Source organism: Bradyrhizobium sp. LeoA1Lang (assembly GCF_055413685.1).
This window is the reverse complement of the sequence record NZ_JBVAPG010000044.1, coordinates 1-56,791: the sequence shown is the minus strand read 5'-3', so window position 1 is coordinate 56,791 and position 56,791 is coordinate 1. Positions and strand designations below refer to the sequence as shown.

Annotated in this window: 50 protein-coding genes (1 of these 50 cut by a window edge); 24 read left to right on the top strand and 26 right to left on the bottom strand. The window is 64.1% G+C overall.

All coding sequences use genetic code 11. The annotated features are described in order from the left end of the window. The 3 genes from ACZYOF_RS17145 to cysD form a co-directional block, all read right to left on the bottom strand. Positions 1-1,561 carry the 5' portion of a malate synthase G gene (locus ACZYOF_RS17145; RefSeq protein ID WP_463716487.1) on the bottom strand. It extends 602 nt beyond the left edge of the window, so the window shows 1,561 of its 2,163 coding nt (coding positions 1-1,561); it begins with the start codon at positions 1,559-1,561; the stop codon falls past the left edge of the window. 272 nt (positions 1,562-1,833) lie between these two features. After that, positions 1,834-3,750, bottom strand: coding sequence for an adenylyl-sulfate kinase (gene cysC, locus ACZYOF_RS17140; protein WP_463716486.1), 1,917 nt, complete (start codon positions 3,748-3,750; stop codon positions 1,834-1,836). A 27-nt stretch (positions 3,751-3,777) separates the two neighbouring features. Beyond that, complete coding sequence (cysD, locus tag ACZYOF_RS17135) at positions 3,778-4,572, bottom strand: sulfate adenylyltransferase subunit CysD (protein WP_394566334.1); 795 nt, start codon at positions 4,570-4,572, stop codon at positions 3,778-3,780. Positions 4,573-4,828: 256 nt separating this feature from the next. Between cysD and cysG the strand changes: the two genes are divergently transcribed. The 12 genes from cysG (at position 4,829) to ACZYOF_RS17075 (ending at position 16,217) form a co-directional block, all read left to right on the top strand. Next, entirely contained in the window at positions 4,829-6,256 is a 1,428-nt protein-coding gene (gene cysG, locus ACZYOF_RS17130; protein WP_463716485.1) for a siroheme synthase CysG, read from the top strand. Continuing rightward, entirely contained in the window at positions 6,253-6,570 is a 318-nt protein-coding gene (locus ACZYOF_RS17125; protein WP_130579440.1) for a DUF2849 domain-containing protein, read from the top strand. Before cysG ends, ACZYOF_RS17125 begins: the two co-directional genes overlap by 4 nt. 11 nt (positions 6,571-6,581) lie before the next feature. Further along, positions 6,582-8,237 (top strand): nitrite/sulfite reductase, encoded by a 1,656-nt coding sequence (locus ACZYOF_RS17120; protein WP_463716484.1) that lies wholly within the window; start codon positions 6,582-6,584, stop codon positions 8,235-8,237. Then, positions 8,224-8,739, top strand: coding sequence for a DUF934 domain-containing protein (locus ACZYOF_RS17115; protein WP_130579444.1), 516 nt, complete (start codon positions 8,224-8,226; stop codon positions 8,737-8,739). The genes ACZYOF_RS17120 and ACZYOF_RS17115 overlap by 14 nt, the downstream gene beginning before the upstream one ends. Further along, entirely contained in the window at positions 8,736-9,455 is a 720-nt protein-coding gene (locus tag ACZYOF_RS17110; protein ID WP_130579446.1) for a phosphoadenylyl-sulfate reductase, read from the top strand. The genes ACZYOF_RS17115 and ACZYOF_RS17110 overlap by 4 nt, the downstream gene beginning before the upstream one ends. 121 nt (positions 9,456-9,576) lie before the next feature. Then, entirely contained in the window at positions 9,577-10,566 is a 990-nt protein-coding gene (locus ACZYOF_RS17105; RefSeq protein ID WP_165421143.1) for a sulfate ABC transporter substrate-binding protein, read from the top strand. Positions 10,567-10,633: 67 nt separating this feature from the next. Further along, a complete protein-coding gene (gene cysT / locus ACZYOF_RS17100) occupies positions 10,634-11,440 on the top strand; it encodes a sulfate ABC transporter permease subunit CysT (RefSeq protein ID WP_165421146.1) in 807 nt (268 codons plus the stop codon). Between the two features lie 13 nt (positions 11,441-11,453). Next, positions 11,454-12,416, top strand: coding sequence for a sulfate ABC transporter permease subunit CysW (cysW, locus tag ACZYOF_RS17095; protein ID WP_130579449.1), 963 nt, complete (start codon positions 11,454-11,456; stop codon positions 12,414-12,416). Next, positions 12,406-13,455, top strand: a complete 1,050-nt coding sequence (locus ACZYOF_RS17090; RefSeq protein ID WP_130579450.1) for a sulfate/molybdate ABC transporter ATP-binding protein — start codon at positions 12,406-12,408, stop codon at positions 13,453-13,455. The genes cysW and ACZYOF_RS17090 overlap by 11 nt, the downstream gene beginning before the upstream one ends. Before the next feature lie 158 nt (positions 13,456-13,613). Further along, positions 13,614-14,150, top strand: a complete 537-nt coding sequence (locus tag ACZYOF_RS17085) for a CAP domain-containing protein (RefSeq protein WP_207234479.1) — start codon at positions 13,614-13,616, stop codon at positions 14,148-14,150. 95 nt (positions 14,151-14,245) lie between these two features. Next, positions 14,246-15,421 carry a DUF3734 domain-containing protein gene (locus tag ACZYOF_RS17080; RefSeq protein WP_130579452.1) on the top strand — a complete coding sequence of 392 codons (1,176 nt, stop codon included), beginning with the start codon at positions 14,246-14,248 and terminating at the stop codon, positions 15,419-15,421. A 7-nt stretch (positions 15,422-15,428) separates the two neighbouring features. Beyond that, positions 15,429-16,217 carry a 3-hydroxybutyrate dehydrogenase gene (locus ACZYOF_RS17075; protein ID WP_463716483.1) on the top strand — a complete coding sequence of 263 codons (789 nt, stop codon included), beginning with the start codon at positions 15,429-15,431 and terminating at the stop codon, positions 16,215-16,217. 52 nt (positions 16,218-16,269) lie between these two features. Here ACZYOF_RS17075 and ACZYOF_RS17070 read toward each other — a convergent pair whose 3' ends face one another. The 4 genes from ACZYOF_RS17070 to ACZYOF_RS17055 form a co-directional block, all read right to left on the bottom strand. Then, positions 16,270-16,569: a type II toxin-antitoxin system RelE/ParE family toxin gene (locus ACZYOF_RS17070; protein WP_463716482.1), complete on the bottom strand. Its 300-nt coding sequence runs from the start codon at positions 16,567-16,569 to the stop codon at positions 16,270-16,272. Then, positions 16,566-16,802 (bottom strand): hypothetical protein, encoded by a 237-nt coding sequence (locus tag ACZYOF_RS17065; RefSeq protein WP_130579455.1) that lies wholly within the window; start codon positions 16,800-16,802, stop codon positions 16,566-16,568. The genes ACZYOF_RS17070 and ACZYOF_RS17065 overlap by 4 nt, the downstream gene beginning before the upstream one ends. A gap of 32 nt (positions 16,803-16,834) precedes the next feature. After that, on the bottom strand, positions 16,835-18,214 hold the full coding sequence (locus ACZYOF_RS17060; RefSeq protein ID WP_463716481.1) for a lipopolysaccharide biosynthesis protein: 1,380 nt from the start codon (positions 18,212-18,214) through the stop codon (positions 16,835-16,837). 179 nt (positions 18,215-18,393) lie between these two features. Next, positions 18,394-19,233, bottom strand: coding sequence for a protein-disulfide reductase DsbD domain-containing protein (locus tag ACZYOF_RS17055; protein ID WP_130579456.1), 840 nt, complete (start codon positions 19,231-19,233; stop codon positions 18,394-18,396). Positions 19,234-19,368: 135 nt separating this feature from the next. Here ACZYOF_RS17055 and ACZYOF_RS17050 point away from each other — a divergent pair, with 135 nt between their 5' ends. Beyond that, positions 19,369-20,019 carry a YqgE/AlgH family protein gene (locus tag ACZYOF_RS17050; protein WP_130579457.1) on the top strand — a complete coding sequence of 217 codons (651 nt, stop codon included), beginning with the start codon at positions 19,369-19,371 and terminating at the stop codon, positions 20,017-20,019. Between the two features lie 287 nt (positions 20,020-20,306). Here the strand turns inward: ACZYOF_RS17050 and ACZYOF_RS17045 are convergent, their stop codons facing one another. Further along, positions 20,307-21,194: a TauD/TfdA dioxygenase family protein gene (locus ACZYOF_RS17045; RefSeq protein ID WP_130579458.1), complete on the bottom strand. Its 888-nt coding sequence runs from the start codon at positions 21,192-21,194 to the stop codon at positions 20,307-20,309. A 130-nt stretch (positions 21,195-21,324) separates the two neighbouring features. Then, entirely contained in the window at positions 21,325-22,104 is a 780-nt protein-coding gene (locus ACZYOF_RS17040) for an SDR family NAD(P)-dependent oxidoreductase (RefSeq protein ID WP_165421145.1), read from the bottom strand. Positions 22,105-22,205: 101 nt separating this feature from the next. Between ACZYOF_RS17040 and ACZYOF_RS17035 the strand changes: the two genes are divergently transcribed. Next, positions 22,206-22,940 (top strand): SDR family NAD(P)-dependent oxidoreductase, encoded by a 735-nt coding sequence (locus ACZYOF_RS17035; protein ID WP_130579459.1) that lies wholly within the window; start codon positions 22,206-22,208, stop codon positions 22,938-22,940. A gap of 121 nt (positions 22,941-23,061) precedes the next feature. Next, on the top strand, positions 23,062-23,418 hold the full coding sequence (locus ACZYOF_RS17030; protein ID WP_130579460.1) for a CsbD family protein: 357 nt from the start codon (positions 23,062-23,064) through the stop codon (positions 23,416-23,418). Between the two features lie 137 nt (positions 23,419-23,555). Here ACZYOF_RS17030 and ACZYOF_RS17025 read toward each other — a convergent pair whose 3' ends face one another. After that, entirely contained in the window at positions 23,556-25,223 is a 1,668-nt protein-coding gene (locus tag ACZYOF_RS17025) for an SGNH/GDSL hydrolase family protein (RefSeq protein ID WP_463716480.1), read from the bottom strand. 148 nt (positions 25,224-25,371) lie between these two features. Further along, positions 25,372-26,751: a lytic murein transglycosylase gene (locus ACZYOF_RS17020; RefSeq protein WP_394566346.1), complete on the bottom strand. Its 1,380-nt coding sequence runs from the start codon at positions 26,749-26,751 to the stop codon at positions 25,372-25,374. A gap of 200 nt (positions 26,752-26,951) precedes the next feature. On the opposite strand from ACZYOF_RS17020, the gene ACZYOF_RS17015 reads away from it, so the two are divergent. Continuing rightward, positions 26,952-27,833, top strand: a complete 882-nt coding sequence (locus ACZYOF_RS17015; RefSeq protein ID WP_130579028.1) for a UTP--glucose-1-phosphate uridylyltransferase — start codon at positions 26,952-26,954, stop codon at positions 27,831-27,833. Positions 27,834-28,095: 262 nt separating this feature from the next. On the opposite strand, the gene ACZYOF_RS17010 is transcribed toward ACZYOF_RS17015, so the two are convergent. Beyond that, entirely contained in the window at positions 28,096-29,589 is a 1,494-nt protein-coding gene (locus tag ACZYOF_RS17010) for a GGDEF domain-containing protein (protein ID WP_282527430.1), read from the bottom strand. A gap of 138 nt (positions 29,590-29,727) precedes the next feature. On the opposite strand from ACZYOF_RS17010, the gene ACZYOF_RS17005 reads away from it, so the two are divergent. Beyond that, entirely contained in the window at positions 29,728-30,012 is a 285-nt protein-coding gene (locus ACZYOF_RS17005) for a DUF7662 domain-containing protein (RefSeq protein ID WP_463716479.1), read from the top strand. Between the two features lie 172 nt (positions 30,013-30,184). On the opposite strand, the gene ACZYOF_RS17000 is transcribed toward ACZYOF_RS17005, so the two are convergent. Together ACZYOF_RS17000 and ACZYOF_RS16995 are read right to left on the bottom strand one after the other, a co-directional pair. Next, the gene (locus tag ACZYOF_RS17000) at positions 30,185-33,061 is read right to left on the bottom strand and encodes an EAL domain-containing protein (RefSeq protein WP_165421127.1); all 2,877 of its coding nucleotides are present in this window, start codon (positions 33,059-33,061) and stop codon (positions 30,185-30,187) included. Positions 33,062-33,181: 120 nt separating this feature from the next. Then, positions 33,182-34,183: an NAD(P)H-quinone oxidoreductase gene (locus ACZYOF_RS16995; RefSeq protein ID WP_463716478.1), complete on the bottom strand. Its 1,002-nt coding sequence runs from the start codon at positions 34,181-34,183 to the stop codon at positions 33,182-33,184. Between the two features lie 155 nt (positions 34,184-34,338). On the opposite strand from ACZYOF_RS16995, the gene ACZYOF_RS16990 reads away from it, so the two are divergent. Together ACZYOF_RS16990 and rcdA are read left to right on the top strand one after the other, a co-directional pair. Continuing rightward, positions 34,339-34,530, top strand: coding sequence for a DUF1192 domain-containing protein (locus tag ACZYOF_RS16990; protein ID WP_130579022.1), 192 nt, complete (start codon positions 34,339-34,341; stop codon positions 34,528-34,530). Positions 34,531-34,986: 456 nt separating this feature from the next. Further along, the gene (rcdA, locus tag ACZYOF_RS16985) at positions 34,987-35,499 is read left to right on the top strand and encodes a protease adaptor protein RcdA (RefSeq protein WP_165421126.1); all 513 of its coding nucleotides are present in this window, start codon (positions 34,987-34,989) and stop codon (positions 35,497-35,499) included. A 181-nt stretch (positions 35,500-35,680) separates the two neighbouring features. Here rcdA and rpmE read toward each other — a convergent pair whose 3' ends face one another. Further along, the gene (gene rpmE / locus ACZYOF_RS16980; protein ID WP_027579286.1) at positions 35,681-35,908 is read right to left on the bottom strand and encodes a 50S ribosomal protein L31; all 228 of its coding nucleotides are present in this window, start codon (positions 35,906-35,908) and stop codon (positions 35,681-35,683) included. 185 nt (positions 35,909-36,093) lie between these two features. Here rpmE and ACZYOF_RS16975 point away from each other — a divergent pair, with 185 nt between their 5' ends. Next, positions 36,094-37,953 (top strand): ABC transporter ATP-binding protein/permease, encoded by a 1,860-nt coding sequence (locus tag ACZYOF_RS16975; protein ID WP_463716477.1) that lies wholly within the window; start codon positions 36,094-36,096, stop codon positions 37,951-37,953. Between the two features lie 156 nt (positions 37,954-38,109). Here the strand turns inward: ACZYOF_RS16975 and ACZYOF_RS16970 are convergent, their stop codons facing one another. The 3 genes from ACZYOF_RS16970 to ACZYOF_RS16960 all read right to left on the bottom strand — a co-directional run bounded on the left by ACZYOF_RS16970 (position 38,110) and on the right by ACZYOF_RS16960 (position 40,766). Further along, positions 38,110-38,559, bottom strand: a complete 450-nt coding sequence (locus ACZYOF_RS16970; RefSeq protein WP_463716476.1) for an N-acetyltransferase family protein — start codon at positions 38,557-38,559, stop codon at positions 38,110-38,112. Then, the gene (locus tag ACZYOF_RS16965) at positions 38,559-39,587 is read right to left on the bottom strand and encodes a peptidoglycan -binding protein (protein WP_130579015.1); all 1,029 of its coding nucleotides are present in this window, start codon (positions 39,585-39,587) and stop codon (positions 38,559-38,561) included. Before ACZYOF_RS16965 ends, ACZYOF_RS16970 begins: the two co-directional genes overlap by 1 nt. Before the next feature lie 177 nt (positions 39,588-39,764). After that, positions 39,765-40,766 (bottom strand): flagellar motor protein MotA, encoded by a 1,002-nt coding sequence (locus ACZYOF_RS16960; RefSeq protein ID WP_130579013.1) that lies wholly within the window; start codon positions 40,764-40,766, stop codon positions 39,765-39,767. A gap of 609 nt (positions 40,767-41,375) precedes the next feature. Between ACZYOF_RS16960 and ACZYOF_RS16955 the strand changes: the two genes are divergently transcribed. Both ACZYOF_RS16955 and ACZYOF_RS16950 read left to right on the top strand, forming a co-directional pair. After that, entirely contained in the window at positions 41,376-42,587 is a 1,212-nt protein-coding gene (locus ACZYOF_RS16955; protein WP_463716475.1) for an efflux RND transporter periplasmic adaptor subunit, read from the top strand. A gap of 6 nt (positions 42,588-42,593) precedes the next feature. After that, on the top strand, positions 42,594-45,752 hold the full coding sequence (locus ACZYOF_RS16950; RefSeq protein ID WP_463716474.1) for a multidrug efflux RND transporter permease subunit: 3,159 nt from the start codon (positions 42,594-42,596) through the stop codon (positions 45,750-45,752). Between the two features lie 110 nt (positions 45,753-45,862). Here the strand turns inward: ACZYOF_RS16950 and ACZYOF_RS16945 are convergent, their stop codons facing one another. From ACZYOF_RS16945 to tkt, 8 genes are all read right to left on the bottom strand, one after another. Next, positions 45,863-46,654: an inositol monophosphatase family protein gene (locus ACZYOF_RS16945; protein WP_463716488.1), complete on the bottom strand. Its 792-nt coding sequence runs from the start codon at positions 46,652-46,654 to the stop codon at positions 45,863-45,865. An 87-nt stretch (positions 46,655-46,741) separates the two neighbouring features. Next, on the bottom strand, positions 46,742-47,821 hold the full coding sequence (locus tag ACZYOF_RS16940; RefSeq protein ID WP_463716473.1) for an SEL1-like repeat protein: 1,080 nt from the start codon (positions 47,819-47,821) through the stop codon (positions 46,742-46,744). Then, on the bottom strand, positions 47,818-48,504 hold the full coding sequence (locus ACZYOF_RS16935; protein WP_463716472.1) for a thiamine phosphate synthase: 687 nt from the start codon (positions 48,502-48,504) through the stop codon (positions 47,818-47,820). Before ACZYOF_RS16935 ends, ACZYOF_RS16940 begins: the two co-directional genes overlap by 4 nt. Further along, positions 48,505-49,545, bottom strand: a complete 1,041-nt coding sequence (locus ACZYOF_RS16930) for a class I fructose-bisphosphate aldolase (RefSeq protein WP_463716471.1) — start codon at positions 49,543-49,545, stop codon at positions 48,505-48,507. A gap of 291 nt (positions 49,546-49,836) precedes the next feature. Further along, positions 49,837-50,904 carry a class II fructose-bisphosphate aldolase gene (fba, locus tag ACZYOF_RS16925; RefSeq protein WP_282527441.1) on the bottom strand — a complete coding sequence of 356 codons (1,068 nt, stop codon included), beginning with the start codon at positions 50,902-50,904 and terminating at the stop codon, positions 49,837-49,839. Positions 50,905-50,952: 48 nt separating this feature from the next. Then, positions 50,953-52,146: a phosphoglycerate kinase gene (locus tag ACZYOF_RS16920; protein ID WP_463716470.1), complete on the bottom strand. Its 1,194-nt coding sequence runs from the start codon at positions 52,144-52,146 to the stop codon at positions 50,953-50,955. A gap of 178 nt (positions 52,147-52,324) precedes the next feature. Further along, complete coding sequence (gene gap, locus ACZYOF_RS16915) at positions 52,325-53,332, bottom strand: type I glyceraldehyde-3-phosphate dehydrogenase (RefSeq protein WP_463716469.1); 1,008 nt, start codon at positions 53,330-53,332, stop codon at positions 52,325-52,327. Between the two features lie 142 nt (positions 53,333-53,474). Continuing rightward, positions 53,475-55,463, bottom strand: coding sequence for a transketolase (gene tkt, locus ACZYOF_RS16910; RefSeq protein ID WP_463716468.1), 1,989 nt, complete (start codon positions 55,461-55,463; stop codon positions 53,475-53,477). 407 nt (positions 55,464-55,870) lie between these two features. On the opposite strand from tkt, the gene ACZYOF_RS16905 reads away from it, so the two are divergent. Further along, a complete protein-coding gene (locus ACZYOF_RS16905; protein WP_130579003.1) occupies positions 55,871-56,194 on the top strand; it encodes a DUF4164 domain-containing protein in 324 nt (107 codons plus the stop codon). Then, positions 56,191-56,574 (top strand): cell division protein ZapA, encoded by a 384-nt coding sequence (locus ACZYOF_RS16900; RefSeq protein WP_130579002.1) that lies wholly within the window; start codon positions 56,191-56,193, stop codon positions 56,572-56,574. The genes ACZYOF_RS16905 and ACZYOF_RS16900 overlap by 4 nt, the downstream gene beginning before the upstream one ends. Positions 56,575-56,791: the final 217 nt, after the last annotated feature.

The following is a 56,791-nucleotide window of genomic DNA, read 5'->3' as shown; positions in this document are numbered from 1 at the left end:
TGTCGGCCATCTTGTCGGGCGCCGCCCACATGCCCTTGCCGATCTGCGCATGGCCGGGCAGGCCGTCGATCAGGCCGATGTCGACATTCCAGTCCTCATAGGCCTTGATCCAGGGTTGCGCCTTCATGTCGTTCTTGCGGATCATCGGACCCGCTTCCATCGAGGTGTGAATCTCGTCGCCGGTGCGGTCGAGGAAGCCGGTGTTGATGAACATCACGCGCTTGCCCGCATTCTGGATGCTGGCCTTGAGGTTGACCGTGGTGCGGCGCTCCTCGTCCATGATGCCGACCTTGAGCGTGTTCTCCGGCAGCGAGAGCAATTTCTCGACCTCGCCGAACAACTCACAGGTCAACGCGACTTCATCGGGGCCGTGCATCTTCGGCTTGACGATGTAGACCGAGCCGGTGCGGCTGTTCTTCACCTTCGACTTGCCCTTGAGATCATGGATCCCGAGCAGGCCGGACACCGCGGCATCAAGGATCCCTTCCGGGATTTCCTCGCCCTTCGCATCGAGCACGGCGTCGGTGAACATGTGATGGCCGACATTGCGCATCAGAAGCAGGCTGCGGCCGTGCAGCGTCAGATCCTTGCCGTCGGGCGTCTTGTAGACGCGGTCGGCATTGAGCGAGCGCGTCAGGGTCTTGCCGCCCTTCTCGAAATCAGCCGACAGTGTGCCGGCCATGAGACCAAGCGTATTGCGATAGACCAGCACCTTGTCCTCGGCGTCGACGGCCGCGACGCTGTCTTCCATATCGAGGATGGTGGAGACCGCCGCCTCTAGGATCATGTCGGCGACCCCTGCCGGATCGTCCTTGCCGATCGGATGATTGCGGTTGATCGTCACGTCGATGTGCAGGCCGTTGTTGACGAGCAGCACGGCGCTTGGCGCGGCGGCATCGCCCTGATAACCCGCGAATTGCGCGGCCGATTTCAGTGCGGTGGTGTTGCCGTTCTTGAGCTTCACCGCGAGCTTCCCGCCGCTGACGCTGTAGGAAGTCGCATCGGCATGGCTTCCGGTCGCGAGCGGCGCGGCCGAATCCAGGAGCGCCTTGGCCTTCGCGATCACCTTGTCGCCGCGCGCTTTGTTATAGCCCTTGCCACTCTCGCTCGGGTCATGCGGGATCGCGTCAGTGCCGTAGAAGGCGTCATAGAGGCTGCCCCAACGCGCATTCGCCGCATTCAGCGCATAGCGCGCATTGGTCAGGGGCACCACGAGCTGAGGACCGCAGATCTTGCCGATTTCTTCGTCGACATTGGCGGTCTCGACCTGCCTGGTCGGCGGCTCCGGGAGGAGATAGCCGATTTCCTTCAGGAAAGCGGTATAGGCGTTGATGTCGAACTTCTTGCCCTTGTTGGCGTGGTGCCAATCGTCGATCTTGGCCTGCAGCGTGTCGCGGAAGGCGAGCAGCTCGCGGTTTTTCGGCCCCAGTTTTGCGATGATGGCGGCGAGCCCCGCCCAGAAGGCGTCGGGCGCGATCCCGGTGTTGGGGGTCGCTTCCTTGGCGATGAAATCGAACAGGACAGGGGCGATCTTCAATCCGTGGGCTTCGACACGCGTCATGTTGGGCTTTCCAAGAGAAATGGCGTTTACGGACTGTTTTCGGGACGAAAACAGCAAAAAACGCGCCAAAAGGCGGGCGGTTCAGCGCCCTTTTAGCGCTAAAGCCACGGCCATGAGAAGGCCCCCCGGGTGGCCATATTACCCGCAACCGTCATGCCCCGCGGAGGCGGGGCATCCAGTACGCCGCGGCTTCTCGGTTCAACTACGATCATCTCTGAAATACTGGATCGCCCGGTCAAGCCGGGCGATGACGGGGAGGGGAGATTGCCTGCCTAAATATTCGCCGCGAGGTCGGCGACTTCCTCGAATAGGATGCCGGTTTGGGCCAGCATCCGTTCGATTTCGTCTATTGCGTCAGCGACTGTCCGGCTCGACGTATCGATCGTCAGTTCGTTACCCGCCGGCGGCTCGTAATCATTGGTGATGCCGGTGAAGGAGGGCAGGCCGCCCGCGCGGGCCTTGGCGTAATGGCCCTTTGGATCGCGGCTTTCGCAGATCTCCGCCGGCGTTGCGACATAGATCTCACGGAACGCGCTGTCGGCGATGCGGCGCGCGGCGGCGCGGTCGGATGCGGCGGGCGAGACCGCGGCGACGATCGCGATATGGCCGTTGCGCGCCAGATGCGTCGCGACCTCCGCGAGGCGGCGGATGTTTTCGCTGCGATCCGCGTGCGAGAAGCCAAGGTCGCTGTTGAGGCCGGCACGCAAGGTGTCGCCATCGAGCAGGATCGGCGAGCCGCCATTCGTGAACAGCCGCCGCTCCAGCGCAAGCGCCAATGTCGATTTGCCGGAGCCGGGCAGCCCCGTGAACCAGAGCACGGCGCCGCCATGACGATAGCGGGCCGCACGCTCGTCGGCGCGCAACGCGGACTCCACCGGCACGATGTCGACGGGCACGGCGCGCTGGCCGGCATCGACCGACAGCACGAGGCCGCCGCCGGCGATCCGGCCGTTCACCTCGATCACCAGCCGCCCGGTGCGCGGGCTTTCGCTGTAGGGATCGGCAGCAATCGGCTGCGCCAGCGAGATGTCGATCTCGCCGACATGGTTGCGTGCGATCGAATTGGTTTCCTTGTTGGAGAGCGCGCCGGGATCGACTGCCTTGTCGATCGCGACCACGCTCGCGCGGGTCTCGCGCGTGCCGAGCCGGATCAGGATCTGGTCGCCCTTCGACAATGGCTTATCGTGCAGCCAGAAGATCCGGGCGTGGATGCGGCGGGTGTCGCGCGGGCTCAGGCCGACATGGCCGATGACGTCGCCGCGCTCGATGAAGAGCTCGCGGTCCAGCGTGATGCCGACCGAGCGGCCGGCCGTTTGCGGTCCCTGAAGCGGCGTCACCGGCCAGCTCTCGACGGTCTTGATCTTCGCGATCTTGCCGGCGGGCATGATCACGATCTCGTCGCCGGCCTTCAGGCTGCCGGATTCGATGCGGCCGGCGATGATGCGGCGGTCGTCGAACTTGTAGATCGCCTGCACCGGCAGTCGCAGCGGCAATGTTTCCGCCGGCCGCGCCGGCTCCAGCGCATCCAGCGCCTCGACCACGCTCGGCCCCTTGTACCAGCCGATCCGCGGCGTGTGCGCGGCAACGCCGTCGCCGTCGCGCGCGGAAATCGGAATCACCGCCGATGGCTTCACGCCAAGACCGGTCAGGTGCGCCGATATCTCGTCGCTGATCTCGTTGAAGCGCTCGGCGCTAAAATCGACCCGGTCCATCTTGTTGACGACGACAGCGACCTGCTTGATGCCGAGCAAATGCAGGAGATAGCCGTGCCGCCGCGTCTGGTCGCGCACGCCTTCGAGCGCGTCGATGATCAGCACGGCGCCGTCGGCCTGCGAGGCGCCGGTGATCATGTTGCGGAGGAATTCGGCGTGGCCGGGCGCGTCGATCAGCACCACGTCGCGCGAGCGGGTACGGAAGCGGATCTGCGTGGTGTCGATGGTGATGCCCTGGTCGCGCTCGGTCTGCAGCGCGTCCAACAGGAACGACCATTCGAAGGGCATGCCGCGCCGCGCGCTGACGGCTTTCAGCATTTCGAGCTTGCCATCGGGCAGGCTGCCGGTCTCGTGCAAGAGGCGGCCGACGAGGGTGGATTTGCCATGATCGACATGGCCGACGATGACGATGCGGACTTGCGGACGCGTGGTGCCGTTCGGTGTCGCCGAAATCGCGCTGGGAAGAACCATGTTCATCGAAGATCGCCTTAACTTGCTAAGAGCTCAGAGATAGCCGGCGACACGCAGCCGCTCGAACGCATCCTCGGTCTCATGATCGAGTGCGCGGCCCGCGCGTTCCGGCACCTTGGTGTCTTCGAGCTCGGCCAGGATCTCATCGATGTCAGACGCGGTCGACGCGACGGGGAAGGTGATGTCGGCATCACCAAGCGAACGATAGCGCTTGCCGTCCTTCGCCAGATAAAGCGGGATGATCGGGATGTTCTCGCGTCTTGTGTAGGCCCAGATGTCGGCCTCGGTCCAATGCAGAATTGGATGGATGCGCAGATGCGCGCCTTGCGGCGGCGAGGCGTTGAAGTGATCCCAGAATTCCGGCGGCTGGTCGCGCACGTCCCATTCGCCCTCGAGGCCGCGTGGCGAGAACACGCGCTCCTTGGCGCGCGTGGCCTCTTCGTCGCGGCGGATGCCGGCGATCAATCCGTCAAAGCCGTGCTTGACCAGCGCGAGCTTCAGGCCCTCGGTCTTGCGCGCAGCAGAGCGCGCCGCAGGCGGCAGCGTGGGGTCGACACTATCGATCGGCGGGCAGGGTTCGACGCGCAGGTCGATATCCCATTCCTTCGCGTACTGGTCGCGGAAGGCATACATCTCCGGAAATTTCTTGCCGGTATCGACATGCAAGGCAGGGAAGGGCACGCGGCCGAAGAACGCCTTGCGCGCGAGCCAGATCATCACGTTGGAGTCCTTGCCGAGCGACCACAACAGCGCGAGCTTCTTCAACCGGGCGAACGCCTCGCGCAGAATGTAGATGCTTTGCGCTTCGAGCTCGTCGAGATGATCCATTGAAGGGACGGTCGCGGGTGCTTCGACGAGGATTTTGCGCGACGCCTTTATTCCCTCGCGGGGCTCGGATGAGCGCAACCGTGCTGTGCCGGATTCATTGTCGAGAAGATGCATCTCTGTGCCTTGGCCTTTGGAGGCGAAAATTCTATAGTTGCGATGCAATAGAGAAGAAATAAATTTCTCTTTGCGGGCGCTTGCCGACACATATATAGAATAAAATTCCAGTCAACCCATAAGTTGGGGAAGCGAGTGGCGCATGCGGTTCTTGCCGGTGTTCCTGGATCTGCAAACAGGCGTGGTGCTGTTGGTCGGCGCCGGAGACCTCGTGCGTGCGAAGCTGCGTCTGCTCGCGGCAGCCGGCGCGCGCGTCCGCTGGTTTGCGACCGACGGCAATCATGATGTGAGCGGGATCGATGCGACGCGCGTCGAACTCGCGACAGGCGATCCGCTCGTCGCCGATCTCAGCGGCGTCATCGCGGTGCTCTGCGCGGGCGCCGGCGATATGGGTGTTGCGATGGCGGCGCGTGCGAAGGCTGTCGGCCTGCCCGTCAATGTGATGGACGATCTCGACCATTCCACCTTCATTTTCCCGGCGATCGTCGATCGCGGCGATGTCGTGGTCGCCGTTGGCACCGGCGGCGCTTCGCCTGTTGTGGCGCGCCGCGTGCGCGAGCGGATCGAGGCGGTGCTGCCCTCGCGCATCGGCGATCTCGCGTCTTTCATCGGCCAATTCCGCAAATCTATACACGCGCGCATCGGCGAATTCGCACTGCGCCGCCGCTTCTGGGAGCGCGTTGTCGACGGTCCGATCGGCGCGCTGGTGCTGGCCGGCAAGAGGGGCGAAGCGGAAAAGGCCCTGCAGCAGATTTCCGATCCCTCCGCCTTTGCCGGCGCGAACGCGCTCGGCAAGGCAAAGGGCCATGTGACGCTGGTCGGTGCGGGACCTGGCGATCCGGATCTCCTCACCATCAAGGCGCTGCGCGCCCTGCAGGACGCTGACGTCGTGTTCTACGATGAATTGGTGTCATCGGAGATTCTCGACCGCGCCCGCCGCGACGCATCGCGCATCCCGGTTGGCCGCCGCGTCGGCAAGCCCGGCATCGGCCAGGACGCGATCAACAGACTGATGATCGAGGCTGCGAAATCAGGACAGCGCGCGGTGCGGCTGAAGGGCGGCGATCCCTTCATCTTCGGCCGCGGCGGCGAGGAGATCGAAGCGCTGCGCCAGGCGGGCGTCGCCTATTCGGTGATCCCCGGCATCACGGCGGGCCTCGGCGCCGCCGCACAATTCGAGACGCCGCTTACCTTCCGCCATGAGGCGCTGCGCATCACCTTCCTCACCGCGCACAAGGCGCGCGACGCCGAGACTGTCGACTGGTCGGCGCTAACAGACAAGAAGATGACCGTCGTCGTCTATATGGGCATGACCGCGGCGCCGACGATCCGCGCCGGGCTGTTGGCCGCCGGCCGTTCGCCAGAAACGCCGGTCGGCGTGTTCGCGCGGGTGTCGCGGCCGGATGCCAAGGCTGCGGTCGGAACGCTCGAACATCTGCCGTCGCTGGTCGAGAAGATCGATGGCGGTCCCGCCATCCTCGTCATCGGCGATGTCGTCTCCCACTCCGCGCCGTGGCGTCGAGCCAACCTCAACCAAGTGATCTCGGAACTTTTGGAAGCTGCCGAATGACCTCTCCGCTTGAACAGAAGAAAATCAGAATTACCGGGCCTTCGGTAGTGACCGCCAACCGCACTCATGATGGCGTGGTGATCTATCGCACGCCGCAGCATGGCTGGTCGTCGCGCCTCGCTGATGCCGCGATCGTGCGCACATCCGACGATGCGCGGGCGCTGCTTGCCGAAGCGGTTGCCGACGATGTCGGTGCCATCGGTTCCTACATCGCGCCTGTCGAAATCAAGGACAATGGAGAGATTGCGCCCGGCAATCTCCGCGAACATATCCGGTCGGAAGGCCTCACCATCGAGCTTCCGGTTCCGGCTTAAGGTTCTCCCTCATGTACGCATATGACGAACTCGATCGCACGCTCCTTCACGAACGTGTCGAAGAATTCCGCGACCAGGTGAAGCGCCGCCTTTCCGGCGAACTCACCGAGGACGAATTCAAGATCCTGCGATTGCAGAACGGCGTGTATCTGCAGCTCCACGCCTATATGTTCCGCGTCGCGATCCCCTATGGCACGCTGTCGTCAAAGCAACTGCGCGCGCTTGCCCATGTCGCGCGCCGCTACGATCGCGGTTACGGCCACTTCACGACGCGGCAAAACATCCAGTTCAACTGGATCAAGCTCGCCGAGCTGCCGGACGCGCTCGCCGATCTTGCCGAAGTCGGCATCCACGCCATGCAGACTTCCGGCAACAACATGCGCAACGTCACCTCGGACCAGTGGGCGGGCGTCGCGCCCGGCGAGGTCGAGGATCCCCGCATTTGGTCAGAGCTGCTCAGGCAGCATACGACGCTGCATCCGGAATTCTCGTTCCTGCCGCGCAAGTTCAAGATCGCGATCACCGCGTCCGATCACGACCGCGCCGCGATCAAGATCCACGACATCGGCCTGCGGCTGCACAAGAACGCCGATGGCGAGACCGGCTTCGAGGTGCTGGTCGGTGGCGGGCTCGGCCGCACGCCGTTCATCGCCAAGAGCATCAAGCCGTTCGTGCACGGCCGCGACATCCTGAGCTATGTCGAGGCGATCCTGCGCGTCTACAACCAGTATGGCCGCCGCGACAACATCTACAAGGCGCGCATCAAGATTCTGGTGCACGAACTCGGCATCGAGAAGTTCGGCAAGGAAGTCGAGGAAGAGTGGCAGCTATTGCGCGACAGCGCGCTGACGCTTGACGACGCCGCGATCGAGGAAGTGCGCTCGCGTTTCAGCTATCCCGCCTACGAGAAGCTGCCGCATATGCCTGACGAGCTCAAGCAGGCGGCGCATGATCCGCTGTTCGAGCGCTGGCGCAAGAACTCGGTGTTTCCGCACAAGGTGCAGGGCTATTCGATCGTGACGCTGTCGCTGAAGCCGGTCGGCGGCCCGCCCGGCGACGCCACCGCCGAGCAGATGGACGTGATCGCCGATCTCGCCGATCGCTATTCCTTCGGCGAGATTCGGGTCGGCCATGAGCAGAACCTGGCGCTGCCGCATGTCGCCAAGCGCGACCTGCCGGCGCTGTGGAAGGCGCTCGACAAGGTCGGGCTCGCGACGCCGAACGTGAACCTGGTCTCCGACATCATCGCCTGCCCGGGGCTCGACTACTGCTCGCTCGCGAACGCGCGCTCGATCCCGATCGCGCAGGAATTGACGCGGCGCTTTGCCAATCATGATACCGCAGGCCTGATCGGCCGGCTGCACATCAACATCTCCGGCTGCATCAATGCCTGCGGCCACCACCATGTCGGCCATATCGGCATCCTGGGTGTCGAGAAGAACGGCGAGGAATTTTACCAGATCACGATCGGTGGCCGCGCCGATGAGAGTGCCGCGCTCGGCACGCTGATCGGCCCCTCGGTGCCCTATGCCGAGGTCGCCGACGTGGTCGAGGACATCGTCGAGGCTTATCTGGCGCTGCGCGATTCCCCCGATGAACTCTTCATCGACACGGTCAAGCGGCTCGGCGTCGAACCTTTCAGGGAGCGGGTCTATGCCACTCGTTAAGAACGGAAAAATCGCAACCGACATCTACGTCCATGTCGCCGATGGCGCGGAGATTCCGGCTGATGGCGCGATCCTGGTGACGGCGGCGCGCTTCCTCGAAGATTCCGAGGCGCTGCTGCAGCGGCCGGGCAAGGTCGGCGTGATCTGGCCCAATAACCGTGACCTCGACGATCTCGTGCCCTATCTCGATCGGCTCGCTGCGGTCGCGTTGGTGTTTCCGTCCTTCCGCGACGGCCGCGCTTATAGCCAGGCGCGGCTGCTCCGTGAGCGCTATCGTTTCAACGGCGAATTGCGCGCCACCGGCCAGGTGCTTCGCGACCAGTTCGTGTTCATGCTGCGCGCCGGCTTCGACGCGCTCGACGTGAAGAAGGAAAAGGATGCGGACGCCTTCGCGGAGACGGTGAAACGCTACACCGTATTCTACCAGCCGACCGGCGACGGCCGCGCCACCGCGCTGAGCCGCCGCACGCAATTGCGCCATTCCGAAAGCGCCAGCCCATGAGCACGCTCGCGCCCGAGATGCCGGTCGAGGCGCGGTCGGCGCAGGAGCTCAATCGCGCCCTGTGCGCGGCGACGCCGTTCGAGGTCATCGAGACCGCGTTGAAGACGGTCGGCCGCGAGCGCCTTGCGCTGGTCTCGTCGTTCGGCACGGAATCGGCGGCGCTGCTGAAGGTGATGGCCGATGTCGATCCGGCCATCCCCGTGATCTTTCTCGATACAGGCTGGCTGTTCGCGGAAACGCTTGCCTATCGCGACACGCTGATCGACACGCTTGGTCTGACCGATGTTCGCTCGATCAAGCCGCTCGAGGAGACGCTTGGTCGCGAAGATCCCGAGCGCGATCTCTGGTTCTCCGATCCCGACGCCTGCTGCCGCATCCGCAAGGTCGAGCCGCTCTCGCGCGCGCTGGCGCCGTTCGCGGCCTGGCTCAATGGGCGCAAGCGCTTTCAGGGCGGCGCCCGCGCCGACATTCCCGTGGTCGAGGAAGACGGCGTCCGCCTGAAATTCAATCCCTTCGCCAACGCGACGCGCGAAGAGATTGAAGCGATCTACCGGGACGGCAAGCTGCCGCCGCATCCGCTTATTGCCTCCGGGTACATGTCCGTCGGCTGCATGCCCTGCACCAGCCGCACCGCGCCTGATGAGGAGGTGCGCGCCGGTCGCTGGCGCGGCCGTGCCAAGACAGAATGCGGCATTCATACGATGAAGACTTCTTAGGACAATGACGCTGCCACGCCGCAAACAATGAAATGCGGTTCCGTTGACTAAAGCGTTCTCCGCCGCGAGTTATGTTCCGCGTGCTCCGGTGTTGCTTCATCTGATTTGAATGGAGATAGAGATGATCCGTCGTATCCTGCCGCTCGTCGCGGGCTTGCTGTGGGCGGGTTCGGCCTTCGCCGCCGATTACTCGCTGCTCAACGTGTCCTACGATCCGACGCGTGAGCTCTATGCCGATTTCAATAAGGCGTTTGCCGCCGCCTATCAGAAGGAGACCGGCAAGACCGTCGAGATCAAGCAGTCGCATGGCGGCTCCGGCTCGCAGGCGCGCGCCGTGATCGACGGCCTGCAGGCCGACGTGGTCACGCTCGCGCTCGCTTACGACGTCGACGCGGTCGCAGCCAAAGGCCTGATCGCACCGGACTGGCAGAAGCGCCTGCCGCAGAATGCCGCACCCTACACCTCGACCATCGTTTTCCTGGTGCGCAAGGGCAATCCCAAGGGCATCAAGGATTGGGACGACCTGATCAAGCCGGGCGTTGCCGTCATCACGCCGAACCCGAAGACCTCGGGCGGCGCGCGCTGGAATTATCTCGCCGCCTGGGGCTACGCACAGAAGAAGTTCGGCTCCGCCGACAAGGCCAAGAAGTTCGTCGCCGACCTCTATCAGAACGTGCCCGTGCTCGACACCGGTGCACGCGGCTCGACCGTCACCTTTGTCGAGCGCGGCGTCGGCGACGTGCTGCTCGCCTGGGAAAACGAGGCGTTTCTGGCGCAGCGCGAATTCGGCAAGGACAAGTTCGAGATCGTCTCGCCGCCGCTGTCGATCCTCGCCGAGCCGCCGCTCGCGATCGTCGATGCGGTTGCGGACAAGAAGGGCACCAGGGCGATCGCCGAGGCCTATCTGAAATATTGGTATACCAGGGAAGGCCAAGAAATCGCCGCGCGCAATTCTTACCGTCCGCGCGATCCGGAGATTGCCAAGGAATACGAGAAATCCTTCGCCAAGGTTGAACTTTTTACCATCGACGACGTTTTCGGTGGTTGGACCAAGGCGCAGAAGGAGCACTTCGCCGAGGGCGGCATCTTCGACCAGATCTACAAGAATTGATCTGGTCGGGCCCGTGGGGGCAGAAGCAGGGGGATAGGTGAGCACAGCGGTTGCACGGCGCAGCACTTTGCCGGGATTCGGTCTCACGATGGGACTGACCCTGACGTGGCTCTCCGTTATCGTCCTGATTCCGCTCGCGGGTCTGTTTCTCAAGACGTTTGAGCTGAGCTTCGATCAGTTCTGGGGCATCGTCACCAGCCGCCGCACCCTGAGCGCACTGAAGATTTCGTTCGGGCTTTCGTTTGCCGCGGCCTGCGTCAATCTGGTGATGGGCACGATCATCGTCTGGGCGCTGGTGCGCTACCGCTTTCCGGGACGGCGGCTGTTCGATGCGATCGTCGACATTCCCTTCGCGCTGCCGACCGCGGTTGCCGGCGTCGCGCTGACCCAGCTCTTTGCGCAGAAGGGCTGGTTAGGCGCGCCGCTTGCCGAACTGGGCATCAAGGTCGCGTTCACGCCGATCGGCATTTTCGTCGCCATGGTCTTCATCGGCATTCCCTTCGTGGTGCGGACGGTACAGCCTGTGCTGATCGATCTCGATCCCGAGATCGAGGAGGCCGCGGCAAGCCTCGGCGCCAACCGCTGGCACACGGTGTTTCGCGTGATCCTGCCGAGCCTGATCCCGGCGCTCCTCACCGGCTTTGCGCTCGCCTTTGCCCGTGCCGTCGGCGAATATGGCTCGGTGATCTTCATTGCCGGTAATCTGCCGAATGTCTCCGAGATCGCGCCATTGTTGATCGTGATCCGGCTCTCCGAATTTCGCTATGCGGATGCCACCGCGATCGCGGTGGTCATGCTGCTGGCTTCCTTCGTCATCATTTTCGCGGTCAATCGCCTGCAGCGCTGGGCGCAGACCCGCATTCCCACCCACTGAGGGGCCAGCATCGATGTCGCTGCAATCGAATCTGGCCTCCTCCACCACGCAGGTGCGGGCCTACGCCCCGACGGCAGACCTCAATGTCGTCTCGCCGCCGTCGCAGCGGGAGAAGGTACGCCCGCACACGGCGGCCTCGAAGCGGGATCTGCGCACCGAGCCCCGGCCGATCCGCTTCCTGATCGTCGCGCTGGCGCTGATCTTCCTCACCGTGTTCGTGGTGCTGCCACTGGTCGTGGTGTTCGCGTCGGCGTTTTCGCGCGGCGTCACGGCCTATTTCGTCGCGCTCACCGAGCCGGAGGCGCTCTCGGCGATCTGGTTGACGCTTCTGATCGCGGCGATCTCCGTCAGCCTCAACCTGATTTTCGGCGTGATTGCGGCCTGGGCGATCTCGAAATTCGATTTTGCCGGCAAGACTTTTTTGATCACGCTGATCGATCTGCCGTTTTCCGTCAGCCCCGTGATCTCGGGCCTGGTCTTCGTGCTGCTGTTCGGCGCGCAGGGCTTCTTCGGGCCATGGCTGCAGGCGCACAACATCCACATTCTGTTTGCTGTGCCCGGCATTGCGCTCGCCACCATCTTCGTGACCTTCCCCTTCGTCGCGCGCGCGTTGATCCCGTTGATGCAGGAGCAGGGCACGCAAGAGGAGGAAGCGGCGGTTTCACTGGGCGCGTCAGGGCTGCAGACCTTTTTCCGCGTCACTTTGCCCAACATCAAATGGGGCCTGCTCTACGGCGTCCTGTTGTGCAACGCGCGCGCGATGGGCGAGTTCGGTGCGGTGTCGGTGGTCTCGGGCCATATCCGCAACGAGACCAACACCATGCCGCTGCTGGTCGAAATCCTCTATAATGAATATCAGTTCGTGGCGTCGTTCGCGATCGCGTCGCTGCTTGCGATGCTGGCGTTGATCACGCTGGTCGTGAAGACGATCCTCGAACGGCGTCTGGACGAAGGGCAGATGGTCAGTGACGATTGAAGTCAAAAATATCGTAAAGAAGTTCGGCGATTTCGCAGCGCTCGATAATGTCAGCCTGAAGGTCGGCGACGGCGAGCTGTTGGCGCTGCTCGGGCCGTCCGGCTCCGGCAAGACCACGCTGCTCCGGATCATTGCCGGTCTCGACTGGCCCGAGGCGGGCGAAGTGACGATCGACGGCGAGGATGCGCTTGGCCGGGGCGCCAGCGAGCGCCATGTCGGCTTCGTGTTCCAGCACTACGCGCTGTTCCGCCACATGACGGTGTTCGAGAACGTCGCCTTCGGCCTGCGCGTGCAGCCGCGCGCGATCCGCAAGGACGAGAAGGCGATCCGCGCCCGCGTCAAGGAGCTGCTTGATCTCGTGCAGCTCGACTGGCTGTCGGATCGCTTTCCCAGCCAGCTATCCGGCGGCCAGCGCCAGCGCATCGCGCTCGCCCGTGCGCTCGCAATCGAGCCGCGCATCCTGCTGCTCGACGAGCCCTTCGGCGCGCTGGATGCCAAGGTGCGCAAGGAGCTCAGGCAATGGCTGCGCTCGCTGCATCAGGAAATTCACGTCACCTCGATCTTCGTCACCCATGACCAGGAAGAGGCGCTCGAGGTCGCCAACCGCGTGGTGGTCATGGACAAGGGCCGTATCGAGCAGATCGGCACCCCCGGTGAGGTTTATGACAATCCGGCGACGGCCTTCGTCCACGGCTTCATCGGCGAATCCATCGTGCTGCCGGTCGATGTCAGCGACGGCGCGGTCCGGCTCGGCGGCAGGCCGCTCAACATCGCCGCCAATGGCGCGGCGCCCGGCGCCTCCAAATTGTTCGTGCGCCGCCATGACATGCAGATCGGCCCGGCGGGGGGCGGATCGCTGGAAGGGGCGGTGCGCCGTGTCCGTTCCTTCGGCCCGATCCAGCGTGCCGAGGTCGCGCTTGCCGACAGCGAAGGCAAGACCGTGATCGAGATCGATGCGCCGCGCGACCGGGAACTGCAGGCCGGCGAAGTCATCTCGCTGGAGCCCCGCCGCTACCGCATCTTCGCAGTTCACGATTAGCCCTGTAGCCCGGGTGAAGCGAAGCGCAACCCGGGATCTGCATCCGCTTGCGAGAAAGCCCCGGATTACGCTTCGCTTCATCCGGGCTACGGGACCTCGCGGACGGCAACCGCCGCCGCAAAAAATCGTCCCGCGTTCACCATTCAGCCACGGTTGGTATGCAACAACGGCGGACCAACCTTGGGGGAATCCTTTCAGTGAAACGGACGACGGTCGCCCTTCTTGGGCTTCTGGTGCTGGGCGGCTGCGCGACAGACACTCCACTTCCGGAACAGCCGGCCATGTATGTCAACATGGCTGCACCCGGCGCTGTCCTGGACACCCAGGCCGCCGCGACCATGATCTCGCAATATCGCCAGAACAACGGCCTCGGCACCGTGGTGGTGGACCCTGCGCTCGTGAAGCTCGCCGAGCAGCAGTCGCAGGCCATGGCGGCCCGCAACAAGATGGACCATGACGTGAAGGCGCCGCTCGGCAAAAGGCTGGAAGGCTCCGGCTATCCAGCGACGGTGGCGGTCGAAAACGTCTCGGCCGGCTATCATACGCTGGCGGAAGCGTTTTCCGGCTGGCGCGATTCGCCGCCGCACAAGGCCAATATGCTCAAGGGCGGTGTCACAAAATTAGGCATCGCGGCGAGCTACGCACCGAACACCAAATACAAGGTGTTCTGGACGCTGATCCTGGCGTCAACCTAACTCTGTGTGATCGAAAGCCTCGATCAGGCCGATTGACGCGGTCGCGAACTGCGGCCACGGTGCACGCCGTTATGCCCCACTAATTGACGGTCACGATGGATACTTCCGATCCCGCGCCCGCCACGACGCCCGCCAAGGCGCAGCGCGTATTGGTCCTGCAGGGCGGCGGCGCCCTTGGCTCCTATCAGGCCGGAGCGTTTCAGGCGCTCTGTCGCGCCGGCTTCGAGCCGGAATGGATTGCCGGCATCTCGATCGGCGCCATCAATGCCGCGATCATTGCCGGCAACGAGCCGGACAAACGCTTGCCGCGCTTGAAGGAATTCTGGGAGATGGTATCGCGTCCGGTATCCTGGAATCCGGTCACGCCCGGCGACCGCGCCCGCACCTTGTTCAACGAGACCAGCGCCGCCATCATCGCGACATTCGGCGTCCCCGGCTTCTTCGCGCCGCGGATCCCGCCGGCGCCGTTCTGGCCCATGGGCAGCTCGGAGTCGCAGAGCTATTACGACACCGCGCCGCTGAAGAAGACGCTGGAGCGGCTGGTCGATTTCGACCGCATCAACGATCTCAAGACCCGGCTTTCGGTCGGCGCGGTCGGCGTGACCTCGGGCAATTTCAGGTATTTCGACAATTACGAGTTCAAGAAGCTCGGCAAGAAGATCGGCCCCGAGCACATCATGGCCTCCGGCGCGCTCCCGCCCGGCTTCCCGTCCGTCCTCATCGAGGGCGAGCATTACTGGGATGGCGGCATCGCCTCCAACACTCCGCTCGACTTCGTGCTTGATGAGGAGACCCGCCGCGATCTCCTGATCTTCCAGGTCGACCTGTTCAGCGCCCGCGGGCCGTTGCCGAACTCGCTGCTCGAAGCGGCCGAGCGCGAAAAGGACATCCGCTATTCCAGCCGCACGCGGATGAACACCGACAAGAACAGGCAGATCCACAATGCGCGCATGGCGGTGCGCGACCTCATCGGCAAGCTGCCGGATTATCTGAAGAACGACCCCTCCGTTGAATTGCTGCGGCAGGCCTCCAAGGAGAACACCGTCACGGTGGTGCACCTGATCTACCGGAGCAAGAACTACGAGACGTCGTCGAAGGATTACGACTTCTCCCATGTCGCCATGGTCGAGCACTGGGAGGCGGGCGTCCGCGACGTGCATTTGTCGATGCGTCACAAAGAATGGCTAGAACGACCGCAGTCCGGCGAAACCATGGTGACCTACGATCTCACGGGGGACGTCGATCCGTTCCCCGCACGCAAGAAGGAGTGAAGCAGATATGGCTACGTTGACAGGCAAGACCGCCGTCGTGACCGGCTCAACCAGCGGCATCGGATTGGCGATCGCGCGCAAATTCGCCAGCGCTGGGGCCAATGTCGTCATCAATGGCATGGGCGTGCCGGCCGATATCGAGCGGGAGCGCTCCGGCATCGAGACCGATTTCAAGGTCAAGGCCGCCTATTCGCCGGCCGACATGACCAAGCCCGCCGAGATCGCCGAAATGATCGCGCTCGGCGAAAAGACCTTCGGTTCGGTCGACATCCTCGTCAACAATGCCGGCATCCAGTTCGTCTCCCCGATCGAGGAATTTCCGATCGAGAAGTGGGATGCGATCATCGCCATCAACCTGTCGTCGGCGTTTCACGGTATCCGCGCCGCGATTCCGGGCATGAAGAAGCGCGGCTGGGGCCGCATCATCAACACCGCCTCCGCGCATTCGCTGGTCGCCTCGCCCTTCAAGTCGGCCTATGTCTCCGCCAAGCACGGCATCGCCGGCCTCACCAAGACGGTGGCGCTCGAACTCGCGACCTTCAAGATCACCTGCAACTGCATCAGCCCGGGCTATGTTTGGACGCCGCTGGTCGAGCACCAGATTCCGGAGACCATGAAGGCGCGCAACATGACCAAGGAGCAGGTCATCAAGGACGTGCTGCTCCAGGCCCAGCCCACCAAGGAATTCGTCACCGCCGACCAGGTCGCCTCGCTCGCACTGTTTCTGTGCAGCGACGACGCGGCGCAGATCACCGGCTCGAACTACTCCATCGATGGCGGCTGGACCGCGGAGTAGGGCCTTTCTCGCGTGTCCCTCTCGACGTCGGTCGGGAGGGGACATGACCCTATCACTCCAACCCGGTTGGAACGAAGGGACGCCGCGACGTGTGGCGGATGTGTAGAACGTCGACGGCATCGCCGCGGACTCGATAGAAAATCCTGAACGGATAGCGGACGACTGCAACGACGCGGACAGAGGAGCGTTGGGAGACCCGTGGCGCTGACTCGGGTGCGCGGCGAATGCGGTCTAACACGACCAGAAATCGATCCTCAATGGATCTGGCTATAGTCGGACTGGCGTTGGTCGAATAGTAAGTCGCGATTTCGGTCAGATCAGCGAGCGCTCGCCGAGACCAGACAAGCTTCATTTCGGACGAAACTTCGCAAAGGCGGCCTCGACCTCGCGCTCGGTAGCGACTTCGCCGGCGTCGATCGAGGCTATCGCGGCATCGATCGCCAGCAGTTCCTCATGCGTCGCGACATACTCGTCGCTTCGCAGTTCATTCTCGATTTGCTCTGCGACGGCAACGAGCTCATCCTGCGCGGCTTCGGGCCACGTCCGAACACGTTCCAGAAGATCTTTTAGGTGTGCTGCGGTCATGTTGAAAATATACGCCGCGTCAGCAGGAATTGCTATGGCCTGGAACCGATCTTCCCGAACGCCAGCACGTGCAGCCCGAGCCGCCGGCGGACGATCCAGAACAAGAGCACCGTCTCAAAGCTTAGCGAGGTCGATATAGCTATGGCGGCGCCATGGCCGCCGAAGTGCGGCACCAGCGCGACGCACAGTACCAGGTTCATGACGAAGGCGAGCGCGTAGGCGAGCGCGCAGATCTTCTGGTGGCCGAGCATGTTGAGGAGCCGCTCGACCGGGCCGATCGCGGCGCGCACCACGAGCCCGATCGCCGCCAGGAACATGATGTCATAGCCGACGACGAATTGCGGCCCGAACAGCCAGAGCAGCGGCTTGCCGAAGGCGAGCAGCAGGATGGTCGCGGCGAGCGAAGGCCAGAACGTCCACTGGATCGCATGGGCGACATAGGCCGACAGCCGCGCCTTGTCGCCGAGTGCGTTGTATTCGGCGAAGCGATGCGCCGTCGTCGCCGCCATCGCATAGTGGATGAAGGACACCAGCGCCAGCGTCTTCACCACGGCGAAATAGACGCCGACCTCCTCGGAGGAGCGGAACTGCTGCAGCACCAGCACATCGGTGTAGGACAGCAGGAGATAAAAGCTTTCGACCAGCAGGATCGGCAGCGAGACCGCAAGCCAGCCGCTGACGTCGTAGGCCTTCTCGCCGGGCTCGACATGGGCCGCGAGCCTGCGGTTCAGCACCAGCATCTGGCCGATCATGGCGATCCACACCGCCGCGGCGCTGGCGAGCATGGCGGCGGTGGCGCCGAGATCGAAGCCGAGCACGACAGCGCCGGCGGTGAACCCGATGATCAGTGCCTGGCGCACGATGAATTGCGGCATCAGCCCGAGCCGCATCCAGTCATGCGAACGGGCAATCCCGTCCTGAGTATTGGCGACCACGAACGCCGGCAGCGTCAGGCAGCCGATATAAAGCGGCACGACCGTGTCCGTGCCGATCCACGGCGACAGCAGCCTGACGAGGCCTGCGAGCAATAGCGAGACCGCGGTCGACACCGCAAAAGTCAGCCAGCGGCTGCCGGAGAGAAAGCCGCGCAATAGCGCGTGCTCGCCTGCCGTGCGGTATTCCGGAATGAGCTTCTGCGCCGAGGCCGAAATGCCGAAATCCATCATGCTGCCGAGCAGCAGCACCCAGGTCCAGACATAGACATAGACGCCATAATCCGAACTGCCCATCCAGCGTGCGAGCAGGATTTGCGAGAGATAGGCGGCGACCGCGCTGACGACGCGGATGACGAAGATCGTCCCCGCGAGCCGCCGCGTGACGGATGCCTCGCCCGAGCCGCCGATCAGGCCGCGCATGCGCGCCATCATGCCCGTGGGCGAAGCGGTTGCGGATTGGGCGTCCATCACGGCCAAGGCGAAGTTCCGGAAAAAGCGGCGGCGAGGGCCGTGAAGTATCAACGAAACGTTAAGAATGGGTTCGGTGGATAGCGGTGAAACCGTAGCCCGGATGGAGCGCAGCGCAATCCGGGGCCGGTCTTTCTGCGTGCGCCGCTGTTCCCGGGTTGCGCTGCGCTTCACCCGGGCTACAGGGGTCAATCCAGATTGGTGTTGAATTCGTAGGCGCGGTCGCCGCCGACCAGGGTCAATTTCAGCGCGGCGCCGTCCGGATTGGCGCCCGGCGGCAGGCCGTCGAGCTCGAAGGAGAACCGTTTCACGCCGGGTGGCGAGTTCGGCTCGAGTTTCGGCACCGGCAGGGCCCAGTCCGGCGTCGGTCCCTCGACGAACAGGCTGACCTCCTTGCCTTCGGGCGCGGCGACATCGACCAGCACGGTCGACTTGCCGCTGCGTTTGACATCGCGGATCGTGACCGGGTTGGGATCGCCGATATTGGCCGGCTTCGGCACGGTGTCGAGCGCGGATGACAGCGCGCCGTCCTCGGTAGAGGCGACGCTCGCAAAGGCAAGCTCGACGCTGGTCTCCACAGGAATGCACAGCTTCTCGCACACCGCATAATTGATGTTGGCGCGCAGCATCAGCGGCTTGTCGGCACTCTTGGCGACGATCCGAAGCGGTAGCACCACCTGGTGCTTGTAGCCGAGCGAGGTGCCGCCGGCGCCGTCGTCAAATTTCATCGGCGCCGGCCATAACACCGTCACCGCGTCGACATTTTCCGACTTCGAGAAATCGAAACGCGGCGGCACGCCGGAATCGCCGGGGGTACGCCAATAAGTTTTCCAACCGGGCTCGAGTTGGATGGCTATACCGCCTAGCAAAACCGCGCCGCTGCGCGAGCCTGCGAGCAGCCGTACCGCCGAATGGGCGTCCCGCTGCCAGGGCGAGGAATCCTCGGCACGTACCTCTGTCGCAGGCCAGACGACTGAAAGAGTGGCTAGCAGGCCGAGCGCAACCCGCATGGGAACTATGGCGATCATGGAACGTCTTTACCGGCTGGTTCTTTCGTAAACCATTGAATTGCGTGTGATGGATGGCGCGAATACGGCGTTGAGCTTGATTGACAGAAGCCTCACCCAATATCAGGATGTCAAATCAGCATGGAGGCCTTTCAGATGACTCCTGAAGGCAAAGCACCAAAGACCGCCCGCGGCAAGGTGGCCGGCGTCGGCGACAATTCGTCAGGCAGCGGTTATCTCGACGGCCAGATCCTGATCGCCATGCCGGTTATGAGCGATCCCCGCTTCGAGCGCTCCGTCATCTACATGTGCGCGCATTCCGCCGAGGGGGCTATGGGCATCATCGTTAACCGTCCGGCCGGAAGCATCGATTTCCCGGGGCTGTTGGTGCAACTCGACATCATCCAGAAGGCCGACCAGATCAAGCTGCCGGAAAATGCCGAGACCATGAAGGTAATGAAGGGCGGCCCGGTCGATACCGGCCGCGGCTTCGTGCTGCACTCCAGCGATTTCTACATCCAGGATGCGACGCTGAATATCGACGACGAGATTTGCCTGACCGCAACCGTCGATATCCTGAAGGCGATCGCCAAGGGCTCCGGCCCCAAGCATGCGATCCTGGCCCTGGGCTATGCCGGCTGGGCCCCGGGGCAGCTCGAAAGCGAGATCCAGCACAATGGCTGGCTGCACTGCGACGCCGATCCGGAATTGATCTTCGGCGACGACGTCGAGGACAAATACGACCGTGCCCTGCGCAAGATCGGCATCGACGTCGGCATGCTCTCGAACGAAGCTGGCCACGCGTAACTCCCGCTCTTTCTTGTTTCCCTGCAATAACCGCTTGCTCTACTCCGCCTCTCCCCTTGTGGGAGAGGCCGGATCGCATGCAGCGAAGCGGAATGTGATCCGGGTGAGGGGTCTCGGTCTACCGAGGGACGAACGCACGCGGAGGCAAACCCCTCACCCGGTATTTCCCGCGTGCCGCGTGAAATCCCGGCCTCTCCCACAAGGGGAGAGGCGGGGAGTTTGCGGCTCCAGTCTCACCTCATAGCACACTTGTGGTTATGGGGCCCAGCTCAAGCCCGGGACGACAGCTACTCCGCAGCCTGCTGCGCCACGGTCGGCTCGGTGCCGGCCACGGTGGCGCGGCGCATGTCGCGCGGCTGCGACTGGTCGTAGCGGCGGACGCGATGCATGGTCTGGCGATTGTCCCACATCACGAGGTCGTGCAGCTTCCACCTGTGGACATAGACGAATTCCGGCTGGGTCGCGTGCTCGGTGAGGTCGCGCAGCAGCAGCCGGCCTTCCGGCATGCTCATGCCGCGCACCGCGCCCGCGTGCGATGAAAGGTAGAGCGACTTGCGGCGATGCACCGGATGGGTCCGCACCAGGCGCTGCAGCACCGGCTTGAACATTTCCTTCTCTTCGTCGCTATAGTCGAGGAAGCCGAGCGAGCCGCGTGAATACATCAGCGAGTGCTCGCAGATCAGGTCCTCGATGTCAGCCTTGGTCTCGTCATCAAGCGCGTCATAGGCCGCGCGCATGTCGGCGAATTCAGTGTTGCCGCCCTTCGAGTTCACCACCCGCGCCGACAACAGCGAGAATTTCGCCGGGATCGGCCGGAACGAACTGTCGGAATGCCACAGGCAGTTGCCGAGATTGAACAGATGGGTGCGGTGATCCTTCGGCAGCGGCTTGCCGTCCTTGCCGAGATTGGAGACGTCGTTCAGCCCTGAGGACAGGCGATAATCCTCCTTCTTGGTCACGTTGCCGCCGCGCGCGTTTTCGCGCTCGCCGAAGTTCAGCGCAAAGGCCAGTTGCTGCTCGTCTGTTATGTCCTGGTCGTGGAAGACGAGCACCGCGTATTTGTCCATCGCCGCCTCGACGTCGATCGCTTCCTGCCTGGTCAGCGGCTTTCGCAGATCGAGGCCTGTGACCTCACCGACAAAATGCGGGTGGAGCTGCCGGATCGCGATGGCCATGGCGTTCTCTCCTCATGTGCAGGCGGTTTTCCGCTTCGTTTGAGGAAAGGCTATCCTGTGACGTTGCCATGTCAACGCGGCGCCGGCGCATGGCCCCTTGCACGAGGATGCTCGGACACGCTGCAGCGCATCACGCGTTTCGCGCCATCAGCCCGCCATCCACCGGGATCACCGCGCCGGTCAGGAATGACGCCGCCGGCAGGCACAGGCTCAAGGTCATGTGCGCGACCTCCTCCGGCTCGCCATAGCGGCCGAGCGCCGTGCGGCGCTTGGCATAGATCGTCTTATGCTCTTCCGGAATCCGGTCGGTAATTCCAGTGCGGATCGGGCCCGGGCAGACGCAGTTCACGGTGATGCCCTCGCGGCCCAGTTCCACGGCAAGCGAGCGTGTCAGCCCGGTGACGCCGGCCTTCGCCGCGGAATAAGGACTGTGCAATGCGGTAGCGCCGAGCGCTTCGGTGGAAGCGATATTGACGATGCGCGGGCATTTCGATTTTCGCAAATGCGGCAAAGCGGTGCGGATGATGCGCTGATGCGCGGTCAGCATCACAGCGATCGCCTTTGCCCAGGCCTCGTCATAGCCGTCGTCGTCGATCGCGACCCGCACGGAGATACCTGCGTTGTTGACGAGGATGTCGAGCCCGCCGAAATGCGCGGCGACGCCGTTAATCACGGCCGGGATTGCATCGCGATCGGCGACGTCGAGCACCCACGCCTTTGCTTTCCCTCCGCTGTTGCCGATCTCCTGCGCAACCGCCTCCGTGCCTTCGGCGGTGATGTCGGTGACGGCGACGTTGGCGCCCTCAGTGGCGAATACCAACGCGGTGGCGCGGCCCATGCCGCTGGCGGCGCCGGTGACGAGAACGGTCAAGCCTTGCACAGAGCGGCTGAGCTGTTTGAATTCGGACATCGCGTGACTCGTGGGATGAGGGAACAGGTTGCAGGATTGACAAGGCTGGCATCGATCCGCAGACAGGTCAAACAAGCAAGAAGCAAGGGAGAAAGCGTGCGATGAACGAACTCGATTTCAGCGGCGGGCAGGTTCTCGTGGTGGGCGGCTCCAGCGGCATCGGCAACGGCATCGCGCAAGCATTTCGCGCCAAGGGCGCGCGCGTGCATGTCTGCGGCACGCGCGCCAAGGCGAGCGACTATTCGGCCGAAGAAGGTTCGCATCTGGAAGGGTTGGAATACTCGCAGCTCGACGTCGGCGACATTCATGCGATCGAGCAATTCAAGCCGACCTTCGACCGGCTCGATGTGCTGGTGCTGGCGCAGGGCGCGGTGATCTACCGCCGCGGCGAGTTCGAGATGGAAGGCTTTCGCAAGGTCGTCGAGGTCAACCTCATGAGCTTGATGGCGTGTGCGACCAAATTCCAGGCGATGCTGAGCGCGAGCAAAGGCTCGCTCATCATCGTCAGTTCGACTGCCGCCTATCATTCGACGATGGGAAATCCCGCTTACAACGCCTCGAAGACCGGCGCGGTCGGATTGACGCGGACGCTTGCCGAGGCCTGGGCCGAGGATGGCATCCGCGTCAATGGCATCGCGCCGGGTCTGGTCGATACCAAGATGACCAGGGTGACGACGGCGAACCCGAAGCGGCTCGAAGGCGCGCTGGAGCGCATTCCGCTGAAGCGGCTCGGCACGCCGCAGGACATGGCGGGTGCCGCGCTGTTCCTGGCCTCGCCGCTCGCCGCCTACATCATCGGCCAGACCATCGTCGTCGACGGCGGACTGATTTTGTAGAGCATGATCCGGAAAAGTGGACGCCGGTTTTCCGAAAAGATCATGCTCAAGCAAAAGATGGCGCAGGAACCGCGGCTGGGCTCGCCGGTTACTTTCCCGGAGAAGGAGAGGAGTAACCGCGATGGATACTGATCGGATCGCTGGTGCCGCCAAGGAGTTTGCCGGCAAGGCGGAAGGCGCCGTTGGTGAAATGACCGGTGACAGCAAGACGGAAGCATCAGGCCGCGCGCGCGAAGCCGCCGGCGCGGTGCAGAATCTTTACGGCCAGGCCAAGGATGCCGCGGACACCGCCGTCAACTACGCCAAGGAGACTTACGAGAATCGCGGCGAGACTATTCGCAGCGGCCAGCAGGCGCTGACCAAGACCGTGCAGGACAATCCGATCGGCGCCTTGCTGGTTGCCGGCGGCCTCGGTTTGGCGCTCGGGCTATTGCTGTCGCGGCCGCCGCGCCGCCCGCCACCGCGCTGGCGCTACTAGATTAGGGGCGTAAGGGTGGGCAAAGGCGCCCTTCGCGCCGTGCCCACCATCGATGGCTCCGCTCGGAATGGTGGGCACGCTTCCGCCGGCGTTCGTTAGAACGGCGGTGCAAAAGTCGCTTTGCCCACCCTACGCCGTCACCATCTCAGGAAATTGCCGAACGGTGCTTCCGCGGATCGCCCGACGTCCGCCGGTGGACGTGGGACGATCGGCGTCGGCGGACGCGGCGGCGCCGTCTGCTGGCGTGGCGAGCCGAAGAAATCGCCAAAGGTCGAGGCAGGCGGCGGATTGGTCTGAGCCGGCCGGAACACACGCTTCTGCGGTGCCGGCTTTGGCGGCGCGGGAGCTGCGGCCGTCGGCGCCGGCGCCGTTCCGGCGCCAGTCCCCTCGGGGGTGGTCGCGGCAACCGGCGTTTCGCCCTTGGCCTGCTCGCGACCGATTTCGCGGCGCGGCCAGGCAAAATCGTCGGCGCGGCCGGCGGGCGGCGCGAGCGGTTCGCCCTTCACCAGGGTTCGTGCCGTGAGCGGATCGACCGCGGCTGGACGCGAGCCGGGCCCGCCGAGCAACTGATCGGTGCCGACGGAGGAGGCGACCAGCGGCACGATTGGTCCGGCCAATGGCCGCGCAGGCTGGCCGGGCGCAGCATTGGCGTCCGGCGTCGCCGGCTCGGTCGGCAGCGCGACCGGTGTGGAACGCGCGAGCAGCCGTGTCACCTCGCGCTCCACGTAATGCGCCAGCTTGCGCGCGCCGGCCTTGGTGAAGAAGACGCCGTCCGAGGTGCGGAGCTGGCGGGTCTGGCCTTCGAAATCCGGGCCCTTCTGCATGAAGCGACCGGCCTCGTCGACGAAGCCGTCCCAGACATCGACATAGGTGATGCCGGCCTTGGCCGCGCCTTCCCGGTACAGCGCATCCAGGAACAGCATGTCCGACGTTCCCTTCTGGCCGCGGATCGCCGGCAGGCCGACCCACAAGACGGGCACGCCCTTGCTCTTCAGCACGCCGATCAGTTCGTCGATCTTCTTGTTGTAGAGCTCGACCCAGCGTTCGTCGCGGAATTCATAGACGCCGTTCGCCGAACGCGCGCTCCGCTCTGGCGTCGCGGCCTGCGGCGCGTCGGCGGCATCCTCGGGCGACAATTCGGTATCGACCGGCTTGTCATCCGGCTTGGCGGTGCCATCCGAAGGCTTGGTGTCCTTCGCATGGGTGTTCTTGTCTTCCTTCTTCTCGGTTTTCTTGTCGTCCTTCTCGACGACAGGCTCGCGGATCGAGACACGGTCATTGAGGCCGAGTATCACCACGATCGCATCCGGCTTTTCGGTGGCGAGGATGCTCCGCGCGGCGGCGGCCCAGTCGGAGGGCTCGCCCTTGGGCTGGTATTTGATCAGGCCGGACACGGTCTTGTGCTTGCGGATCACGCCCATGTCGGGCTGTTCGGAATAGGTGTCCTCGAGGCCATAGGCGAGCCAGTCCGCCATGGCATCGCCAAGCACCAGCACGTTGCGCTCCGGCGCCGTGTCGCGCTTCGCCGGCGGTGGCGCTCGCGAAAAATCCTGACGCGGAGCCTGTTGCTGCTGCTGTTGTTGCTGCGGCGCATGCTGGAAGGGAGCGAAGAAATCCCCGCCGAACCAGCCGCCGCCATTGTTGCGCGGCGCCTGGCGCTGCGGTGGGCCGCCAAAGCCCGGAAAGCCGAAGAACTGCGCCGAGGCGGGACCGGCGATCCCGACCAGAAGCGCGATCGCAACCGCGAGCGCGACCAGCGGGCCGCTCTCGGTGAACACGCGCAGGAAGGACTTTGGCTTCGGCATCAAAGCTCGGTCGAAATGGATTTTGAAGACAACGCCATACTAGCGGAATCGGGCCTCAAGCGGGCATATTTTCCAGCATGGATCCGGCACCCGCCCAAGTCGTCAAGGCGGCGGCCAAACAGCGGTATTTAGGTGATTTTTTGGGGTCCTATCGCCCCCTCAGGCGCTCCAGCATGTCGGAGGTGGCAAATCCGTCGGCGGGCGTTCCGATCGAGGCCTGGAAACTGCGCAGCGCTTCCCTGGTCTGGCCGCCGATCTGGCCGTCCGGCGTGCCGCGGTAGAAGCCGCGCTGGGCGAGCAGTTGTTGCAGTTCCAGCCGTTCGGCGCGCGACAGCACCCGTTCCTGGCGTGGCCAGGGCTGCACGAAGGGCGGCCCGCCGCGCAGGCGGTCGGCGAAATGGCCGATCGCCAGCGCATAGGCCTCGGCCGGGTTGTACTTCATGATCACCCGGAAATTCTGCATCATCAAAAAGCCCGGGCCTTCGGCGCCGGCAGGGGCGAGCAGATAGGCCTTGTCGGTCGAGCGCGGGAACGGCTGGTTGTTGGCGCGCCGCAGTCCCTGCTGCTGCCATTGCGCGAGCGTCATCGCCTTGGCGCGGTCGGCCATCATGTAGTTGAAGTCCTTGGGAACGACGACTTCGTAGCCCCAGCTCTGGCCGGTCTGCCAGCCGTCCTTTTTCAGGTTGTTGGCGGTCGAGGCGATCAGATCGGCCGGGTTGTCGACGACATCGCGCCTGCCGTCACCGTCAGCATCGACCGCGAAGCGCTTGAACGCGGTCGGCATAAACTGCGTTGGCCCGAAGGCGCCGGCCCAGGAGCCGCGGAGCTGCTCAGGGCGCAGATCGCCACGATTGAGGATCTCCAGCGCCGAGAGGAATTCGTCCTTGAAGTAGTCCTGCCGGCGGCCGATGCAGGCGAGCGTGGCGGTCGATTGCACCACGCTGCGGTCGCCCATCTGGGTCGAATAATTGGATTCGATGCCCCAGATCGCCGCGATCGCGTAGCGGTCGACGCCATAGGCTTTTTCCGCGGCGTCGAATTGCGCCTTGTACTTGGCGAGGATCTCGCGGCCCTTGGCGAGACGGTTGTCGTTCACGAGGATGTCGAGATAGTCCCAGATCGCCTTGGTGAATTCGGGCTGCGAATCCAAGAGATCCATGATGCGCAGGTCGGGCGTGAGCCCCGCGATGAAGCGCTCGAAATTCTCGCGTGTGACGTTGCGTCGCGCCGCGTCGGGCCACATCGAGGCGACACAATTGTCGAAATTGGCCGCTGCCTGCCGAATCGCGGCCGCCGTCATCAGCGGGTGACCGGACGCGCCGTCCTCGCCGCTCCAGGGCGGAGCAGAGCCGTCGGTGCCAACGGCAGCCTCCGGTGGGGGCGAGGATTTGGATCCCGGAAACAAGCCGCCGAGCAGATCCGCGAGCCCGCCCTGGGACTGAGCGAGAGCCTGATTGGAAACAAGCAGAACCGCCGCGATTATCATCGCGATGGTTCGGCTCTTGGTCGCTGTTCCCGTCCGCCGCATGGCTCGATCTGCCCGTTCCAACGATTGGTTCAGAAGGCCTTGTGACGGTTTCCAACAGCTTAACAAAGGCGAGATTTTGTTTTGATCTGTCACAACGACAAAAGCGACGTGGCATCACACATCCGCCTTTGTTCCCGGCTGCAAACCGGATAGCAAGATGCGATATCCGTCTCACACATTTCAAGGCGCCCGACATTCCCATGAGAATCCGTAAAGCCGTCTTCCCCGTCGCCGGTCTCGGCACCCGGGTCCTGCCCGCCACCAAGGCAATGCCGAAGGAAATGCTGACCATCGTCGACAAGCCGCTCATCCAATACGTGTATGACGAGGCGAAGGAGGCCGGGATCGAGCATTTCGTCTTCGTCACCGGCCGCAACAAGGCCACCATCGAGGACCATTTCGACCGGATGTTCGAGCTCGACACCACGCTGGTTGCGCGCGGCAAGAAAGCGGAGATGGATGTCCTGGCGCAGAACCAGCCCGAAGCGGGCGCCGTCAGCTTTACCCGCCAGCAGGCGCCGCACGGGCTCGGTCACGCGGTGTGGTGCGCCCGCGACATTATCGGCAATGAGCCTTTTGCGGTGGTGCTGCCGGACGAGCTGGTGCTGAACACGCCGGGCTGCCTCGCCCAGATGATCGAGGCTGCGGGCAAGCTCGGCGAGAAGTCAAACCTGATCGCGGTCGAGGAGGTGCCCGACCATCTCACCCACCAATACGGCATCTGCGGCGTCGGCCCGCGCCACGCCCATCCCACGATGTTCGAGATCAACGGCATGGTGGAGAAGCCGCCGAAGGGCACGGCGCCCTCCAACCTCTCGATCACCGGCCGCTATATTTTGCAGCCGGAGATTTTCGAAATCCTGGCGACGCAGGAGCGCGGCGCCGGCGGCGAGATCCAGCTCACCGATGCCATGATCGGGCTGGCGAAGACGCAGAAATTCTATGGCGTGGAGTTCGAAGGCGAGCGCCACGATTGCGGCTCCAAGGCCGGCTTCCTGCGCGCCAACCTCGCCTATGGCCTGCGCCGCCCCGAACTGCGCGACGGCCTGCTGGCGGAGATGAGGAAGTATATGGAGAAGTAGTGTCCAACTTGCTGTCTATCGCTGTCATTGCGAGCGAAGCGAAGCAATCCATTTCGCCACTTGCGGAGCCATGGATTGCTTCGCTGCGCTCGCAATGACGAGTGCGGGAAGAGAAATGGCAGAGGCAGCGTTCGACAAGGTCAAGGCCGGGCTGGATGAGGCCAAAGCCTATCTGGATCGGTTACGAGACCGACGCAAAGACTTAGCCGACGCTCCGGCTGAGAAATGTCAGGCTCCGACTGAGAAGCAGTGACGCGGCGCCTCACGCTACCAGCGACAGCGCCTGCAGGCTGGCGACCACGCTCTGGTTGCGGCCATTGGCCTTGGCGGCATAGAGCGCCCTGTCGGCGGCTTCCACCAGATCGCTCCAGTTCTGGCCGGCCAGAGGCGTGAGACTCGCGACCCCGATGCTGACCGTGGTGATGGTCTCACCGTCGCACCATTGCTCGACTTTTCGGCGGATCATCTCCGCCACGCCGAATGCTTCCACGGCGCTCTGGCCGGGCAGCAGCACTGCGAATTCCTCGCCGCCCAGGCGTGCCGTGCAATCGCCGGCGCGCCGGACCGAATCCGAAATGCAGATCGCGATGCCGACCAGCACTTGGTCGCCGGCCTGGTGACCATAGGTGTCGTTGAAGGCCTTGAAATGGTCGGCGTCGATGATGAGCAGCGCGAGCGGCGTCTCATGCCGGCCGGCGCGGCGCCATTCCGTATCGATATCGGCATCGAACTTGCGCCGGTTTCGCAGGCCGGTCAGTGCATCGGTGGTCGCAAGCTCCTCGAGCTTCTCCTCGGCCTCGGCGCGGCGGCCGATCTCGCGCGCCAGGAACAGCGTGGTGCCGAGCACGAACAGGACCAGTGCCGCCATGATGGCGCCGATCCGGGTCGCCTCCTTGCGCCAAAGGCTGAAGACGCCGTCCAGGGGTTTTCCGACCACGGTGAACAGCGGGCCGTTTCCGCTGCGACGGACATAGAGCCGCGGGGTCGGGTCGATCGGGCCCGCACCGGAGTAGGAGCCGTTGTTCTTCAGATTGTCCGACGTCCAGTTGGGTCGCTCCGCCAGATTGGTGCCGATGACATCGAGATCGAACGGCGTGCGCATGATGATCGTGCGGTCGCGACGCAGCACGGTGATGGCGTCGCCGGGGGCAAGCGTCAGCCGTCCGAACAGTTCGTGGAAATAGCTGAAGCGGATCGAGCCTGCGACGACGCCGAGAAAGCTTCCGTCTTCACCGCTGATGCGCCGGCTCAGCACGATCGCATAGGCCCCGCGGTGGAGCATCGGCTTTGAGACGTAGAGGCCGGTATAGGGCTGGTCGCGATGGATGTGGAAATATTCTTCGTCGCTGCGGTTCTCCGCCAGGGGATCGAGCGTCGATGCATCGTCCACCAACCGCCCCGTGCTGTCGAACACCTGGATCGCGCCAAAGTGCTTTGCGGTGGCTGCGTGGTCGAACAGGATCAGGTGCCGGACCTCCTTGCTGACGTCCTTGATCTCCGGCATTACCATGGCGCCGGCGACCGCGCGCAGCGAGAGGTCGAACAGTTCGATATTGCGGCCGATATCGGCGTCGATGCCTGAGGCGAGGTTTTCCAGCGTCTGCCGGGCCAGTTCCTCCTCGCCGTGGCGCATGTCGAGCATGACGCTGGTGCAGATGGTGGAAAAGCCGATCACGGTCGCGACCGAGGAAGCGATCAGGAGCTTCGTCGATAGCCGCCAGCGCCGCTTTGCTTGTTGTCGCCGTTCGTGTGGCATGTTTCGTCCCGGGCCACCCCTTCATGCACCGGAAACATTGTTGCGGCCTTAAGCGGCGACAGCGAACCGCGAATGGGTTAACGATTGGTTGGCGTGCATGACGTTTTTCGGCGATGGCGCGAGTCTTGAGGACCTGAAGTGAACGATTACGGCCCGTTGCGGGACTATCTGAAGAAGCAGACGCTGACCGAACTGGTGCTCAGCTTCGAGGAGATCGAGACCATCATCGACGCGTCGCTGCCGCGCGCGGCGCAGCGCGCCTCCTGGTGGGATAGCCTCCGCAGTCCACAGGAAAGGATGCCCCAGCGCGAAGCTTGTCTCGAGGCCGGCTACGCCGCCACGCGTCAGGCCGACGGCAACAGCGTGAAGTTCAAGCGGCTTCCTCGCGATGTCCGTCGTTTCCGCGAAGGCGGGAGCCCATAACTACAGGGCTTGTTGTGGCGCTCGGCCGTCGCAAACGTAAGGGTGGGCAAAGCGCAGCGTGCCCACCATTCCGGAACGAGAATGTGGAGAGATGGTGGGCACGCTGCGCTTTGCCCACCTTACGGGTCTCCGCGGGGCATGACAGTTGCCGGCTCAAGGCCGGGACGACGGATCAGCTCGCGGCTTCCAGCCGCTCCTCGGTGAGCAGGCGCATTGCGGCGTCGGCATCCATCGGCTCGCCGAAGGCGAAGCCCTGCGCGTATTCGCAGCCGAGCTGGTAGAGCTCGACCGCATCCGAATCCGTTTCCGCGCCTTCCGCCACCACGTCCATGCCGAGGTCGTGGGCGAGCGCGATGATCGATTTCAGGATCACGGGCCGGGTGCCGCGGCTGGTGGTGCGGACGAAGGACTGGTCGATCTTGATGGTGTCGAACGGGAAGCGCTGCAAGTAGGACAGCGAGGAGTGGCCGGTGCCGAAATCATCCAGCGACAGCCCGGTGCCGAGCTCGCGGATGCGCGCCAGCATCTGCGCGGCGTGCTCCGGATTTTCCATCACCAGCGATTCCGTCAATTCCAGCTTCAGTGTGCCGCGCGCGACCGAGGAGCGCGACAGCACGGTCCTGATGTCGTGGATCAGGTCGTGGCGCAGCAATTGCCGCGATGAGACATTGACGGAGGCAAAGATCGGCTCACGTGACCGCATCGCGCGCTGCCAGATCGAAAGCTGCCGCGCGGTCTGGTCCATCACGAAGGTGCCGAGGTCGACGATCAGGCCGATCTCCTCCGCGATGGAGATGAATTCGGACGGCGACATCCGCCCGAGTTTCGGATGGTCCCAGCGCGACAGGGCCTCGAAGCCGGCAATCGAACGGTCCTCGAGCCGCACGATCGGCTGGTAGAGGATCGTGATCTCCTGCCGCTCGATGGCGCGGCGCAGCTCGCTCTCCAGCGTCAGGCGGTCGGTCTTGCGCGCGCGCATCGCCGGCTTGTAGACGTCGATGCGGTCGCCGCCGATGCGCTTGGAGTGATACATCGCAAGCTCGGCGTCCTTGATGATCTCGTCGGTGAGCTGCGTCTGCGGGTCGGAGAGCGCCAGCCCGATCGAAGCGGTCAGGAAGATCTCGCGGTCGTTGAAGGCGATCGGCGCGCGGATGGTCTTGCGGATGGTTTCGGCAAAGGCGGTGATCCGCGCTGGGTCCTGCTCGGACAACAGGATCAGGCCGAACTGGTCGCCGGCCAATCGCGCCAGCGTGTCCTGCGGTTTGAGGATGCGGGTCAGGCGGCGCGCCAGCGTCAGCAGGATGGAATCGCCGACCGCCATGCCGACGGAGTCGTTGACCTGCTTGAAGCGGTCGAGGTCGATCACCATCAACGTCGGCCGCAGCGTCGGCACGGTCTTTGCGAGATTGGCGACCGCGCTGAGCCGGTCCATGAACAATTTGCGGTTCGGCAGGCCGGTCAGATTGTCGTGGACCGAGTCATGCAGCATCCGCTCTTCGGAATTCTTGATGTCGGTGACGTCGGTAAGCGTGCCGACCACGCGCGAGACCTCGCCGTCGGAGCCGACGACAGGCCGCGCCTTCAGCGCGAACCACATGAAATGGCCGTCCGGGGTGCGCAGCCGGAAATCCTGCACCAGGCGGCCGCGGCGCTGGTCGAGCACGCTGTCAAGTGCTGCACGGAAACGGTCCTGGTCGAGCGGATGCAGCACCTCCAGCCATTTCGCCGCCGGCCCTTCCAGCGTGCCGCGCTTCAGGCCGAGCAGGGCCTCGGTCTCGGGGCTGGTGAACACCTTGTCGGCAGAGACGTCCCAGTCCCAGATCAGGTCGCCGGAGCCGGTCAGCGCCAGCGCCCGCCGCTCGACATCGGAGACGACGCCCGTGGTGGCGCCGCCGCCGGCAAAGGCATGCTGCATCACCGTGAAGCCGATCAGCATCACTATCAGCACGAGGCCGCCGAGCAGCGCCGGACCAACGATGTCATTGGTGACACTGCCCGCCACCGTCATGCCGGCCGCGACCACCCAGACCACCAGCAGGAACCAGGTCGGGATCAAGAGAACGGCGCGGTCAAAACCGTGGGTCGAAAGATAGACAATCAGCGCAAAGCCGGCGAAGGCGATCATGACGAGCGACATGCGCGCGATGCCGGAAGCCACCGCGGGATCGAACAGCGCCAGCGCCACCAGCGATCCCAGGAACAGCAGCCAGCCGATGGTGATGTGGGAATAGCGCACATGCCAGCGACTCAAATTGAGATAGGCGAACAGGAACACGAGCAGCGTCGCCGCCAATATCGCCTCGCCCGCCGCGCGCCAGACGCGCTCGGCGTTGTTCGACATGTCCAGCACTTTGCCCCAGAAGCCGAAATCGACGCCGATATAGACCAGCACCGCCCAGGCGAGCGCGGCGGCCGCCGGAAACATGATGCTGCCCTTGACCACGAACAGGATCGTCAGCACCAGCGCCAGCAGGCCGGAAATGCCGATCACGATGCCCTGGTAGAGCGTGAAGGAGTTGACCTTGTCCTTGTAGGACTCGGGCTCCCAGAGATAGAGCTGCGGCAGCTTGTCGGTGCGCAATTCCGCGACATAGGTGACGACCGCGCCCGGATCGAGCGTGATGCGGAAGACATCCGCGGTCGGGCTCTCCTGCCGCTCGGGACGGTCGCCGACCGACGGTGTGATGGTGGCGATGCGCGACAGGCCGAGATCCGGCCAGAACAGGCCGGACGAGACGATGCGGTAATGCGGCGCGACGATCAGGCGGTCGAGCTGGTCGTCGGTGTTGTTGGCGAGCGCGAACACCACCCAATATTGCCCGCCCTCGCGCGCGCGGACCTCGATGCGGCGGACGATGCCGTCGGTACCGGGCGCGGTCGAGACCTGGATGCGGTCGGTGTCGCTGCGCTGATGGTCGAGAACGGCGGTGAGATCAATCGCGGGCGCGTCGCTGCGGACGCTGACGGCATCAACTGCACGCGCCGGGGCCGCGCCGACAACCATCATGAGGGCCAGCGCAAGCGGCGCAAGCCACCTGATCAGACGCAATGTCAGTACTCCGCGCTTTCACGATTCATGCGGGCGAACCAGCGCCCCGCCGCTCCCGGATAAATGCCACGAAAGCGAAGGAAATCAAAGGGTTTCCGGTTGGGCCGGGCGGTGGAAGCGTTAAACGACCAACACAATTTTGCCAATATGCGCGCTGGTTTCCATCCTCCGGTGGGCGTCGGCAGCCTTTTCCAACGGGAAAGTGCTGTCCATCAGCGGTTTTACCCGCCCCTCGCGGAGTAGCGGCATCACCTTGGCCTCGATCGCGGCGACCATCGCCGCCTTGTCCGCATGACTACGGGGGCGGAGCGTCGAGCCGGTATGGTGCAGGCGCTTCATCATCAGCTTTGCAAAATTGGCGCTCGCCTTCGGCGCTCCGGCCAGGAAGGCGATCTGCACGATTCGCCCTTCGACGGCGGCTGCGTCGTAGTTGCGATCGATATAGTCGCCGCCGACCATGTCGAGGATGACATTGGCGCCGGCGCCATCGGTTGCGGCCTTCACCTCGGCGACGAAATCCTCGCTCTTGTAGTTGATCGCGCGATCAGCGCCGAGCTTCAGGCAGGCCTCCGCCTTGTCCTGCGAGCCGACGGTGACGATCACCTTGGCGCCAAACGCTTTCGCAAGCTGGATCGCCAGGGTGCCGATGCCGGAGGAGCCGCCATGGATCAGCAGCGTCTCGCCTTTTTGCAGAGCGCCGCGCTCGAACACATTGTGCCACACCGTCATCAGCGTTTCGGGAAGTGCGCCGGCTTCCTCGATCGACAGTGACGGCGGCACCGTCATCGCTTGCGCGTCCTGCGCGATGCAATATTGCGCATAGCCGCCCCCGGCGACCAGCGACATCACGGTATCGCCGACCTTGTGCCTGCTCGCGCCGGGCCCGACCGCAACCACTTCGCCTGATATCTCGAGGCCGGGCAGGTCGCTGGCGCCGGGCGGCGGCGGATAGGAACCGGAACGCTGCGCCACGTCAGGCCGGTTGACGCCGGCCGCCTTCACATTGACCAAGATTTCGCCTTGGCCCGGCTCCGGCACCGGGCGCGTCTCCGGCAGCAATACTTCCGGCCCGCCGGGCTTGCTGATGCCGACGACGGTCATTTGCGCGGGCAGCTTTTCCATGGTTTTTCCTTGGCGAAATGGGAGGATTCCAGACGCGGCACGTTGATTACCCAGCCTGCATCGCGCTGGCAACCGCTGCAACGGGATCGTGACAGAGCATGACCGGAAAGTGGAGACCGGCTTTTCATGCTTAGGGCAAAACACGGAGGAAGCGCATGGCGATGGAAGATGACGAGCGGCCGCGGAAGAAGATTTCGCACGAGATCGGGCAGGACCTGTCGCTGCTCTCGGTCGAGGAATTGAGCGACCGCATGGCGATGCTCTCGGCCGAGGTCGAGCGCCTGCGCGAGGCGGTCACCAAGAAGCGTGCCTCGAAGGACGCCGCCAACAGCTTCTTCAAGTCGTAGCGCGCACCGGTAGCCCGGATGGAGCGCAGCGTAATCCGGGATCGGTGCATCCGGCTCGGACCGGTCCCCGGATTGCGCTGCGCTCCATCCGGGCTACGAAACTGCAGGCCTGTCCCAAACTAGGCCAATGGCCGATATGGCAAACGAAGCTTAAACAAAATCGCTCATTTACGATCAATTAAGCTTTCTCGTTTATGACTGCATCGTCCTCGTTTGGACACCGAGTGGCTCCTGTCCACTCTGTTTGACGCCTCCCTGTTATCAACTTCAAAGCCGCCGGAAACGGCGGCTCTTTTTTGGCGTTGTCACTGGCTTGTCGTTTCCAGCATTTCGCTGGAAACCATAATTCCGCTTGCGGCTGGACTCTTCGTCCCGCAAGCGCAATGATTTGTTCATCATAAAGCTGGCGCAAAGCCGGTGGTGTTCAAAATCAAAAGTGGCGTGAGGGCGTTAACCATGCTGGAGCGGTCGTACAGCGATTCCGCGCTTGTTCTGTTCAGCGAGCGGCTGACCAATTCTGCGGCATTCGGAGCTTTGTTCCGCGAGGGCATGGATCTGGTCGAGGAGACCGCCGCCTATCTCGATGGCGACGGCCGCAGCCAGGCCAAGGCGCTGGAACGGTCCGTCAGCCTGACCTATGCGACCGAAAGCATGCGCCTGACCACCCGTTTGATGCAGCTTGCCTCCTGGCTGCTGCTCCATCGCGCGGTGAAGGAAGGCGAGATGACGCTGACCCAGGCCAATCGGGAGAAGACCAAGGTGAAGCTCTCCGCGGCCGATCCGGGCTCGGCGGAACTGATCGAGAAACTGCCGCAACAATTGCAGGACCTGATTTCCCGCTCGATGAACCTCCAGGCGCGCGTGCGCCGGCTCGACAGCACGATCCATGCGCCGCAGGCTGATCGCGCCGCGATCGGCAACCCGCTGGTGCCGCAGCTCAACCGCCTGAAGGCCGCGTTCGAGCGGTAACGGCCGTTTTCCGTCGACCCCCGTCATTGCGAGGAGCGAAGCGACGAAGCAATCCATGCCGCAGCGAGCGGAGAGATGGATTGCTTCGCTTCGCTCGGAATGACGCGTGAAAACAGAAACGCCCCTGACTTGGCAGGGGCGTTTGTCGGACGATAACAGGAAAGAGCGAGCCTTTGCGCGCTCAGTCCTTTTTCAAAAAGCCGGAAAACTTCTTCTGGAACCGCGACACGCGGCCGCCGCGGTCGAGGAGCTGCTGCGAGCCGCCGGTCCAGGCCGGGTGCGACCTGGGATCGATATCGAGCTGCAGCTTGTCGCCTTCCTTGCCCCAGGTGGAGCGGGTCTGGTACTCGGTGCCGTCGGTCATCACGACCGTAATCGTATGATAATTCGGGTGAATATCGGCTTTCATGGCAGTTCCTTCGGCGCGCCGGCGCCCGTCGCAAGTGGTCCAAAGATACGGGATTTGGGCGGTTCTATAGCCTAAGGAGACCCCCAAAACAAGCCACCGGGGGTTACCGGATTAGGACTCTTCCGGATTTGCCAGCCGCTTCCGCGGGGCCTATCTGGAAAACATAAAAACTGGTCCTTGTCCCGATGAGCGCAGCCGAACAGTTTGACCACCCGCCCAGCCCGATGCCGCCGCGGCGCGATGCGCTGCTCGAAGGCGAAGAGCTGGTCGAATCCACCTTGACCGAGACGGAAGGGAAGAGCCGCGCCAGGCTGAAGCCGCTGCTGGCGCTCGCGCCCTATGTAGCGCGCTACCGTGGACGGGCCATCCTCGCCTTTATCTCTCTGACGGTTGCGGCGATCACGACGCTGGTCGTGCCGGTCGCGATCCGGCGCATGATCGACTTCGGCTTCACGGCCGAAGGCATCGCCATGATCAACAGCTATTTCAGCGTGATGATCGCGGTGGTGGCGGTGCTCGCCTGCGCCAGCGCCTCGCGTTACTATCTGGTCATGACGATCGGCGAGCGCATCGTCGCCGATCTCCGCCGCGACGTGTTCGCGCATCTGATCTCGCTGTCGCCTTCCTTCTTCGATTCAGCGCGCAGTGGCGAATTGGTGTCGCGCCTGACCGCCGATACTACCCAGATCAAATCAGCGGTCGGCGCCTCCGTGTCGATCGCGCTCCGCAACATGATGCTGTTCCTCGGCGCCGCCGCGATGATGGTGGTCACCAGCGCGAAGCTTTCCGGCTTCGTGCTCTTGGCGATCCCGATCATCGTGATCCCGCTGGTCGCGTTCGGGCGCTGGGTGCGCCGATTGTCGCGCAATGCGCAGGACACGCTCGCGGAGGCCAGCGCCTATGCTTCCGAGCTGGTCGGCGCCATCAGGACCGTGCAGGCCTTCACCAGCGAGCGGCTCGCCGCCTTGCGCTTCGGCGGCGAGGTCGAGCAGGCCTATGACGCCGCGCGCAGCTCCACCCGCGCGCGGGCCGTGCTCACCTTGATCATCATCTTCATCGTGTTCTCGAGCGTGGTGCTGATCCTCTGGGTCGGTTCGCACGACGTGCTCGCGGGCGCGATGACGCCGGGACGTCTGGGCCAGTTTATCCTCTACAGCGCCTTTGCTGCCAGCGCCCTCGGCCAGCTCAGCGAAGTCTGGGGCGAAATCTCCGCAGCTTCCGGTGCTGCCGAGCGGCTGTTCGAGATCCTGCGCGTCAAGCCGGAGATCACGGCGCCGGCCGCGCCGCTCGCGCTGCCGCAGCCCGCCCGCGGCGATGTTGCGTTCGACAACATCAGCTTTGCCTATCCGACGCGGCGGTCCGTGAAGACCGTCGACGGCGTCTCGTTCTCGGTGCGCTCCGGCGAGAAGGTCGCGATCGTCGGTCCCTCCGGCGCAGGCAAGAGCACGCTGTTCCATCTGTTGCTGCGCTTTTACGATCCCATCTCGGGCACGATCTCGTTCGACGGCGTGCCGGTGCGGCAGGCGGATCCAAGCGCGCTGCGCTCGCGCATGGCGCTGGTGCCGCAGGATACCGTTGTGTTCGCGACGTCGGCGCGCGAGAACATCCGTTTCGGCCGGCCCGATGCGTCAGATGCCGAAGTCGAGCACGCCGCCGATCTGGCGCACGCCACCGAATTCCTGCGCCGGCTGCCCGGCGGCTTCGAGGCCCAGCTCGGCGAACGCGGCGTGACGCTGTCGGGCGGACAGCGTCAGCGCATCGCGATCGCACGCGCCATCCTGCGCGACGCGCCGCTCTTGCTGCTCGATGAAGCCACCTCCGCGCTCGACGCCGAAAGCGAGACCTTGGTGCAGACCGCGCTGGAAGAATTGATGCGCCACCGCACCACGCTGGTCATCGCGCACCGGCTCGCGACCGTGCTCTCCTGCGACCGCATCCTGGTGATGGAGCACGGCAAGATCGTCGAGCAGGGCACCCACGCCGAGCTGGTCGCCGCCAACGGGCTCTATGCAAGGCTGGCAAGGTTACAGTTCGAGGGCGTTTGAGTTCGCGTTCCGCGCCACAAACTCCGCCGTCATCGCCCGCGTAGGCGGGCGATCCAGTATTCCAGAGACGGACGTGGGATACGGAGAAACTGCGGCGTACTGGATGCCCCGGTCAAGCCGGGGCATGACGCTGGAGTGCGTGGAGAATAATTGCCGCTACGACCTCCACGCCATTCTCAACACCGGACGTCCTGACGTCGGGTTGACGTCCTCGCCGGCATGCACAAAGCCGTTTCGTTCATAAAAACGGATGGCCCGCGCGTTGTCCTTGTTCACCAGCAGCGTCACGCCATCGGGCGAAAGGCGCTTGGCTTCATCTACCAGCGCGCTTGCCAGCTTCGAGCCCCAATGCGCGGGATCGACCACGAGCTGGTCGAGATAGCCGCTTGCATCGATGGTCACGAAGCCGACCAGCGCATCCGCCTCTTCCGCGACGATGATGGTTGCCTTCGGCACCAGCTCGCTGCGCCAGCGCTCGCGCCACCACGCCACGCGGGCATCAAAATCGATCGACGGATAGGCCTGCTGCCAGGTTTGCCGCCAAAGCTCGATCGCGGCGTCCTCGTCCTCGGCGCGATAGGGGCGAAGCTTGAACCCGCTCGTCACTACCGTTCCGTCAGCTTCAATTCGATGCGGCGGTTGCGCTTGTAGGCGTCTTCCGTCTGCGCGGTGTCGAGCGGCTGGAATTCGCCAAAGCCGGCGGCGACGAGCCGCTGTGCGGGCACCCCGAGCGAGATCAGATATTGCACCACCGAGATCGCGCGTGCGGCGGAGAGATCCCAGTTCGACTTGAACACCGGGCTGTTGATCGGCCGCACGTCGGTGTGGCCGTCGACCCGCAGCACCCAGGCGATCTCGCTTGGGATCTGCTTGTCGAGGTCGATCAGGGCAGCCGCGAGCTTGTCGAGCTCGGCGCGGCCTTCAGGCAACAGCGTGGCCTGTCCGGTATCGAAGAAGACTTCGGATTGGAACACGAAGCGGTCGCCGACGATGCGGATGTCCGGCCGGTTGCCCAGGATGGCGCGCAGGCGGCCGAAGAACTCCGAGCGGTATCTCGACAGTTCCTGCACCCGCTGCGCCAGCGCCACGTTCAATCGCTGGCCGAGATCGGCGATGCGTCCCTGCGATTCCTTGTCGCGTTTCTCGGAAGCGTCGAGCGCTTCCTCGAGCGCGGCAAGCTGACGGCGCAATGCGCTGATCTGCTGGTTCAGCACCTCGATCTGCGCCAGCGCCCGCGAGGAGACCTGCTTCTCGGAATCGAGCGCCTTGGTGAGCTCGGTAGCGCGGCCCTGCGCGTCGCTGCCGGCATTGGCCAGGCCCTCATAGAGTCCCTTGATGCGGTCGCGCTCGCCTTCGGCCGTGACAAGCCCGGCGCGGAGCTGCGCTATCTGTTCGCCGAGGCTGAGCTTGCCGAGCTTTTCCAGCGACAGCATGTCGTTGAGCTGGGCGATCTTGGCGTTGAGCTGCTCCAGCGCCTTGTCCTTGCCGGAGACTTCCTGCGACAGGAAGAACTGCACCACCAGGAACACCGAGAGCAGGAATACGATCGACAGCACCAGCGTCGACAGCGCGTCCACGAAGCCCGGCCAGTAGTTGAAGCCGGATTCACCGCGGCGGGCACGGGCAAGGGCCATTTTGACTCTCTACTAGCGTTGGTGTTTGGACGGCCGCCGCGGGTTTCCGTCGGCTTTCAAGATCGGCACCGTCTCTCTAGATTATGATCCGATTTGACGAAATCGGATCATGATCTCATCTCTTTGTTTGAGCATGATCTTTTCGGAAAACCGGTTTCCACTTTTCCGGATCATGCTCTAACTCTTCTCCGGCTGGCGGGCGAGGCGTTCGAGCAGGCGCTTGATCTCGCGGTTCTGCTCGCCTTGGCCGTCGGCCCATTCCCGGATCATCTGTTGCTCGGTACGCATATGCGCAACCAATCCCTGGATCGCTTCGGCGAGATTGGCCATCGCCGCGGTGGTGCCGCGGCTTCCCCCGCCTTCCTCCACCGCGACACGCAGCCGCTCGATCGCGTGCTGCAGGTTGCCGCCACCACCCGCGGCGGCCACGACGCCGTCACCGGCATATTCCCGCACCGTGGTCGCAAGCCAGTCCTCAAGGTCGGTATAGAAGCGGTTCTGCGCCTGGCTGGATTGCAGGTCGAGGAAGCCGAGGATCAGGGAACCGGCGAGGCCGAACAGCGAGGACGAGAACGAGATGCCCATGCCGCCGAGCGGCGCGGCCAGGCCTTCTTTCAGCGTGTCGAACAGCGCGCCGGCGTCGCCGCCGACTTTCAGCCCATCGATCACCTTGCCGACCGAGCCGACGGTTTCGATCAGGCCCCAGAAGGTGCCGAGCAGGCCGAGGAACACCAACAGGCCCGTCATGTAGCGCGAGATGTCGCGCGCCTCGTCGAGGCGAGTCGCGATGGAATCGAGCAGGTGCCGCATCGTCTGCTGGCTGATCGACATCCGCCCGCTGCGCTCGCCGCCGAGGATCGCCGCCATCGGCGCCAGCAAGGTCGGCCGCCGGTCGATCGCGAGCCCGGGATCGGCGATCCGGAAATTGTTGACCCATCGCACCTCTGGATAGAGCCGGATCACCTGGCGGAACGACAGGATGATGCCGATCAAAAGCACCGCGCCGATCAGCGCATTCAGCCCCGGATTAGCGAAGAAGGCGACGACGATCTGCTTGTAGAGGACGATGCCGATCAGCGCGCACAGCACGAGAAATACCAGCATCCGCACCAGGAAGATCCGTGGAGAGGACAATTTGCTGAGTTCGGTCTCCATGTCGGAGCGGGGAGAGGAGGGCATTGCCGGCATGTCCGTTGCGAAAAGCCGCGTTGGGCAGCCAATATGGCACAGCGGCCGCGGGAAAAAAGATCGGAAACCGGGTATTTCGGGGCGGAAGCGGAACAGGACAGCGACGGCGGTCGTGTCATCCACCGAAATCGTCTCGCTCGAAGCTGTTCCGCCTGTTGCGAATTGGCCGACATCGGTCGTAGCCGCACGCGCCCGCATTTCCGGATCGCGCATTCGCCCGCCATTGTCGAAGCGGGCGAACCGATGTCGATGCCGGATAACGAGAGACGACCGAGCAACCGGAAAATGTCGGCAGGGATTCTCCGTTACAGCGCGCCCGCTTGATTCGGAGATAGCAGCAGATCGGCGGTAGCCACGCTGTGTCGAGGAAGGCGTAGTACGTTACCCCCACAAGCTCCGATGGAACCGGTTTCACAATCCGGTGAATCGGAGAAAAACATGCCAATTCAATATATTATACGTGTGTGACATTGAGCCGCCGCAGCGATGTATTGCGTCGCAGCACCTCGACCTTATCCTGAACGGCGTGACAGGCGGAGTCGGCAGCGACGCCGCGGTGTCATTTGTGTTCAACAATTCAAACTCGGGGCGACGCTTTCAATGTCCGGACTACGCGCACGAACGGCATGCATTCTCCTGATGCTGGCCGCCACGGCGCCACTGCTAGCCGGCTGTGATGAGCCGACTGCCGCGACCGCTGCGTCGGAGGCGGCGCCCGAACCCGAGGTCAGCGTCGTCGTCGCCAAGCCGCAGTCGCGCGCGGTGGTGCGCGAGCTGCCCGGCCGTGTTGCGCCCACGCGCGTCGCCGAAGTCCGCCCGCGCGTTTCCGGCATCGTCGTCGAGCGCTTGTTCCACCAGGGCACCGAGGTGAAGGCCGGCGATCCCCTGTATCGCATCGATCCGCGGCCATTCGAGGTCGAGGTGCAGTCCAATCAGGCTGCGCTCGCACGCGCCAAGGCCGTGCTCGATCAGGCGGTCCAGCACGCGCATCGCGTTACGACCCTCTACAACCAGAAGGCCATGCCCGAGGCCGAGAACGAGAAGGCGATTGCCGCGCAGCGCCAGGCCGAAGCGGATGTCGCGGCCCGCGAGGCCGATCTCGCGCGCGCCAAACTCAATCTGGATTACGCCACCATCCGTGCTCCCATCGACGGCATCGTCGGCGCCGCCCTGGTCAGCGAAGGCGCGCTGGTGGTGCAGAACGACTCCACCTCGCTTGCGACCATCCAGCAGATCGACCCGATCTATGCCGACTTCACCCAGTCGGTCACCGAGCTCAACCAGCTACGCCGCGCATTCGAGACCGGCGAACTTGACCGCATCGCGCCTGACGCGATGAAGGTGCGCCTGTTGCAGGACGATGGCACGATCTATCCGATTCCCGGCAAGCTGTTGTTCTCGGACGCCAAGGTCGACGCCTATACCGGGCAGGTGACCCTGCGTGGCGAGTTCCCCAATCCAAGGCGAGAGCTGCTGCCGGGCATGTATGTGCGCGTGCTGATCGAGCAGGGCATCGACTCTGACTCGATCGCGGTGCCGCAGCAGGCGATTCAGCGCAATGGCGGTGGCGGCAGCGAGGTGTTCGTGGTCAAGGACGACGGTCGCGTCGCGGTTCAGCCCGTCCGTACCGGCTCGCTGCAGAACGGGCAGGTGTTCGTGACCGAAGGTCTGAAGTCCGGCGACCGCGTCGTGGTCGAGGGCTTCCAGAAATTCGCGGCAGGCGACAAGGTCCGACCGCAGGCGTTCACCGAGGCGGCGGATGCTTCGACCGCTGTACCGGGGGAAAATAAAGCCGCGCAAGCGCTGCGGTGATCCGAGATGGCGAGCTTTTTCATCGACAGGCCGATCTTCGCCTGGGTCGTCGCGCTCTTCATCTGCCTGATCGGCGCGATCTCGATTCCGCTGCTGGCGATCGCGCAATATCCGATCATCGCGCCGCCCTCGATCTCGATCTCGACCAGCTATCCCGGCGCCTCACCGGAAAATCTCTATAACAGCGTCACCCGGCTGATCGAGGAGGAGCTGAACGGCGCCTCCGGCATCCTGAATTTCGAATCCACCAGCGACTCGCTCGGCCAGGTCGAGATCATCGCCAATTTCGTCCCGGGCACCGAAACCAGCCAGGCCTCCGTCGAGGTACAGAACCGCCTCAAGCGCATCGAGGCGCGCCTGCCGCGCGCCGTGATCCAGCAGGGCATCCTGGTCGAGGAAGCCTCCAGCGCGGTGCTGCAGATCATCACGCTGAATTCGACCGACGGCAGCCTTGATGAAATCGGTCTCGGCGATTTCATGATCCGCAACGTGCTCGGCGAAATCCGCCGCATTCCCGGCGTCGGCCGCGCCACGCTCTATTCGACCGAGCGCTCCTTGCGCATCTGGCTCGATCCCGCAAAGCTGGTCGGTTATGGCTTGACCGCCGATGACGTCAACAAGGCGATATCAGCGCAGAACGCGCAGGTCGCCTCGGGCAGCATCGGTGCCGAGCCGGCGACGGACTCGCAACGGGTTTCAGCGCTGGTTCTGGTGAAGGGCCAGCTCTCCTCGCCGGACGAGTTCGGCGCCATCATCCTGCGCGCTAATCCTGATGGTTCGACCGTGCGCCTGCGCGACGTCGCGCGGCTGGAGATCGGCGGCCTCAGCTACCAGTTCCAGACACGCCTCAACGGCAAGCCGACGGCGGGCCTCTCGGTCCTGCTGTCGCCGAGCGGCAACGCGCTGGCGACCGCAAGCGCGGTGGAAGCCAAGATGAAGGAGCTGTCACGCTTCTTCCCGGCCAACATCTCCTACGAGATCCCCTACAACATCACGCCCGTGGTCGAGGCCGCGATCGAGAAGGTGCTGACGACGCTGGTCGAAGCCGTGGTGCTGGTCTTCGTCGTGATGTTCCTGTTCCTGCAGAACATCCGCTACACCATCATTCCGACCATCGTCGTGCCGGTCGCGCTGCTTGGGGCCTGCGCCACGCTGATGATGCTCGGCTATTCCATCAACATGCTGACCATGTTCGGCATGGTGCTCGCGGTCGGCATCCTCGTGGACGACGCCATCGTCGTGGTCGAGAACGTCGAGCGCATCATGGCCGAGGAAGGCTTGCCGCCAAAGGAGGCGACCCGCAAGGCGATGTCGCAGATCACCGGCGCCATCATCGGCATCACGCTGGTGCTGGTTGCCGTGTTCATCCCGATGGCGTTCTTCCCGGGATCGGTCGGCATCATCTATCGCCAGTTCTCGGTCACCATGGTCGCCGCCATCGCGTTCTCGGCGCTGCTGGCCCTGTCGCTGACGCCGGCGCTGTGCGCGACATTGCTCAAGCCGGTGACCGCAGGCCATGGCCATTCCCGCAAGGGCGTGTTCGGCTGGTTCAACCGCACACTCGATGTCACCCGCGACGGCTATACCCGCACGGTTCGCGGGACGCTGAAGCGTACCGGGCGGCTGATGCTGATCTATGTGGCGCTTCTGGTCGGGTTGGGCTGGGGCTTCGTGCGACTGCCCGGCGGCTTCCTGCCGGTCGACGACCAGGGCTTCATCACCACCGACGTGCAGACGCCGTCGGATTCCTCCTTCGCCCGCACCGAGGCCGCGATCGAGAAGGTCGAGAAATATCTCCTGGCGCGCTCGGCCATCGAGAACGTCACGTTCCTCACCGGCTTCAGCTTCCTCGGCCAGGGCTTCAACACCGCGCAGGCCTTCATCACGCTGAAGGACTGGTCGGAGCGCGGGCCGAAAGATTCGGCGGCCGCGATCGTCGCCGACATCAACCGCGACCTTTCATCGATCCGCGACGCCAAGATCTCGGCGCTGCAGCCGCCGCCGATCGACAACCTCGGCAACTCCTCAGGCTTCTCGTTCCGCCTGCAGGACCGTGGCCAGAAGGGTTACGCCCAGCTCATGGCCGCCGCCGACCGCCTGATCGCGGAAGCCAATGCCAGCCCCGTGCTGCAGAAGGTCTATATCGAAGGCCTGCCGCCGGCGCCGCAGGTCAATCTGGTGATCGACCGCGAAAAGGCCGGCGCCTTCGGCGTCACCTTCGAGGACATCAACGCCACGATTTCGACCAATCTCGGCTCGAACTACATCAACGATTTCCCGAACCGCGGCCGCATGCAGCGCGTCGTGGTGCAGGCGGACAAGTTCACCCGCATGAATGCGGATGACATCCTCAACTACAACGTCAAGAACAACCGCGGGCAGCTCGTGCCGTTCTCGTCGTTCGCCACGATCGAATGGCAGAAGGGACCGACCCAGATCGCGGGTTTCAATTATTATCCCGCCGTGCGCATCTCCGGCGAGGCGCGCCCCGGCTATACTTCGGGCGATGCCCTGAACGAGATGGAGCGGCTCGCGAGCAGATTGCCGCGCGGTTTCGGCTATGAATGGACCGGACAGTCGCTGCAGGAGAAGCTGTCGGGCTCGCAGGCGCCGTTCCTGCTGGCCTTGTCGGTGCTGGTGGTGTTCCTCCTGCTCGCCGCGCTGTATGAGAGCTGGACGATTCCGATCGCGGTGCTCCTGACCATACCGCTCGGCGTCACCGGCGCGGTGATCGCCGCGAGCATGCGCGGGCTGGCCAACGACGTCTATTTCACCGTCGGCCTGATCACCATCATCGGCCTCGCCGCCAAGGATGCCATCCTGATCATCGAATTCGCGAAGGATCTGCGGGCCCATGGCAAGCCGCTGATCGAGGCGACCGTCGAAGCCTGTTCGCTGCGTTTCCGCCCGATCCTGATGACCGGCCTCGCCTTCGTGTTCGGCGTGTTCCCGATGGCGATCGCCTCCGGTGCCGGTGGTGCCAGCCAGCAGGCGCTCGGCACCGTCGTTATGGGCGGCATGATCGCGGTCGTGATCCTGGCGCTGTTGATGGTCCCGGTGTTCTTCGTCAGCGTCCAACGCGTGCTGGCAGGCGACCGCGAGCCGAAGCAGGCCCCGGTGCCGGAGCCGCACGCGCCGCCGGCACCGGCGCGGCCGACGCACTGACGTGTCATGGCCCGGCTTGACCCGGCCATCCATCATCTTCGCAAAGAGTCATTTTGATGATGGATTGCCGGGTCAAGCCCGGCCATGACGATTTGGTTGCAAAGAAGCAACTATCCCAGCGGCTTCAAAATCTTCACCAGTTCGCCGTGCACGAATTCGTTACCGCAGACCACGTGTCCGGTTTGCAACGGATCGTCATTGCCCTCGATCCCGCTCACGGTGCCGCCGGCTTCGCGCACCATGATCTGCCCGGCCGCGATATCCCAGGGCTGCAGGTTGCGTTCCCAATAGCCGTCGAGGCGGCCGGCGGCGACGAAGGCGAGGTCGAGCGAGGCGGCGCCGAAGCGGCGGAAGCCGGCGACCTTGTTCTGCAGCACGGCCATCTCTTTCAGCGCCAGTCCATGGTCGCCGCGGCCGATATGGGGCAAGCCGCAGGCGACCACGCATTCGTCGAGCCTTCGGCGGCCGGCGACGCGCAGGCGCTGGTCGTTGAGGAAGGCGCCCTTGCCGCGCTCGGCGATAAAGAGCTCGTCATTGGCGGGGTTGTAGATCACCCCCGCAATCACCGTGCCCTCGCGCGCCAGCCCGATCGAGATCGCGAATTGCGGGATGCCGTGCAGGAAGTTGGTGGTGCCGTCGAGCGGATCGACGATCCAGCTATGGCTCTTGTCGGTGCCCTCGCGGGTGCCGCCTTCCTCGCCGATGAAGCCGTAGCCCGGGCGGGCCTTGGCGAGGTCGGTGTAGAGCATCTCCTCGGCGCGCTTGTCGGCCAGCGAGACGAAGTTCGCCGGCCCCTTCAGCGACACCTGCAGGTGCTCGATCTCGCCGAGATCGCGCTTGAGGCTGCGGCCGGCGCGGCGCGCGGCCTTGACCATGACGTTGATGAGGGCGGAATAGAGCATGATGGAGGGCTTGTCGGTGGGAAAACGGCCCAAGCGCCGTCGGAGATTTCCGACTGCGTGCCCTCTCGGAATGGCGCCGTCAAGGCGTCATTTGCCGGTGCCGAGCCATTTGCGCGCGGCCTCCTCGCCCTTGGCGCGGTCCTGCGGGCTCATGTCCAGCAGTATCTCGTCCAGTTCCGGATCGCCCTTGCCGGCGGTCTTGGCGACGGTGTGCCATTTCAACGCCTCGACTTTGTCCTGCGGGACGCCCTGGCCGGTGGCGAGCAGGCGGGCGAGGCGGTTTTGCGCGATCGGCGAGTTCTGCCGGGCCGCCTTGCGCAATAGCGCCACGGCCGCCGGCTCGTTCCGCGGCGTGCCAGAGCCGTTGTAGAGCGCGATCGCATATTCGACCTCGGCATCGACATTGTCGGCGAGCGAGGCGGCCTGCAACAGCCGCACCGATTTCTCGAGATCCTTGGGCACGCCGGTGCCCTCCTTGTAGAAGGTCGCGAGCGCATATTGCGCTTCGGGGCTGCCGGCGTCGGCCGCCATCCGCAACAATTCGGCACAGCGCTTGAGGTCCTGCGGCAGCGTCTGGCCGTCGAGATAGAGCAGCGCCAGATTATAGGCCGCTTTGGGATTGCCGAGCTTGGCTGAGGACGCCAGCAGCTTGACCGCCTCGTCCTTGTTCACGGGGGCGCCGCGGCCCGCAAGCCGCATCATCGCGAGCGCGAACATCGCCTCGCGGTCGCCCCCATCGGACGCGCGCTGATACCATTCGATCGCCTTGCCGTAATCTCGCTTGACGCCGAGCCCGTTGGCATAGAGCTCGCCCAGCATCGTCATCGCCCTGGGGTCGCGGGCGTAGTTTGCGCGGTTGGTGGCGAGGTCGAAGGCGGTCTTGTAGAGGCCACGCTGATAGGCGCCATAGACGAGATCGACATTGGGATCGTCGAACGGGTGCGTCGGGCTCGGCGATGGCGTCGGTGAAGGCGCCGGCTTTGGCGCGGCCTGCTTCCTTTCCGCCGCTGCCTTCGGCTTCGGCGCAGGCTTCGGCTGTTCCTTCTTCGGAGCCGGCTTGCTGGCCGGCGCCTGCGCCGCGGGCGGCGTCAGCGAAATCTGCGCGGCCGCGCCCGTCGTCAGCACGGCGCAGCCGAGCACCACGGCTATCGGACGCAGCAGGCTCATTCCGGGGTCAGTCCTGCCCTTGCCGTCCCAAATGCGCTCGCATGCGCTTCCCGGATGGTCGCGCTGACCTCCGCGAGCGCCGCGCCGGCGCCGCGCTGGTCGGCGAAGATGAAGTCGCCGACCAGGACGAAGTCTGCGCCGGCGGATGCAAATTCGAAAGCTTCTTCGCGCGAGGTGGCGTAGCCGACGCAGGGCGGCTCGAACAACTCGTCCCACCAGTTGAGCCGCTCGGCGATCGCCTGCGTCGAGGGCCGCTGTCCGTGCGCATCGGGCTCGCCGAACAGCACGTAGTCGGCGCCGAGCTCGCCGGCGGCCATGGACTCGTGGCGCGTCGGCAATCCGCCGACGCCGGCGATGCGGTCCGGCTTCAGCGACGGCAGCGCCTCCTCCAGCGCGACAAGGCCGGTGAGATGCGCGCCGTCGGCGCCGGCGCGTGCGACCAGCTCGACATGGCCGTCGATCAGGAGCGCGGCGCCGGCGCTCTGGATCACCGGCACCAGCGCTTTCACGCGCGAGATCATCGTGCGCTGGTCGGTCTCGCGCAGCCGCACCAGCACCGCCGCGACATCGGCCGCGGCGAGCAGAGCGGGCAGGCTTGCGATGAGTTCAGAGGGATCTTCCACCACCGGCGCCGCGAGATAGAGGCGCGGCGCCGGGCGCGGCGGAACGGGCTTTGCGGCCAATTATGCCACCTTCTTTTCCAGGCCAGTCTCCCACTCGCCCTTGCTCGCGAGCGCGTTCATGCGCGCGCGGTGGGTGAAGGCGCGCTGGCCGGCCGCGACATTCTCGGCCTTGCCGGACCACGCCTTTTGCGGCGCCGCCTGCAGCGCGCGGCCGTAGGAGAAGGTGAGCTTCCAGGGTAGGCCGCCGATCCGGTTCATCGCGTCAAGATGCGCGGTCGCCTCTTCATCGCTCTGGCCGCCGGAGAGGAAGGCGATGCCCGGTACAGCCGCGGGCACGCAGGCCTTCAGAAGGCGAATGGTCTTTTCCGCAACTTCCTGAACCGATGCCTGCTTCGGGCTCTTCTTGCCGGATACCACCATGTTCGGCTTCAGCACCATGCCTTCGAGTTCGACGCGCTGCACGAACAGTTCGCGGAATACGGTGTTGAGCACCTGCTGCGTCACCTCATAGCAGCGGTCGATGTCGTGGCCGCCGTCCATCAGCACTTCCGGTTCGACGATCGGCACGATCTGCGCCGCCTGGCACAGCGCGGCGTAGCGCGCCAGCGCATGCGCATTGACATGGATCGCGGTGGTGGTCGGAATACTCCGGCCGTCAGTGCCGCTGCCGATGTCGATCACCGCGCGCCATTTCGCAAAGCGCGCGCCGCGCTCGTAATATTTCTTCAGCCGCTCGGCGAGCTTGTCGAGGCCGACGGTCACGAGTTCGCCGGGGCAGGCGGGCAAGGCCTGTGTGCCCTCGTCCACCTTGATGCCGGGAATGCTGCCGGCCTGCTCGATCAGCTTGACCAGCGGCGTGCCGTCCTTCGCGTTCTGCCAGATCGTCTCGTCATAGAGGATGACGCCGGAGATATATTTGCTCATCGCCTCCGTCGAGCGAAACAGCATCTCGCGGTAGTCGCGACGGTTCTCCTCGGTCGATTCCACCCCGATTGCGTCGAAGCGCTTCTTGATGGTCCCTGAGGATTCGTCGGCGGCCAAAATGCCCTTGCCTGATGTGACCATGGCAAGCGCGATCTTGTTGAGGTCAGCGAGATTCATGGAACGTCCTCCAGATGGTTTCATGCCCTTGCAAACCAAAATAGGCGGTTATCGGGCAATTGCCTAGAAAACGTTCGCCGCGGCGGGCGGTCGCGCATTCTGGAGCAGGATTAACATTAAAATCGAACAGCGATTACAAATCGAACTACCCTCCGCCTCCCAGGTCCGAGGGGAGGGCGGAGAGCTTGTAGCCCGGGTGGAGCGGAACGCGTAACCCGGGACGTCTGTGTCCGCGTTGCAAGCGGCCCCGGGTTACGCTTTCGCTTCACCCGGGCTACGGCAGCGGCGGCTTCACGCCACCTTCGGATCGAGCTCGCCCTTGGCGTAGCGTTTGGCCATTTCCGCCGTGGTCAGCACCTTCTTGATCTTGCTGGCCTGGCCGGCGGTATTGAACTCCTGCAGCCGCTGCTTGCACAGCTTGGTCATCGCTTCCATCGCGGGCTTCAAATATTTGCGCGGGTCGAACTCTTCCGGGTGTTCCTTGAACACCTTGCGGATCTGCCCGGTCATCGCCATGCGGTTGTCGGTGTCGATGTTGATCTTGCGCACGCCGTTCTTGATGCCGCGCTGGATCTCGGAGACAGGCACGCCCCAGGTCGGCTTCATCTTGCCGCCAAACTCGTTGATGATGTCCTGCAGGTCCTGCGGCACGGAGGAGGAGCCGTGCATCACCAGATGCGTGTTCGGCAGCTTGCGGTGGATCTCCTCGATCACCTTCATGGCGAGGATGTCGCCGTCCGGCTTGCGGGTGAACTTGTAGGCGCCGTGCGAGGTGCCCATCGCGATCGCGAGCGCGTCGACCTTGGTCTCCTTCACGAACTTCACGGCCTCGTCCGGATTGGTGAGGAGCTGGTCGTGGGAGAGCTTGCCTTCGGCGCCGTGGCCGTCTTCCTTGTCGCCCATGCCGGTCTCGAGCGAGCCGAGCACGCCGAGTTCGCCTTCAACCGAAATGCCGCCGAGATGGGCCATGTTCGTGACCGTCCTGGTCACGCCGACATTGTAATCCCAGTCGCCGGGCGTCTTGCCGTCGGCTTTCAGCGAGCCGTCCATCATGACAGAGGTGAAGCCGGCCTGGATCGCGGTCATGCAGGTGGCGGGCTCGTTGCCGTGGTCGAGATGCACGCAGACCGGGATCTGCGGGTAGATCTCGGTGAGGGCGTCCATCATGTGCTTCAGCATCACGTCATTGGCATAGGCACGGGCGCCGCGGGAGGCCTGGATGATGACGGGTGCGTCAACGCTCGAGGCCGCCTCCATGATCGCCAGCGCCTGCTCCATATTGTTGATGTTGAAGGCCGGCACCCCGTAATCGTGCTCAGCCGCATGGTCGAGCAGTTGCCGCAAGGTAATGCGAGCCATCCGGATTCTCCCTGTATTTACAGCGCGTACGCGCCGGCTCCGATAAAATTAGCGGATCTTCAAGACTTCGACGCCCGGCAGCGGCTTGCCTTCCATCCATTCAAGAAACGCGCCGCCGGCGGTCGAGACATAGGTGAAATCGTGTGCCACGCCGGCCTGGTTCAGCGCCGCGACGGTATCGCCGCCGCCTGCGACCGAAATCAGCTTCTTGGCCTTGGTGCGCTCGGCCGCGTGCTTGGCTGCCACCATGGTGCCGCGATCGAACGGCGTCAGCTCGAAGGCGCCGAGCGGGCCGTTCCACACCAGCGTCGCCGCATCGTCGATCGCGGCATGGATGCGGGCGATCGATTGCGGGCCGACGTCGAGGATCATGCCCTCGGTCGGGATCGCGTCCAGGCCATAGGCATGCGACGGCGAATTGGCCGCGAAGTGGAAGGCGACGACGGCGTCGACGGGAAGGATGATCGCGCAATTGGCGGCCGCGGCCTTGTCCAGGATGCGCAGCGCCGTCGCGGCGAGATCCTTCTCCGCCAGCGACTTGCCGATGCCGACGCCCTGCGCGTGCAGGAAGGTGTTGGCCATGCCGCCGCCGATCACCAGCGCATCGACCTTGGTCACGAGATTTTCGAGGAGGTCGATCTTGGTGGAAACCTTGGCGCCGCCGATGATCGCAATGACCGGCTTGGTCGGCGCTTCCAGCGCCTTGCCGAGCGCGTCGAGCTCGGCCTGCATGGTGCGTCCGGCATAGGCCGGCAGCTTGTGGCCGAGGCCTTCGGTGGAGGCATGGGCGCGGTGCGCCGCCGAGAACGCGTCATTGACCCAGACGTCGCCGAGCTTTGCCAATTCCACGACGAAGGCCGGATCGTTCTTCTCTTCTTCCTTGTGGAAACGTGTATTCTCCAGACAAAGGATCTCGCCGTCCTTCAGCTCTGATACGGCCTTTGCCGCGGGCTCGCCGATGCAGTCGTCGGCGAAGGCAACCGGCTTCTTGATCACCTTTGACAGCGCTTCAGCAACCGGCTTCAGCGATTCCTTGAGGTCGCGCCCCTTGGGACGGCCGAAATGCGCGAGCAGGATGACCTTGCCGCCCTTGTCGGAAAGCTCGGTGATCGTCGGCGCGACACGGTCGAGGCGCGTGGTATCGGTGACGCGGCCATTTTCCATGGGCACGTTGAGATCGACGCGGAGCAGCACACGCTTGCCCTTCACGTCGACGTCGTCGAGGGTGCGGAAGTTTTTCATGCGAGAAATCACCACGCGGATACGTCAGGGATGAAAGTCACCGCCACTATGCGTCGGCGGATCGCCCTCCTGCTTGGTCGTGACCTTCGTGCCCTGCCGGATCCCGTACGCGATAAAAGCGAGAAGCAATATCGCGCCGGGAAGTCCGATCCAGGCAGGAAGCGTCACTGTGCTGTCTTTACAGCAGCTTCCCGATCGCGACGGCGGTGTCGGCCATGCGGTTGGAGAAGCCCCACTCGTTGTCGTACCACGACATCACGCGCACCAGCGTGCCGTTCAGCACCTTGGTCTGGTCCATGTGGAAGGTCGACGAATGCGGATCGTGGTTGAAGTCGATCGAGACGTTGGGCGCGGTGGTGTAGCCCAGGATGCCCTTGAGCTGCTGCTCCGAGGCACGCTTCATCGCCTCGTTGATTTCCTTGGCGTCGGTCGCGCGCTTGGCGACGATCTTCAGATCCACCACCGAAACATTCGGGGTCGGCACGCGGATCGCGACGCCGTCGAGCTTGCCCTTCAGTTCGGGCAGCACCAGGCCGATCGCCTTGGCCGCACCGGTCGAGGTCGGGATCATCGACATCGCCGCCGCGCGGCCGCGGTAGAGATCCTTGTGCAGCGTGTCCAGCGTCGGCTGATCGCCGGTATAGGCATGGATCGTGGTCATGAAGCCGGTCTCGATGCCGACGGTGTCGTTCAGCACCTTCGCCACCGGCGCGAGGCAGTTGGTGGTGCAGGAGCCGTTGGAGATGACCAGGTGATCCTTGGTCAGCGTGTCATGGTTGACGCCGTAAACGATGGTGGCATCGGCGCCGTCGGCAGGCGCGGAGACCAGCACGCGCTTGGCGCCGGCCGTGAGATGCGCGGACGCCTTGTCCTTCGCCGTGAAGATACCGGTGCATTCCAGCGCGACGTCGACGCCGAGTTCTTTCCAGGGCAGCTTGGACGGATCGCACTCAGCCGACACCTTGATCTTGCTGCCGCCGACGCTGATCGTATCGCCATCGACGGTGACAGTGCCAGGGAAGCGGCCGTGCACGGAGTCGAAACGGAGCAGATGGGCGTTGGTCTCGACCGGGCCGAGATCGTTGATGCCCACCACTTCGATATCCTTGCGGCCGGACTCGGCGATGGCTCGAAGCACATTGCGGCCGATGCGGCCGAACCCGTTGATCGCGACCCGGATTGCCATGCTGTTTCTCTCCTCTAATAGCTGATGCCATCCCCGCTGGCGCGCGCCCAGCGGAGGTGTTACGGCGGATCGCCCGGTTCGGCCGGACGAGAGCGGACTATATGAGGGATTACCTAGTCCTTTTTGCGGATAAGCTCAACCGCTAGCCAACGCGCTTCAGGGCAGCGTTAACGGCGGCCTCGGCGGTAATTCCGAAATGCTTGAAAAGGTCCTTGGCAGGCGCGCTGGCGCCGAAACCGTGCATGCCAATGAATTCGCCGTCCTGCCCGATCACGGCATCCCAGCCCCAGCGCACGGCTGCCTCGATCGCGATCTTGACCGGCGCGTTGCCGATGATGGCCTTTTTCCGATCTTCCGGCTGCGCCAGCAACAATTCGAGCGAGGGCACCGACACCACCCGCGATGGGATGCCGCGTTCCGCAAGCTGTTTTTGCGCGTCGACGGCGATCTCGACCTCGGAACCGGACGCGAAGAATGACACTTTTGCGTCACCTTGGGCCGCGACCAGCTCATAGGCACCATGGCTGCACGGATTATCGGCGGGCGTGGTGGTTCGAAGCTGCGGCAGGTTCTGTCGCGTCAGCGCCAGCACTGTCGGGCCGTCGATCCGGTTCAGCGCGAGCTCCCAGCATTCTGCAACTTCGACGGCATCGCAGGGGCGGAACACGCGCATATTGGGAATGGCGCGCAGCGCGGAAAGATGTTCGACCGGCTGGTGCGTCGGGCCGTCTTCGCCGAGCCCGATCGAGTCGTGCGTCATGACATAGACGACGCCGGTACCCATCAACGCCGCGAGTCGCATCGCCGGCCGCGCATAGTCGGTGAACACCAGGAAGGTGGCGCCGTTCGGCGCAAAGCCGCCGTGCAGGAAGATGCCGTTCATCGCCGCGGCCATGCCGTGCTCGCGGATGCCGTAGTGGATGAAGCGGCCCTTCGGGGTCTTGGCGGAGAAGTTGGTCGCCGATTTCGCCTTGTTGTTGTTGGAGCCGGTGAGGTCGGCCGAGCCGGCCAGAAACTCCATCGGCATCGCGGCGGCGATCACCTCGATCGCGGCCTCCGATGATTTGCGGGTCGCAACGTTGAGTGGGTTTTCGAGCAGCGCCTTCTTGTGCCCCTTCAGCGCCTTTGCCAGTGAAGCCGGCCGCTCGTGCCGCAGCCGGCGCTCGAATTCGGCGCGCTTGCGGCTGCCGAGCTCGGCGAAGCGCGCTTCCCATTCCTGGCGCTCCGCGGCGCCGCGCGCGCCGGCGTCACGCCAGGCCTTCAGCACGTCATCTGGCACCGAGAACGGTTCGAGCGAGATGCCGAGCTTTTCCTTGGCACCTTTCAGCTCGTCAGCGCCGAGCGCCTCGCCATGGACCTTGTTGGTGCCCGCCTTGGTCGGCGCGCCGTAGCCGATCGTGGTCTTGCAGGCGATCAGCGTTGGCTTGCTCGATTTCTGCGCGCGCGTGATTGCATCCGCGATCGCTTTCTGGTCCTGGCCGTTGATGAGCTCAGCGGCCCAGCCCGCCGACTTGAATCGCTTCACCTGGTCGACGGAGTCGGCAAGCGACGTCGGGCCATCGATCGAGATGCCGTTGTCGTCATAGAGCACGATCATTTTGTTGAGCCGCCAGTGGCCGGCGAGCGCGATCGCTTCCTGCGACACGCCTTCCATCAGGTCGCCGTCGGAGGCGAGCACGTAGGTGTGGTGGTTGACGATCTTCTTGCCGAACTCGGCGGCCAGCATCTTCTCCGCCACCGCCATGCCGACCGCGGTCGAGATGCCCTGGCCGAGCGGGCCGGTGGTGGTCTCGATGCCCTTGGTGTGGAAGTTCTCAGGATGTCCTGGCGTCAGCGAGCCCAATTGACGGAAGTGCTTGAGCTGGTCGAGCGTCATGTCCTTGTTGCTGCCGGTGAGGTACAACAGCGAATAGAGCAGCATCGAGCCGTGGCCGGCCGAAAGCACGAAGCGGTCACGATCCGGCCAGGCGGGGTCGGCCGCATCGAATTTCAGGAACTGTGTAAACAGGACGGTCGCGACGTCGGCCGCACCCATCGGCAGCCCGGGATGGCCGGATTTCGCCTTCTCGACCGCATCCATTGCGAGCCCACGAATGGCGTTGGCCATACGGGTGTGATCGACCTGCGTCATGATGAAAATCCGTCTGAAATGAGAGGCTTGGCTTGCATGCGCGCCGCCCGGAGGGCCGCCATATGCGGGTGGTAGGCACGGAGAAGGGCTGGATAGCACCTCAATTCCGGAAGTCCAAGGGAAGTCCAAGGCAAGGAAACGCGCTTTCGGCCGCAAAGTTGCCTCCGGTGTGTCCGGCCGACCGGGGCCTGAACCCGCGCGAGCCGCCGGTTTCCCGAGCGGAAGGGAGAAAGGACCCTTGGGTAAACCGACAGGTGCGGGGCCCGGGGAGGCTCCATCTATCGGTGCATAGTTTACCGGCGGCGTTGCGCCGGCCTCGCTCACCACGTAAATTTCATCGCCTAAGCGCTTGCCGAACCGCAAGGATTCGCGGACGGCCACGCCATCGAGGATGTACCTTGTCTCGTATGAGCGATCGTTCCACCAACGCGGCTGCCAGTGTTGAGCCCGCTATCGCCGACGTCGACGCCGCCACACGACGGCTGATGGCGGCGCTCGATGCTCTGGAAAGCGCCGTTGAGCGGCGGCGCGAGGCTGACCGCGACGAGAACGAACTGGCGAGCCGGATCCAGGCGCTCGGTGCTGATCGCTCGCGGCTTGCGGACGAGCTCGATAACTCATTGGTGAAGACGCGCAAGCTCGAGCGCACCAATCGCGAGATCGCCGAGAAGCTGGATACGGCGATCGGCACCATCCGCGCCGTGCTTGATGGCGAGGAGAAGACGCGATGAGTCACATCAACGTCACCATCAACGGCCGGCAATACCGGATGGCGTGCGAAGAGGGGCAGGAGGTTCGTCTCTTGAAGCTCGCGGAGAACCTGGAAACGCGCATCGAATCGCTGCGCGGCAAGTTCGGCGAGATTGGCGACGCCCGTTTGACGGTGATGGCGGCGCTCACCGCCTGCGACGAACTGGTCGACGCTGGCGCACGCATCCGCAGCCTGGAAGAGGAAGTCGAATCCTTACGCAACTCCGGAGCCGCCGCGGTCGATCGCGCCCGCGCTACGCAAGTCGCAATCTCGAACGCACTCAACGCCGCAGCCGAGCGGATCGAAAAAACCACGCAGGTGCTCAACCGCACCATCGGCGGCGGTATCGCGATCGGCTGATTTGTCGTCCCGGCGAACGCCGGGACCCATAACCACAGGCCTTTGTTGTTATGGCTGACTGTGGCCCGAGCTCCGCCTATGCCCCAGCAGCGGTGGTTGATGGGGTGGACGGCCCCCTACGGCATCAGTTGTGCCAGAATGAGGTTGTCGAAATCTCAAACGAGGGAGCCGTCCGTGACGCAGATTATCCGCATTGGAATGGATACGTCGAAGCATA

Excerpts from the sequence above, each read along its gene's own strand:
- cysC (WP_463716486.1), bottom strand. The coding sequence starts at position 3,750 with ATGAACATGGTTCTTCCCAGCGCGATTTCGGCGACACCGAACGGCACC.
- cysD (WP_394566334.1), bottom strand. The coding sequence starts at position 4,572 with ATGGATCATCTCGACGAGCTCGAAGCGCAAAGCATCTACATTCTGCGC.
- cysG (WP_463716485.1), top strand. The coding sequence starts at position 4,829 with ATGCGGTTCTTGCCGGTGTTCCTGGATCTGCAAACAGGCGTGGTGCTG.
- ACZYOF_RS17125 (WP_130579440.1), top strand. The coding sequence starts at position 6,253 with ATGACCTCTCCGCTTGAACAGAAGAAAATCAGAATTACCGGGCCTTCG.
- ACZYOF_RS17120 (WP_463716484.1), top strand. The coding sequence starts at position 6,582 with ATGTACGCATATGACGAACTCGATCGCACGCTCCTTCACGAACGTGTC.
- ACZYOF_RS17115 (WP_130579444.1), top strand. The coding sequence starts at position 8,224 with ATGCCACTCGTTAAGAACGGAAAAATCGCAACCGACATCTACGTCCAT.
- ACZYOF_RS17110 (WP_130579446.1), top strand. The coding sequence starts at position 8,736 with ATGAGCACGCTCGCGCCCGAGATGCCGGTCGAGGCGCGGTCGGCGCAG.
- ACZYOF_RS17105 (WP_165421143.1), top strand. The coding sequence starts at position 9,577 with ATGATCCGTCGTATCCTGCCGCTCGTCGCGGGCTTGCTGTGGGCGGGT.
- cysW (WP_130579449.1), top strand. The coding sequence starts at position 11,454 with ATGTCGCTGCAATCGAATCTGGCCTCCTCCACCACGCAGGTGCGGGCC.
- ACZYOF_RS17085 (WP_207234479.1), top strand. The coding sequence starts at position 13,614 with ATGCAACAACGGCGGACCAACCTTGGGGGAATCCTTTCAGTGAAACGG.
- ACZYOF_RS17080 (WP_130579452.1), top strand. The coding sequence starts at position 14,246 with ATGGATACTTCCGATCCCGCGCCCGCCACGACGCCCGCCAAGGCGCAG.
- ACZYOF_RS17075 (WP_463716483.1), top strand. The coding sequence starts at position 15,429 with ATGGCTACGTTGACAGGCAAGACCGCCGTCGTGACCGGCTCAACCAGC.
- ACZYOF_RS17070 (WP_463716482.1), bottom strand. The coding sequence starts at position 16,569 with ATGAAGCTTGTCTGGTCTCGGCGAGCGCTCGCTGATCTGACCGAAATC.
- ACZYOF_RS17065 (WP_130579455.1), bottom strand. The coding sequence starts at position 16,802 with ATGACCGCAGCACACCTAAAAGATCTTCTGGAACGTGTTCGGACGTGG.
- ACZYOF_RS17055 (WP_130579456.1), bottom strand. The coding sequence starts at position 19,233 with ATGATCGCCATAGTTCCCATGCGGGTTGCGCTCGGCCTGCTAGCCACT.
- ACZYOF_RS17050 (WP_130579457.1), top strand. The coding sequence starts at position 19,369 with ATGACTCCTGAAGGCAAAGCACCAAAGACCGCCCGCGGCAAGGTGGCC.
- ACZYOF_RS17045 (WP_130579458.1), bottom strand. The coding sequence starts at position 21,194 with ATGGCCATCGCGATCCGGCAGCTCCACCCGCATTTTGTCGGTGAGGTC.
- ACZYOF_RS17040 (WP_165421145.1), bottom strand. The coding sequence starts at position 22,104 with ATGTCCGAATTCAAACAGCTCAGCCGCTCTGTGCAAGGCTTGACCGTT.
- ACZYOF_RS17035 (WP_130579459.1), top strand. The coding sequence starts at position 22,206 with ATGAACGAACTCGATTTCAGCGGCGGGCAGGTTCTCGTGGTGGGCGGC.
- ACZYOF_RS17030 (WP_130579460.1), top strand. The coding sequence starts at position 23,062 with ATGGATACTGATCGGATCGCTGGTGCCGCCAAGGAGTTTGCCGGCAAG.
- ACZYOF_RS17025 (WP_463716480.1), bottom strand. The coding sequence starts at position 25,223 with ATGCCGAAGCCAAAGTCCTTCCTGCGCGTGTTCACCGAGAGCGGCCCG.
- ACZYOF_RS17020 (WP_394566346.1), bottom strand. The coding sequence starts at position 26,751 with ATGCGGCGGACGGGAACAGCGACCAAGAGCCGAACCATCGCGATGATA.
- ACZYOF_RS17015 (WP_130579028.1), top strand. The coding sequence starts at position 26,952 with ATGAGAATCCGTAAAGCCGTCTTCCCCGTCGCCGGTCTCGGCACCCGG.
- ACZYOF_RS17010 (WP_282527430.1), bottom strand. The coding sequence starts at position 29,589 with ATGCCACACGAACGGCGACAACAAGCAAAGCGGCGCTGGCGGCTATCG.
- ACZYOF_RS16995 (WP_463716478.1), bottom strand. The coding sequence starts at position 34,183 with ATGGAAAAGCTGCCCGCGCAAATGACCGTCGTCGGCATCAGCAAGCCC.
- ACZYOF_RS16990 (WP_130579022.1), top strand. The coding sequence starts at position 34,339 with ATGGCGATGGAAGATGACGAGCGGCCGCGGAAGAAGATTTCGCACGAG.
- rcdA (WP_165421126.1), top strand. The coding sequence starts at position 34,987 with ATGCTGGAGCGGTCGTACAGCGATTCCGCGCTTGTTCTGTTCAGCGAG.
- rpmE (WP_027579286.1), bottom strand. The coding sequence starts at position 35,908 with ATGAAAGCCGATATTCACCCGAATTATCATACGATTACGGTCGTGATG.
- ACZYOF_RS16975 (WP_463716477.1), top strand. The coding sequence starts at position 36,094 with ATGAGCGCAGCCGAACAGTTTGACCACCCGCCCAGCCCGATGCCGCCG.
- ACZYOF_RS16965 (WP_130579015.1), bottom strand. The coding sequence starts at position 39,587 with ATGGCCCTTGCCCGTGCCCGCCGCGGTGAATCCGGCTTCAACTACTGG.
- ACZYOF_RS16960 (WP_130579013.1), bottom strand. The coding sequence starts at position 40,766 with ATGCCCTCCTCTCCCCGCTCCGACATGGAGACCGAACTCAGCAAATTG.
- ACZYOF_RS16955 (WP_463716475.1), top strand. The coding sequence starts at position 41,376 with ATGTCCGGACTACGCGCACGAACGGCATGCATTCTCCTGATGCTGGCC.
- ACZYOF_RS16950 (WP_463716474.1), top strand. The coding sequence starts at position 42,594 with ATGGCGAGCTTTTTCATCGACAGGCCGATCTTCGCCTGGGTCGTCGCG.
- ACZYOF_RS16945 (WP_463716488.1), bottom strand. The coding sequence starts at position 46,654 with ATGCTCTATTCCGCCCTCATCAACGTCATGGTCAAGGCCGCGCGCCGC.
- ACZYOF_RS16940 (WP_463716473.1), bottom strand. The coding sequence starts at position 47,821 with ATGAGCCTGCTGCGTCCGATAGCCGTGGTGCTCGGCTGCGCCGTGCTG.
- ACZYOF_RS16930 (WP_463716471.1), bottom strand. The coding sequence starts at position 49,545 with ATGAATCTCGCTGACCTCAACAAGATCGCGCTTGCCATGGTCACATCA.
- fba (WP_282527441.1), bottom strand. The coding sequence starts at position 50,904 with ATGGCTCGCATTACCTTGCGGCAACTGCTCGACCATGCGGCTGAGCAC.
- ACZYOF_RS16920 (WP_463716470.1), bottom strand. The coding sequence starts at position 52,146 with ATGAAAAACTTCCGCACCCTCGACGACGTCGACGTGAAGGGCAAGCGT.
- gap (WP_463716469.1), bottom strand. The coding sequence starts at position 53,332 with ATGGCAATCCGGGTCGCGATCAACGGGTTCGGCCGCATCGGCCGCAAT.
- tkt (WP_463716468.1), bottom strand. The coding sequence starts at position 55,463 with ATGACGCAGGTCGATCACACCCGTATGGCCAACGCCATTCGTGGGCTC.
- ACZYOF_RS16905 (WP_130579003.1), top strand. The coding sequence starts at position 55,871 with ATGAGCGATCGTTCCACCAACGCGGCTGCCAGTGTTGAGCCCGCTATC.
- ACZYOF_RS16900 (WP_130579002.1), top strand. The coding sequence starts at position 56,191 with ATGAGTCACATCAACGTCACCATCAACGGCCGGCAATACCGGATGGCG.